47 protein-coding genes and 1 pseudogene (2 of these 48 running past the window's edge) are annotated in these 57,671 nt (G+C 41.3%); 9 read left to right on the top strand and 39 right to left on the bottom strand.

Going from position 1 to position 57,671, the window contains the following annotated elements; translation table 11 throughout:
• Positions 1–110, bottom strand: the start of a protein-coding gene (locus tag M1F91_RS05725; protein WP_247912964.1) for a M13 family metallopeptidase. The gene continues 1,783 nt to the left of window position 1, outside the view; the window shows 110 of its 1,893 coding nt (coding positions 1–110); it begins with the start codon at positions 108–110; the stop codon falls past the left edge of the window.
• Between the two features lie 180 nt (positions 111–290).
• Here M1F91_RS05725 and M1F91_RS05720 point away from each other — a divergent pair, with 180 nt between their 5' ends.
• From M1F91_RS05720 to M1F91_RS05700, 5 genes are all read left to right on the top strand, one after another.
• Complete coding sequence (locus tag M1F91_RS05720) at positions 291–1,013, top strand: metal ABC transporter ATP-binding protein (RefSeq protein ID WP_006152594.1); 723 nt, start codon at positions 291–293, stop codon at positions 1,011–1,013.
• Entirely contained in the window at positions 1,010–1,858 is an 849-nt protein-coding gene (locus M1F91_RS05715; protein ID WP_004251242.1) for a metal ABC transporter permease, read from the top strand. The genes M1F91_RS05720 and M1F91_RS05715 overlap by 4 nt, the downstream gene beginning before the upstream one ends.
• Before the next feature lie 26 nt (positions 1,859–1,884).
• Complete coding sequence (locus tag M1F91_RS05710) at positions 1,885–2,817, top strand: metal ABC transporter substrate-binding protein (RefSeq protein WP_075567913.1); 933 nt, start codon at positions 1,885–1,887, stop codon at positions 2,815–2,817.
• A 120-nt stretch (positions 2,818–2,937) separates the two neighbouring features.
• Positions 2,938–3,432: a thiol peroxidase gene (gene tpx, locus M1F91_RS05705; RefSeq protein WP_247912963.1), complete on the top strand. Its 495-nt coding sequence runs from the start codon at positions 2,938–2,940 to the stop codon at positions 3,430–3,432.
• A gap of 238 nt (positions 3,433–3,670) precedes the next feature.
• Positions 3,671–4,321 carry a metal-dependent transcriptional regulator gene (locus tag M1F91_RS05700; RefSeq protein WP_070677619.1) on the top strand — a complete coding sequence of 217 codons (651 nt, stop codon included), beginning with the start codon at positions 3,671–3,673 and terminating at the stop codon, positions 4,319–4,321.
• Positions 4,322–4,361: 40 nt separating this feature from the next.
• On the opposite strand, the gene dtd is transcribed toward M1F91_RS05700, so the two are convergent.
• The 17 genes and pseudogenes from dtd to M1F91_RS05615 all read right to left on the bottom strand — a co-directional run bounded on the left by dtd (position 4,362) and on the right by M1F91_RS05615 (position 28,979).
• A complete protein-coding gene (dtd, locus tag M1F91_RS05695; RefSeq protein WP_225750111.1) occupies positions 4,362–4,805 on the bottom strand; it encodes a D-aminoacyl-tRNA deacylase in 444 nt (147 codons plus the stop codon).
• A 30-nt stretch (positions 4,806–4,835) separates the two neighbouring features.
• Positions 4,836–7,052 (bottom strand): bifunctional (p)ppGpp synthetase/guanosine-3',5'-bis(diphosphate) 3'-pyrophosphohydrolase, encoded by a 2,217-nt coding sequence (locus M1F91_RS05690; protein WP_247912962.1) that lies wholly within the window; start codon positions 7,050–7,052, stop codon positions 4,836–4,838.
• Positions 7,053–7,196: 144 nt separating this feature from the next.
• Positions 7,197–8,327, bottom strand: coding sequence for a sn-glycerol-3-phosphate ABC transporter ATP-binding protein UgpC (ugpC, locus tag M1F91_RS05685; protein WP_074324849.1), 1,131 nt, complete (start codon positions 8,325–8,327; stop codon positions 7,197–7,199).
• 112 nt (positions 8,328–8,439) lie between these two features.
• Complete coding sequence (locus M1F91_RS05680; RefSeq protein WP_247912961.1) at positions 8,440–9,309, bottom strand: PucR family transcriptional regulator; 870 nt, start codon at positions 9,307–9,309, stop codon at positions 8,440–8,442.
• A 3-nt stretch (positions 9,310–9,312) separates the two neighbouring features.
• Positions 9,313–9,699, bottom strand: a complete 387-nt coding sequence (locus M1F91_RS05675) for a Mini-ribonuclease 3 (RefSeq protein WP_004251273.1) — start codon at positions 9,697–9,699, stop codon at positions 9,313–9,315.
• The gene (cysS, locus tag M1F91_RS05670) at positions 9,692–11,035 is read right to left on the bottom strand and encodes a cysteine--tRNA ligase (RefSeq protein ID WP_247912960.1); all 1,344 of its coding nucleotides are present in this window, start codon (positions 11,033–11,035) and stop codon (positions 9,692–9,694) included. The genes M1F91_RS05675 and cysS overlap by 8 nt, the downstream gene beginning before the upstream one ends.
• A 43-nt stretch (positions 11,036–11,078) precedes the next feature.
• Positions 11,079–11,840 (bottom strand): nucleoside phosphorylase, encoded by a 762-nt coding sequence (locus M1F91_RS05665; RefSeq protein ID WP_247912959.1) that lies wholly within the window; start codon positions 11,838–11,840, stop codon positions 11,079–11,081.
• Positions 11,841–11,874: 34 nt separating this feature from the next.
• On the bottom strand, positions 11,875–12,492 hold the full coding sequence (gene cysE, locus M1F91_RS05660; RefSeq protein WP_004251281.1) for a serine O-acetyltransferase: 618 nt from the start codon (positions 12,490–12,492) through the stop codon (positions 11,875–11,877).
• A gap of 14 nt (positions 12,493–12,506) precedes the next feature.
• A complete protein-coding gene (gene pnp / locus M1F91_RS05655; protein ID WP_247912958.1) occupies positions 12,507–14,729 on the bottom strand; it encodes a polyribonucleotide nucleotidyltransferase in 2,223 nt (740 codons plus the stop codon).
• Positions 14,730–15,068: 339 nt separating this feature from the next.
• Positions 15,069–15,929, bottom strand: coding sequence for a methylenetetrahydrofolate reductase [NAD(P)H] (metF, locus tag M1F91_RS05650; RefSeq protein WP_247912957.1), 861 nt, complete (start codon positions 15,927–15,929; stop codon positions 15,069–15,071).
• Positions 15,930–15,991: 62 nt separating this feature from the next.
• Complete coding sequence (gene metE, locus M1F91_RS05645; protein ID WP_247912956.1) at positions 15,992–18,241, bottom strand: 5-methyltetrahydropteroyltriglutamate--homocysteine S-methyltransferase; 2,250 nt, start codon at positions 18,239–18,241, stop codon at positions 15,992–15,994.
• Between the two features lie 243 nt (positions 18,242–18,484).
• Positions 18,485–18,847, bottom strand: a complete 363-nt coding sequence (locus tag M1F91_RS05640; protein ID WP_247912955.1) for a TIGR02328 family protein — start codon at positions 18,845–18,847, stop codon at positions 18,485–18,487.
• On the bottom strand, positions 18,831–19,235 hold the full coding sequence (locus M1F91_RS05635) for a YbgA family protein (protein ID WP_247912954.1): 405 nt from the start codon (positions 19,233–19,235) through the stop codon (positions 18,831–18,833). Before M1F91_RS05635 ends, M1F91_RS05640 begins: the two co-directional genes overlap by 17 nt.
• A gap of 254 nt (positions 19,236–19,489) precedes the next feature.
• On the bottom strand, positions 19,490–23,143 hold the full coding sequence (locus M1F91_RS05630) for an AAA family ATPase (RefSeq protein WP_247912953.1): 3,654 nt from the start codon (positions 23,141–23,143) through the stop codon (positions 19,490–19,492).
• Between the two features lie 207 nt (positions 23,144–23,350).
• Positions 23,351–24,070, bottom strand: a pseudogene (locus M1F91_RS05625) (type I restriction-modification system subunit M); the annotation flags it as partial.
• A 178-nt stretch (positions 24,071–24,248) separates the two neighbouring features.
• Positions 24,249–26,090: a P-loop NTPase fold protein gene (locus tag M1F91_RS05620; RefSeq protein ID WP_247912952.1), complete on the bottom strand. Its 1,842-nt coding sequence runs from the start codon at positions 26,088–26,090 to the stop codon at positions 24,249–24,251.
• Positions 26,091–26,333: 243 nt separating this feature from the next.
• Positions 26,334–28,979 (bottom strand): DEAD/DEAH box helicase family protein, encoded by a 2,646-nt coding sequence (locus M1F91_RS05615; protein WP_247912951.1) that lies wholly within the window; start codon positions 28,977–28,979, stop codon positions 26,334–26,336.
• Positions 28,980–29,115: 136 nt separating this feature from the next.
• On the opposite strand from M1F91_RS05615, the gene M1F91_RS05610 reads away from it, so the two are divergent.
• A complete protein-coding gene (locus M1F91_RS05610) occupies positions 29,116–29,736 on the top strand; it encodes a TVP38/TMEM64 family protein (RefSeq protein ID WP_247912950.1) in 621 nt (206 codons plus the stop codon).
• Between the two features lie 41 nt (positions 29,737–29,777).
• Here M1F91_RS05610 and M1F91_RS05605 read toward each other — a convergent pair whose 3' ends face one another.
• The 12 genes from M1F91_RS05605 to M1F91_RS05550 form a co-directional block, all read right to left on the bottom strand.
• A complete protein-coding gene (locus M1F91_RS05605) occupies positions 29,778–30,932 on the bottom strand; it encodes an MFS transporter (RefSeq protein ID WP_247912949.1) in 1,155 nt (384 codons plus the stop codon).
• 172 nt (positions 30,933–31,104) lie between these two features.
• Positions 31,105–32,031, bottom strand: coding sequence for a permease-like cell division protein FtsX (ftsX, locus tag M1F91_RS05600; protein ID WP_004251331.1), 927 nt, complete (start codon positions 32,029–32,031; stop codon positions 31,105–31,107).
• Positions 32,024–32,716, bottom strand: coding sequence for a cell division ATP-binding protein FtsE (gene ftsE, locus M1F91_RS05595; protein ID WP_004251332.1), 693 nt, complete (start codon positions 32,714–32,716; stop codon positions 32,024–32,026). The genes ftsX and ftsE overlap by 8 nt, the downstream gene beginning before the upstream one ends.
• A 15-nt stretch (positions 32,717–32,731) precedes the next feature.
• A protein-coding gene (gene prfB, locus M1F91_RS05590; RefSeq protein WP_247912948.1) for a peptide chain release factor 2 occupies positions 32,732–33,827 on the bottom strand; the annotation gives its coding sequence in 2 pieces (ribosomal slippage) (positions 32,732–33,754 and positions 33,756–33,827; 1,095 coding nt in all).
• Positions 33,828–34,000: 173 nt separating this feature from the next.
• A complete protein-coding gene (locus tag M1F91_RS05585; protein ID WP_247912947.1) occupies positions 34,001–35,266 on the bottom strand; it encodes a TRZ/ATZ family protein in 1,266 nt (421 codons plus the stop codon).
• Between the two features lie 177 nt (positions 35,267–35,443).
• A complete protein-coding gene (msrB, locus tag M1F91_RS05580) occupies positions 35,444–36,382 on the bottom strand; it encodes a peptide-methionine (R)-S-oxide reductase MsrB (protein ID WP_247912946.1) in 939 nt (312 codons plus the stop codon).
• Between the two features lie 124 nt (positions 36,383–36,506).
• A complete protein-coding gene (gene thrB / locus M1F91_RS05575; RefSeq protein WP_247912945.1) occupies positions 36,507–37,376 on the bottom strand; it encodes a homoserine kinase in 870 nt (289 codons plus the stop codon).
• A 1-nt stretch (position 37,377) separates the two neighbouring features.
• On the bottom strand, positions 37,378–38,664 hold the full coding sequence (locus M1F91_RS05570) for a homoserine dehydrogenase (RefSeq protein WP_247912944.1): 1,287 nt from the start codon (positions 38,662–38,664) through the stop codon (positions 37,378–37,380).
• Between the two features lie 275 nt (positions 38,665–38,939).
• Positions 38,940–39,662, bottom strand: a complete 723-nt coding sequence (gene yaaA / locus M1F91_RS05565) for a peroxide stress protein YaaA (RefSeq protein ID WP_247912943.1) — start codon at positions 39,660–39,662, stop codon at positions 38,940–38,942.
• Between the two features lie 79 nt (positions 39,663–39,741).
• The gene (locus tag M1F91_RS05560) at positions 39,742–39,906 is read right to left on the bottom strand and encodes a DUF3953 domain-containing protein (RefSeq protein WP_247912942.1); all 165 of its coding nucleotides are present in this window, start codon (positions 39,904–39,906) and stop codon (positions 39,742–39,744) included.
• A gap of 119 nt (positions 39,907–40,025) precedes the next feature.
• Positions 40,026–40,436, bottom strand: coding sequence for a peptide deformylase (locus M1F91_RS05555; protein WP_247912941.1), 411 nt, complete (start codon positions 40,434–40,436; stop codon positions 40,026–40,028).
• 105 nt (positions 40,437–40,541) lie between these two features.
• Positions 40,542–43,226, bottom strand: coding sequence for a cation-translocating P-type ATPase (locus M1F91_RS05550; protein ID WP_247912940.1), 2,685 nt, complete (start codon positions 43,224–43,226; stop codon positions 40,542–40,544).
• A 270-nt stretch (positions 43,227–43,496) separates the two neighbouring features.
• Between M1F91_RS05550 and M1F91_RS05545 the strand changes: the two genes are divergently transcribed.
• Positions 43,497–44,687: a cation diffusion facilitator family transporter gene (locus M1F91_RS05545; protein ID WP_247912939.1), complete on the top strand. Its 1,191-nt coding sequence runs from the start codon at positions 43,497–43,499 to the stop codon at positions 44,685–44,687.
• A 42-nt stretch (positions 44,688–44,729) separates the two neighbouring features.
• Here the strand turns inward: M1F91_RS05545 and scrK are convergent, their stop codons facing one another.
• A complete protein-coding gene (gene scrK / locus M1F91_RS05540) occupies positions 44,730–45,617 on the bottom strand; it encodes a fructokinase ScrK (protein WP_247912938.1) in 888 nt (295 codons plus the stop codon).
• A 140-nt stretch (positions 45,618–45,757) separates the two neighbouring features.
• The gene (locus tag M1F91_RS05535; RefSeq protein ID WP_247912937.1) at positions 45,758–47,653 is read right to left on the bottom strand and encodes a sucrose-specific PTS transporter subunit IIBC; all 1,896 of its coding nucleotides are present in this window, start codon (positions 47,651–47,653) and stop codon (positions 45,758–45,760) included.
• Between the two features lie 365 nt (positions 47,654–48,018).
• On the opposite strand from M1F91_RS05535, the gene M1F91_RS05530 reads away from it, so the two are divergent.
• A complete protein-coding gene (locus tag M1F91_RS05530; protein ID WP_247912936.1) occupies positions 48,019–49,473 on the top strand; it encodes a sucrose-6-phosphate hydrolase in 1,455 nt (484 codons plus the stop codon).
• Positions 49,454–50,419: a LacI family DNA-binding transcriptional regulator gene (locus M1F91_RS05525; RefSeq protein ID WP_247912935.1), complete on the top strand. Its 966-nt coding sequence runs from the start codon at positions 49,454–49,456 to the stop codon at positions 50,417–50,419. Before M1F91_RS05530 ends, M1F91_RS05525 begins: the two co-directional genes overlap by 20 nt.
• Positions 50,420–50,458: 39 nt before the next feature.
• Here M1F91_RS05525 and M1F91_RS05520 read toward each other — a convergent pair whose 3' ends face one another.
• The 7 genes from M1F91_RS05520 to rsmB form a co-directional block, all read right to left on the bottom strand.
• A complete protein-coding gene (locus tag M1F91_RS05520) occupies positions 50,459–51,733 on the bottom strand; it encodes a hydroxymethylglutaryl-CoA reductase, degradative (RefSeq protein WP_247912934.1) in 1,275 nt (424 codons plus the stop codon).
• The gene (locus M1F91_RS05515; protein ID WP_247912933.1) at positions 51,733–52,905 is read right to left on the bottom strand and encodes a hydroxymethylglutaryl-CoA synthase; all 1,173 of its coding nucleotides are present in this window, start codon (positions 52,903–52,905) and stop codon (positions 51,733–51,735) included. Before M1F91_RS05515 ends, M1F91_RS05520 begins: the two co-directional genes overlap by 1 nt.
• 162 nt (positions 52,906–53,067) lie before the next feature.
• The gene (locus tag M1F91_RS05510) at positions 53,068–53,517 is read right to left on the bottom strand and encodes a threonine/serine exporter family protein (RefSeq protein ID WP_225750086.1); all 450 of its coding nucleotides are present in this window, start codon (positions 53,515–53,517) and stop codon (positions 53,068–53,070) included.
• A 1-nt stretch (position 53,518) separates the two neighbouring features.
• The gene (locus tag M1F91_RS05505; RefSeq protein WP_247912932.1) at positions 53,519–54,277 is read right to left on the bottom strand and encodes a threonine/serine exporter family protein; all 759 of its coding nucleotides are present in this window, start codon (positions 54,275–54,277) and stop codon (positions 53,519–53,521) included.
• A gap of 86 nt (positions 54,278–54,363) precedes the next feature.
• Positions 54,364–56,250 carry a Stk1 family PASTA domain-containing Ser/Thr kinase gene (gene pknB, locus M1F91_RS05500; protein WP_247912931.1) on the bottom strand — a complete coding sequence of 629 codons (1,887 nt, stop codon included), beginning with the start codon at positions 56,248–56,250 and terminating at the stop codon, positions 54,364–54,366.
• Positions 56,247–56,984, bottom strand: a complete 738-nt coding sequence (locus M1F91_RS05495) for a Stp1/IreP family PP2C-type Ser/Thr phosphatase (RefSeq protein WP_247912930.1) — start codon at positions 56,982–56,984, stop codon at positions 56,247–56,249. The genes pknB and M1F91_RS05495 overlap by 4 nt, the downstream gene beginning before the upstream one ends.
• Before the next feature lie 15 nt (positions 56,985–56,999).
• A protein-coding gene (gene rsmB / locus M1F91_RS05490; RefSeq protein WP_247912929.1) for a 16S rRNA (cytosine(967)-C(5))-methyltransferase RsmB crosses the window boundary here: on the bottom strand, positions 57,000–57,671 show its 3' portion. 642 nt of this gene lie beyond the right edge of the window; 672 of the gene's 1,314 nt are visible here — the last part of the coding sequence; the start codon falls outside the window, past its right edge; the stop codon is at positions 57,000–57,002.

The following is a 57,671-nucleotide window of genomic DNA, read 5'->3' as shown; positions in this document are numbered from 1 at the left end:
TCGTCAAGGTCGATAAAACCACCTGTTCTCGATTTATCTGCTGGAATAACAGCAGTCTTTTCCCACTCACCATTTATGGCATCATAAAAATCATCTTGATAACGTGTCATCTTGTTCTCGCTTTCCTAATTTCACTTATTCTTAGCTTAGCAAAAATCCCTGGGGAATGCAATTAAAAATGCCGTCTCTTACTGATCGATTTCATCATTAATATTTTAAATTTTTACCAAAATTAACTTGACTTAAAAATAAAATTAAGGTATATTAAAATCCAGGAGGAATACAACTGTATGATACGTATCGAAAACCTCAGTGTCTCCTACAAAGAAACGTTGGCACTTAAGGATATTTCACTAGTGCTCCAAGGACCAACGATTACCGGAATTATTGGTCCAAACGGTGCCGGGAAATCAACATTATTAAAAGGTATGCTGGGCATTATCCCACATGAAGGACATGCTTTTATCGAAGATAAAGAAATGAAAAAATCTCTTAAGAAAGTTGCCTATGTCGAGCAAAAAATTCATATCGACTACAACTTCCCTATCAAGGTAAAAGAATGTGTCTCTCTGGGACTCTATCCATCCATTCCACTCTTTCACACTTTAAAAGCAAACCACTGGCAAAAGGTGGCTGAAGCACTAGAAATTGTTGGACTTTCTGACTACGCAGATCGTCAGATTAGTCAACTCTCTGGTGGCCAATTCCAGCGTGTCTTGATTGCCCGTTGTCTAGTTCAAGATGCTGATTATATTCTCTTAGACGAGCCCTTTGTGGGGATTGACTCTGTCAGTGAAGAGATCATCATGAACACGCTGAGAGAACTTAAAAAAGCTGGCAAGACTGTCCTTATCGTTCACCATGACCTCGGCAAGGTTGCCCATTATTTTGACCAGGTACTCCTTCTCAACAAGGAGCTAATTGCCTTTGGTCCAACAAAGGAGACCTTCACCCAAGCCAATCTCAAACAAGCTTATGGTGACCGACTCTTTTTCAATGGAGGTGACCTATGATTGCAGAATTTATAGATGGATTGCAGAACTTCCACTTTCTCCAAAATGCCTTGATTACAGCTGTTGTGATTGGTATTGTTGCTGGAGCGGTCGGATGCTTTATCATTCTCCGTGGTATGTCCCTTATGGGAGATGCTATCTCGCACGCTGTCTTACCTGGTGTAGCTCTTTCTTTTATTTTAGGAATTGACTTCTTTATTGGTGCTATCATCTTTGGACTGCTTGCCTCTGTCATCATCACCTACATCAAGGGGAACTCTATTATCAAGAGTGACACTGCCATTGGGATTACCTTTTCATCTTTATTGGCTCTGGGCATTATCTTGATTAGTGTGGCTAAAAGCTCGACTGACCTCTTCCATATTCTCTTTGGGAATATCTTAGCTGTGCAAGACATAGACATGTATATTACCATCGGTATGGGAGCTCTCATTCTATTGATTATCGGGATTTTCTTCAAGCAACTCTTGATTACATCCTTTGATGAACTCCTAGCCAAAGCTATGGGCATGCCAGTTAATTTCTACCACTATCTACTCATGATACTCTTGACTTTGGTGTCAGTGACTGCTATGCAAAGTGTCGGAACCATCCTTATCGTAGCCATGCTGATTACTCCAGCCGCGACAGCTTATCTTTACGCCAATAGTCTAAAGACCATGATTTTTCTTTCATCAGGCTTGGGAGCTCTAGCTTCTGTCTTGGGACTTTTTATCGGTTATAGCTTTAACCTGGCTGCAGGTTCAAGTATCGTGCTGACATCTGCAAGTTTCTTTCTCATCAGTTTCTTTATCGCACCAAAACAACGTTATCTGAAGCTGAAAAATAAAAAAATCAAACAATAATGAGGGAGCCCCTCTGGAGGAATATAATGAAAAAATTAGGTACATTGCTTGTTCTTTTTCTTGCTATCATTGGATTAGCTGCCTGTGCTAGCGGAAAAAAAGACACAGCATCTACAAACCAAAAACTAAAGGTTGTAGCAACTAACTCTATCATCGCTGATATTACTAAAAATATCGCAGGAGACAAGATTGATCTTCATAGTATCGTGCCTGTAGGACAAGATCCACACGAGTACGAGCCACTACCAGAAGACGTCAAGAAAACTTCGCAAGCCGACTTAATTTTCTACAATGGTATCAACCTTGAAACAGGTGGAAATGCCTGGTTTACAAAATTAGTTGAGAATGCTAAGAAAACTGAAAACAAAGACTACTTTGCAGTTAGTGAAGGCGTTGATGTCATCTACCTAGAAGGGGAAAATGAAAAAGGGAAAGAAGACCCACACGCTTGGCTCAATCTTGAAAATGGGATCATCTATGCTCAAAATATTGCTAAGCAACTCATCGCCAAAGACCCTAGCAACAAGGAATTCTACGAAAAGAATCTCAAAGAATACACTGAAAAACTAGACAAGCTTGACAAGGAAGCCAAAGAGAAATTTAACGCTATTGATGCGGACAAGAAACTCATCGTAACCAGCGAAGGATGCTTCAAATACTTCTCTAAAGCTTACGGTGTCCCAAGTGCTTACATCTGGGAAATCAATACTGAAGAAGAAGGAACACCTGACCAAATCAAGACTTTGGTTGAAAAACTTCGCCAAATGAAAGTTCCATCACTATTTGTTGAATCCAGTGTCGATGATCGTCCAATGAAGACTGTTTCACAAGACACAAATATTCCAATTTACGCACAAATCTTTACTGACTCAATTGCTGAAGAAGGTAAAGAAGGTGACAGCTACTACAACATGATGAAATACAACCTTGACAAGATTTCTGAAGGTTTGTCAAAATAATCCATTAAAAAACGTCAGTCACCATGAATTGGCGTTTTTTGTCTATTTAAATTTCGGTCAAATTATTGGAAGAGTCTGAACATTTAATGTAAAATGAAAGAAAAAAGATTGGAGTAGCTTATGACTACATTCCTTGGAAACCCTGTTACGTTTACAGGAAAACAACTACAAGTCGGAGACAAAGCACTTGATTTCTCTCTCACAACGACTGACCTCTCTAAAAAGACACTGGCTGACTTTGAAGGCAAGAAAAAGATTTTGAGTGTCATCCCTTCTATCGATACAGGCATCTGCTCGCTACAGACTCGTCGCTTTAACCAAGAATTGGCTAGCTTAGACAACACTGTTGTCCTAACGGTATCTATGGACCTTCCATTTGCTCAAAAACGCTGGTGTGGTGCTGAAGGAATTGAGAATGCCATCATGCTTTCAGACTACTTCGACCACTCCTTTGGACGCGATTACGCCCTCTTAATCAATGAGTGGCATCTGCTTGCACGCGCAGTTTTTGTTCTCGATACCGATAATACCATCCGCTACGTTGAATACGTAGACAATATCAACAGCGAACCAGATTTTGAAGCCGCTATTGCTACTGCAAAAGAACTCAACTAAGTCCAGCTCTTGTAGCAATAGAGAGGGGGACAGAAATCGGTCATTCGTTAGAATTCGATTTCGTCGTCCCACCTCCGCACAGTTGAGTAGGGCTATAAAAGCTGATGAAATCAGCGTAGTAGAGTCCACTCAACCACTGCGTCTTGCTCGACAATCCAAAGACAATTGAGAGGCTAGGACTTTTGTCCCAGCCTCTTTTTTGGTATACTAGATGGAGATAATAAACAAGGAAATGCGAATGACACCAAATAAAGAAGACTACTTAAAATGTATTTATGAGATTGGCATGGATGTTCCTAAGATTACCAATAAGGAAATTGCTGCTCGAATGCAGGTATCTCCTCCAGCTGTAACTGAAATGATTAAGCGCATGCAGTCTGAAAATCTCATCTTAAAAGATAAGAAAAAAGGATACTTGCTAACCAATATTGGGCTAACACTTGTATCAGAACTTTATCGTAAACATCGTCTGATTGAGGTTTTTCTGGTCCACCATCTAGACTATACCAGTGACCAAATTCATGAGGAAGCTGAAGTATTAGAACATACCGTTTCAGACTTTTTTGTAGAGAGATTAGAAAGTATGCTAGGTTTCCCAAAAACTTGCCCTCACGGTGGTACCATTCCTGCTAAAGGAGAGCTTTTGGTTGAAATCAACAACCTACCACTATCAGAAACCAAAGAAGCTGGAACCTATCTCCTAACTCGGGTTCACGATAGCTTTGATCTCCTAAAATATCTGGAAAAACATGCCATCAATATCGGAGACAAACTCCAAGTTCAACAGTTTGATGATTTCTCTAATACCTTTACTTTAATTCACAACAATGAAGAACTCTTGGTAAGTCTAGAAATCGCCAAACAGCTCTATGTTGAAAAGATGAACTAAATCCGTCACAAAAAAACCAAGCTAACAAGCTTGGTTTTTCTTATCTATTTTTGGTATCAAGGATGATAGTTACCGGCCCATCATTGACCAGTTCTACCTGCATATCTGCTCCGAAGACACCTGTTTCAACAGGAACCTCTTTGGCTAGTTCCTTGTTAAAATCTTGATAGAAGGCCTCAGCAATATCAGGTTTGGCAGCACCTGTAAATGCTGGACGATTGCCTTTTTTGGTATCAGCAAACAGAGTGAATTGAGAGATGGAGAGAATTTCTCCTTGGATATCCTTAACAGATAGGTTCATCTTGCCTTCGTCATCCGAAAAGATCCGCATATTGACCAGCTTTCTGACTGCATACTCCAAATCCTCTTGCTGATCCTCAGGTCCAACACCCACTAGGAGCAAGAGACCTTGTTTGATTTGAGCATGAATCTGCCCCTCAATAGAAACCTGAGCTTGCTTGACTCGCTGAACGATGATTTTCATAGAAATCCTTTCTGACTGTATCGATCATACTTAACCATTGGTCCGTTTGACTGAGTAGACTTCTGGTACACTCTTAATCTTATCAACCACAGTTGTCAACATTGAAAGGTTAGAAATTCCAAAGGATACATGGATATTGGCAAATTTCATATCCTTGGTTGGCTGGGCGTTAACCGTTGAGATATTCTTAGTTGTATTGGATAGGACTTGCAAGATATCATTCAAAAGACCAGAACGGTTGAGTCCATAGATGTCGATATGAGCCATATATTCCTTGGTTGAGAATTGGTCTTCCCATTCAACATCTAGCAGACGTTGCTCATAGTTTTCCTGTGAACGAAGGTTCATACAGTCCACACGGTGGATGGCAACTCCGCGACCTTTGGTAATATAACCAACGATATCATCACCTGGAACAGGGTTACAACATTTGGCAATCCGGACCAAGAGCCCAGAAGCACCTTGGATGACAACACCACCCTCATGCTTCACTTTAAGCGTGTCCTTGTTCTCTACTTTGACTTCGCCACCCTTGACCAGTTCTTCTGCTTCTGCCTTAGCCTTGGCACGCTCTTCTTCACGACGTTCTTTTTCCGTCAAACGGTTAAAGACAGTGATGGCTCCGATTTCTCCAAAACCAATGGCTGCAAAGAGAGCTTCTTCTGTCTTGTAGCTGGTTTTTTGAAGAACTTCATCCATGTGGCGCTTGTCCATAAATTTATTGGCCACATAGCCGTTTTCTTGGAGCTGACTAATCAGCATTTCACGGCCTTTATTGATGGACAATTCTTTATCTTGGTTTTTAAAGAACTGACGAATTTTGTTACGGGCTTTGCTGGTCTTAACCATATTGAGCCAGTCACGGCTCGGTCCAAATGAATTTGGATTGGTGATGATTTCAACCTGGTCACCCGTTTTCAGCTTGGTAGTCAAAGGAACCATACGGCCATTGACCTTGGCACCAGTTGCTTTTTCCCCGATCTTGGTATGAATCTCATAGGCAAAGTCAATCGGTCCCGAATCCTTTGGAAGAGAACGAACCGCCCCATCTGGAGTAAAGACATAAATCTCTTCTGCCAGATAGTTTTCTTTGACCGTATCTACAAATTCCTTGGCATCATCCGCCTGGTCTTGGAGTTCCATCATCTCCTTGATCCAGTTCATCCCAATGGCAGATTCTTTACTATTAACTTGACCTTTCATTCCTTTTTTGTAGGCCCAGTGAGCCGCAACCCCGTACTCAGCAACCTCGTGCATTTCCTTGGTACGGATCTGGAACTCAATTGGTCCTTTTGGTCCATAAACAGTCGTATGGATAGACTGGTACCCATTGGCCTTACGATTGGCAATGTAGTCCTTAAAACGTCCTGGCATTGGTTTCCATAGCTCATGAACGTAACCTAACATGGCATAGACATCACTCTGAGTATCTAGGATACAGCGAATGGCAATCAGGTCATAGATTTCCTCAAAGCGTTTTTTCTTGTCCTGCATTTTACGGTAAATAGAGTAGATATGCTTAGGACGGCCATAGATTTTTCCTGTAAGATTGCGCTCAGATGAATACTCCTCAAGCTTCGTCACAACTTCATCGACCAAGGCTTCACGTTCTTGACGTTTCTCCTTCATCATATGAGTTATCTTGTAAAACTCTGTCGGATTGAGGTAACGGAAGGATAGATCCTCTAGTTCCCACTTAACACTTGAAATCCCCAGACGGTGAGCAAGTGGTGCGTAGATTTCCATGGTTTCTCGGGAAATACGTTCTTGCTTGTCCTTACGAAGATGAGTAAGGGTACGCATATTGTGCAGGCGGTCAGAGAGTTTTACCAAGATAACGCGAATATCCTCTGACATGGCCATAAGCATCTTGCGGTGATTCTCAGCCAACTGCTCTTCTATAGACTTGTATTCGACCTTACCAAGCTTGGTAACACCGTCTACAATCACTCGAACATCATGGCCAAACTCGCGCTCTAAATCATCCAAAGTAGCATCTGTGTCTTCTACCACGTCATGCAAAAAACCACAGGCAACAGTGACAGCGTCCAACTTGAGCTTAGCCAAGATACCTGCTACCTGGATAGGGTGGATAATGTAAGGCTCGCCTGATTTACGATATTGGCCACTATGGCACTCTACAGCATAAACCAAGGCCTTATGGACAAAAGCCACATCTTCTTTCGATAAATATTTTTGCGTTAAAGCGACGACTTCATCGCCAGAATAAATTACTTCTTTTGGCATGCATACTCTCCAGTTCTTCCTACCATTTTAACACTTTTTAGTGAATAAGAAAACTAGTAAAGTCTCCTTCTATCTGAGTTTCTAAACTTTATAAAAAAACACTACTAGAAAAACTCTAGTAGTGTTGTTTTATTCAAATCTATCTTAGTAAACTGTCTTTTCAGTTTCAACGTCAAAGAAGTGAGCTTTATTCAAGTCAAATCCAAGTTCCACAGTCGCACCAGCTTGCAAGTAGTCACGTGCGTCAACTTTAGCAACGAATTCATCTTTACCAACTTGGCAGTATAGGTGAGATTCTGAACCAAGCAATTCTGATACAGAGATAGTTGCTTTCACAACTGATTCTGGGAATGTTTCAAGGAAAGCAGGTTCTGCGTTCACGTCTTCTGGACGGATACCGAAGATCAATTCTTTACCTTCGTAACCTTTATCGCGAAGAACTTTCAAAGCACCTTCTGGAACTTTCAAGTTAAAGGCATCACCAACGATGTGGTCACCGATCAATTTTACGTTGATGAAGTTCATAGCTGGGCTTCCGATAAATCCTGCTACGAATTTGTTAACTGGGTTTTTGTAAACTTCTTGAGGAGTACCGATTTGTTCAACACGTCCGATAGTACCAGTACCAGCAGGGTTTTTAGTTGCTGACATGATAACGATACGGTCTGCAAGTGTCATCGCTTCTGTTTGGTCGTGAGTTACGTAGATAGTTGTAGCTCCGATACGACGGTGGATTTTAGCGATTTCAGCACGCATAGATACACGAAGTTTTGCATCCAAGTTTGACAAAGGTTCGTCCATCAAGAATACCTTAGCGTCACGGACGATCGCACGACCCATGGCAACACGTTGACGTTGACCACCTGAAAGGTCAGCTGGTTTACGATCCAAGAATTCTTTCAAACCAAGAATTTCTGCTGCTTCTTGTACACGTTTGTCGATGTCGTCTTTGCTGTATTTACGCAATTTCAAACCGAAAGCCATGTTATCGTATACAGTCATGTGTGGGTAAAGAGCGTAGTTTTGGAATACCATGGCGATGTCACGGTCTTTTGGAGCTACGTCATTGACAACAACGCCATCGATAGATGCAGTACCTTCTGTGATATCTTCAAGACCTGCAATCATACGGAGAGTAGTTGATTTACCACATCCTGAAGGTCCTACGAAAACGATAAATTCTTTGTCTTTGATGTCCAAGTTGAAGTCTTCAACTGAATAGTGCTCGCTGTTTGGATATTTTTTGTAAATGTTTTTAAGATTTAATTCTACCATTTCGGTGAACTCCTTTTATTTTTGATAGTTTTATTATAAATGAAAACGCTTTACATTTCTATGGCAAGGTGACCAAAAAAATAAAAAAGTTCTGTGCAACTTGCACAAAACTTTAAATAATATCTGGTAAAATCAATTGATAACACAAGGTCAAATCTGTCAATTCTTTCAACTGAAGTCCTGTCAATTCTTCCCATTTATCAATCTTGTATTGGAGAGAATTGCGGTGTAGATAGAGCTGCTGTGCTGTTTTAGTTAGGACCGCACTATTTTCCCATAAGGAGAGAATGATTTCCTGAATTTGATCCTGATCCAAAATCATCTGGTGGAGATAATCTTTGATCAAACCAAGATCCACCATTTGTTCACCCATACTCCAAAGGTAGAGCTGAGAAAACGTGTGGAATCCTTGATGACCTTGACGCCACCAATTTTTGAACAAGTCACGTTCTGCTTTGATGAGATCTGTCAAACTCTGATTTCCTGTTTGCGACCAAACCTGCCCCAGCATGATGGATAAGCGAACACCAAAGTCGTACTCTACGGCTTCCAAGGTATCCATCAAGATAGACCGAACAGAAGTATATTTGTCCTGTTGGAGAACAAATAAGTAATCCTGAGCTCCCACCTGAAGCACTGTCTCGCAATTAGGAAAGAGGGTTCTCATCATATCCAACCAAGAAGTCAAGTTTTCCTGTTGGTAATAGGAAAGGTGACAATAGACAACTTGTAGCTTTTTAAAACTTTGCGGTGCTTGTCCCTTGCCCTCAATCAAATAACTATACCAAGGATTGAGCGAGATCGTCTGTTCCTGCTGAGTTAAGAGGGCGACCAACTGTTTCTCACGTTCACTTAGTCCAACTTCCTCCAGTAAAATCCACTGTTGCGAGGAAACTGGTAGCGTAAGAAAACCTTTCTTATCAATTGGCTGGTCTACGATTTGAGCTTGTGGAAACCAATCTAGTAATTCTTTTGCAATCATTTCCTAGCCCTCCACTTTTTGGATACACCAAGAAATCAAGGTTTCAAGGCGCTCCACATTTTCGGTCATATGAAGATAACCCATGACAGCTTCAAAACCCGTAGACATACGGTAGGTGACAACATCTGCATTCTTTGCCTTGGTATGGCTATTGGTATTGCGACCACGTTTGTAGATTTCTTCTTCTTTTTCCGTTAGGACTTCTTCTTCCAGCATGAGGGAAATCAAGCGTGCCTGAGCCTTGGCCGATACATACTTGGTAGCCTCTTGGTGGAGTTTATTGGGCTTGGTCATGCCTTTTAGGATGAGGTGACGGCGAATATACATAGAATACACCGCATCTCCTTCAAAGGCTAGAGCAATCCCGTTAATGAGATTGACATCAATCACGTGTCCACCTCACTCCATCCTTGGTATCCAGTAGCTTAATTCCTTGAGCAGCCAATTGGTCACGGATTTGGTCTGCTGTCGCAAAGTCACGATTAGCACGCGCATCTTGACGTTTTTGGATTAAGGCTTCAATTTCTGCATCCAAAACTTCCTCGACAAAGACAATACCAAAGACTTCTAACATGGCCGCAAGAGCTTCCTTAACACTCGCATCATAGTTGCCGGAGTTGATCCATTTGGCCATTTCAAAGACTACTGTGATACCATTGGCAGAGTTAAAGTCCTCATCCATAGCCGCTACAAACTTATCTTTAAAGTCTTGCAACTCTTGAGCATCGACAGTCCCAGTAAATGGTTGTTCATAGGTATTTTTCAGATACTTGAGATTGGTCTCGGCATCCCGCACTGCTTTTTCTGTAAAGTTGATTGGCTTACGGTAATGCTGAGTGGCAAAGAAGAATCGAAGAACTTGCCCATCGATGGTTTTGAGGGCATCATGGACAGTAATAAAGTTGCCCAAGGACTTGGACATCTTGACATTGTCGATATTGACAAAGCCGTTGTGCATCCAGTAGTTGGCAAAAGTCTTACCTGTTTTAGCTTCTGACTGGGCAATTTCGTTGGTATGATGCGGAAACTCTAGGTCAGCTCCACCACCGTGGATATCAATAGTATCACCTAAAATCTCTGTCGACATAACCGAACACTCGATATGCCAGCCCGGACGACCAGGTCCCCAAGGACTGTCCCAAGAAGTCTCGCCTGGCTTGGCAGATTTCCAGAGGGCAAAGTCCACAGGATTTTCCTTACGTGCCGTTTCTTCATCTGTTCGACCTGAAGCACCCAACTCCAAATCTTCCAGGGTTTTATTAGCCAACTTAGCATAGTTGTGAGATTTTTCCACACGGAAGTAGACATCCCCCTGGCTCTCATAGGCATAACCTTTTTCAATCAAGTCTTCCACAAAACGAATGATGTCAGCCATAAACTCTACTACACGTGGATGGCGAGTCGCAGGTTTCACGCCCAAGGCCGTCACATCCTCACGAAAGGCCGCGATGTACTTGTCCGCTACTTCTTGAGGTGTGATACCTTCTTCCCTGGCACGGTTGATAATCTTATCATCCACATCCGTGAAATTGGAAATATAGGCAACTTCGTAGCCACGATATTCAAAGTAGCGACGAATGGTGTCAAAAGCCACCGTCGATCGTGCATTCCCCACGTGGATATAGTTGTATACCGTAGGCCCACAGACATACATCTTGACCTTGCCGTCCTCAATTGGGACAAAATCTCGCAAATCACGAGACATGGTGTCATAGATTTTAATCACTCACTGACTCCTTTCTGTGTCTTGTTTATCGTAAAGAGTCGTTTCAATCCAACTCTCTAGCAATTACTAATGCTATATCAAAGAAAGTCATAGCATCTGCTTTTCTTTCTTCGTATCTTGCATCCCACTCATGATTATGATGGTCAACATAATCAGCTGTATAAAAAAATTGATAAACTTTTGCTTGTCGAAATTGTGCCCAAGCCATGATTGCTGAGGCTTCCATATCTACAACAGTCGCACCTGCTGCTAGTCTGCGTTTGACCTTATCAGCTGTTTCACGATAGAAAGCATCTGTGGTCCAAGCCTTTGTTCGAATGTGCTCAATATCAGATTTGTTTAAAGCTTCTTCTATGGTTAAGAGTAGAGTTTCATCATAAGCTATCTCATCACTTGCAGGAGCGTAATGGTAACTTGTACCTTCATCACGTAGAGCTGAACTTGGTAGGATAATCTTATCTGCCTGAATAGACTTATCTAGAACTCCGCAAGAACCCAAAACAATAAAGTTCTTAAATCCTCTTGCTTTGAGTTCTTCTAAGAGTCCAACAACCATCGGGGCTCCAATCGTAGCTATAGCAACTGCTACCTTACTCCCATCTTTTTCATAGATATACCATGGAAATCTACCATTTAGATTGGTTAGATAGCCACCTTCGTAAACATCTTCAAACTGCTTTACTCGTTCAACGATTTCTCCATTAAAAGATAAAATAATCGTATCACAGATTTCTCCACCACTAAGGAGGCTTCGATCAGTTGGCTCGATAACAGCAGGTACATTTTCAAATTCTTCTAATAGCATCGGCCTAACCTCCTAATTAAAGAGTCACTTCTCATTACAAACCAGACGACCTGTGACTGGCTTCTCTAGCATGCTCAAGTTTATTGACGTAGTATTCACGTTTTTCTTCGACTTCGTGAATGGTTGGTTCATCCTTTTGCCCATGTACTCGGACAATCTTAGCAGGAATGCCAACAACCGTCACATCACTAGGAACATCTGCTACAACAACCGCAGCGGCACCGACTTTGGCATTTTCACCGATTTCTACAGGTCCGATAACTTGGGCATGAGCAGAGATAAGAGCTCCTTTGCGAACAGTCGGATGGCGTTTACCACTATCCTTACCTGTCCCACCGAGAGTCACTCCGTGGTAGAGAAGAACACCTTTTTCAACGATAGCTGTCTCCCCAATCACAAGTCCTGCTCCATGGTCAATAAAGACACCTGATTCGATCTGAGCTCCAGGGTGAATCTCTATCTGTGTCCAAAAACGCCAAAACTGGCTGTGCATACGAGCTAAAAGCTTAAAGCCATGTTTCCAGAGAAAATGAGAGAGACGGTGAGCAGCCAAGGCTTTGACACCCGGATAGGTCAGCAAGACTTCCAAGGTAGTGCGAGCCGCTGGATCATTTTCTTTTACGATATCAATGGTTTCACGCCACCATCCCATACATTTCTCCTTTCTTATTCTGAGTCTTTTGGTGTTTCTGTAGTTTCTTTCTTAGGTTTGTGGTCCTTGTGGTGGTGACGAGGACGATCGCCATGACGATGACCTTTTTCCCCTTTTTCTTCTGAACGTTCAGGTTTTGGCGGACGTGGCAAGAGTGCCTTCATAGAAGCATCTACACGACCTTTTTCATCGATCTTAATAACTTTCACATCGACAAAATCACCAATTTGAACTAAATCTTCTACATTATTAGTACGAGTCCAAGCCATTTCAGAGATGTGAACGAGGGCATCTGTCTTGTCAAAGAGGTTGACAAAGGCACCAAATTTCTCGATACGAACAACTTTGGCATGGTAGACTTCGTCCACTTTGGCTTCACGAACCAAACCAGCAATGATTTCTTTAGCACGGTTGATAGCATCTTGGTCGCTAGAGTAGATAGATACGTTACCTTCTTCGTCGATATCAATCTTAACGCCTGTTTCAGCGATGATCTTATCGATGGTTTCTCCACCTTTACCGATGACAATCTTGATCTTGTCCACATCAATCTTGATGGTATCAATTTTCGGAGCTGTTGGAGCCAATTCTGGACGAACTTCTGGAATAGTAGCTTCAATGACATCAAGGATTTCAAAACGAGCTTTCTTGGCTTGAGCAAGAGCTTCCGTCAAGATTTCTGCAGTGATCCCTTGGATCTTGATATCCATCTGAAGGGCTGTAATACCGTCGCGAGTACCTGCAACCTTGAAGTCCATATCTCCAAAGTGGTCCTCCAAACCTTGGATATCTGTCAATACTGTATAGTTGTTTCCATCTGAGATGAGACCCATAGCAATCCCTGCTACCGGCGCCTTAATTGGCACACCACCAGCCATAAGGGCAAGGGTGCCGGCACAGATAGAGGCTTGAGATGAAGAACCGTTTGATTCCAATACTTCTGCTACCAAACGAATCGCATATGGGAATTCTTCCAAGCTTGGCAATACTTGAGCAAGAGCACGCTCCCCGAGAGCACCGTGACCAATTTCACGACGACCAGGTGCACCGTAACGACCTGTTTCCCCTACAGAGTATTGAGGGAAGTTATAGTGGTGCATAAAGCGTTTCTTGTACTCTGGATCCAAACCATCGATGATTTGAGTTTCGCCCATTGGCGCCAAAGTCAAGATAGAAAGAGCCTGAGTTTGTCCACGAGTAAAGAGACCTGAACCGTGCACACGGGGAAGGAAGTCAACAACCGCATCCAAAGGACGGATTTCATCGACCTTACGACCATCAGGACGAACCTTGTCTTCTGTGATCAAACGGCGCACTTCTGCGTGTTCCATTTGTTCCAAGATTTCAGCCACATCACGCATGATACGGTCAAATTCTTCATGGTCTGCATATTTTTCTTCGTAAACTGCTGTGACTTGGTCTTTCACTGCTTGAGTTGCAGCTTCACGAGCCAATTTTTCTTCTACTTGGACCGCTTTTTGGAGGTCACTGTTGTAGGCTGTGATGATTTCAGCTTGCAAGTCAGCATCTACATGAAGCAATTCAACTTCTGCTTTTTCTTTACCAACTGCCGCTACGATTTCTTCTTGGAAGGCAATCAATTCTTTGACAGCTTCATGTCCTTTGAGAAGAGCTTCCAACATGATTTCTTCTGACAATTCTTTGGCACCAGACTCTACCATGTTGATAGCGTGCTTAGTACCTGCTACTGTCAATTCAAGAAGCGATTGCTCTGCTTGTTCTTGCGTTGGGTTGATAATGATTTGGCCATCCACATAACCTACTTGTACCCCAGCGATTGGTCCGTCAAATGGAATATCTGAGATAGAGAGCGCCAATGATGAACCAAACATAGCTGCCATTGGTGCAGATGCATTTTCATCGTAAGAAAGGACAGTGTTGATGACTTGTACTTCGTTACGGAAACCTTCCGCAAACATTGGACGGATTGGACGGTCAATCAAACGCGCTGTCAAAGTCGCATCTGTTGAAGGACGTCCTTCACGTTTCATAAAACCACCAGGAAATTTCCCAGCCGCATACATTTTTTCTTCGTAGTTGACTTGAAGTGGGAAGAAATCCCCAGTTGCCATCTTCTTAGACATAACGGCAGCAGTCAAGACAGTTGACTCACCGTAACGTACCACAACAGAGCCATTTGCTTGCTTAGCAACCTGACCAGTCTCTACGATCAACTCACGACCCGCGAAAGTCGTTTGAAACACATGTTTTGTCATTTTAATCCCCTTTGGATTGATAAAATTATACGCCTTGCCTACAAAAATCAAGATACCAAGGCCGTCAAAAGCAAAGTAAAAATAGGAAACTGACGAAGTCTTCGATGAAGACAAGACAGTTTATCTTTTTTACACAGCTTTTCGGCCGGGTTCAATTACTCAAGACATTTTGGATTTTTTGAGTTTCGTTTTCGCAACCTTTATAACCTAAATACCCTCATCTTTGTATCAAGTACGTACAGAGTCTATTTTATCATATTTTTCTTAAAAAGTACGGTCTTTTCTATAAAAAAGGAACCATTCTGCTATGAAAAGAAGAATGGTTTGCTTTTGATTATTTTAAGGTTGGTGATTGAACAAGGCATGGGTTGCTTGGTGAATGTACTGAGCAGTGTCTGCGTTGTTCATGGTGTAGAGATGCACGCCTGCTACGTCTTGCGTTACCAAGTCCACGATTTGGTCTACGGCATAGGCAAGTCCTGCTGCTCTGAGTGACTCAGGGTCATTCTCATACTTGTCCAAGATAGCCTTAAACTTACGTGGGAGATGGATATTCTCACAAGTCTTCAAAAGACGAAGAGCTTGGTTACGATTGAGGATTGGCATGATACCGGCATGAATCGGAACATCAATCCCAGCCAAGGTACATTTGTCTTGGAAATCGTAGAAACGCTCATTGTCAAAGAATAGCTGAGTGACAAGACTTGAGCATCCTGCATCCACTTTTCTTTTGAGATTTTGAATATCCGAGATTTGGTTTGGCGAATCCGGGTGCCCTTCTGGGTAACAAGCTCCGATAATATCAAAATGTGGGGCCTGTTCAGTGATAAACTCAATCAAGTCTGTGGCGTAACGGAAATCCTTCTGTGGCTCAACACCTGGAATGATATCCCCCCGAAGAGCCAAGATTTTCTGAACACCAACTTTATCCAAATCCGCAATGGTCTCAGCCACCTTGTCCTTAGTCAAATAGATAGCTGGCAAGTGAGCAATGGTTGGGATCTCCAAGTCATTTTGGATATAGTCTGCCAAACGAACCGTCGTCTCTTTGATATTAAATTTATTATTACTAGCAGTCACACTGATGAAGTGTGGTGCCAAGCCCTGCATGTCTTTCAGGGCTGCAATAATTTTGTCATTGCCTACTTCTGGGTTTGGAGGGAAAACTTCAAATGAGAGGGACGGTGTTTGACGTGACATATGTATGAACCTTTTCTAGTTGATTTCTTACTGATCAACCGTGTAGAGAGAACTGTCTTTTCTTACAATTTCTCACGCGCAGCTTTCGCAGCGTCTACAAGGCGGATCAAGCTTTCTTTCGTTTCTGGGATACCACGTGTTTTCAAACCACAGTCAGGGTTGATCCATACTTTCTTGCTTGGTACTTTGGCAAGGATGGCTTCGATGGTGTGGTCGATTTCGCCTTCGTTAGGCACACGAGGAGAGTGGATATCGTAAACTCCAGGACCCACTTCTGTCTGGAAGTTTTGAGCTTTGAGTTCGTCCAAGATTTCAAGATTTGAACGGCTAGCTTCAAATGAGATAACGTCCGCATCCATGTTGTCGATAGCTGGGATGATATCTGTAAATTCTGAGTAACACATGTGAGTGTGGATTTGTGTATCTGGTGCTACTGTTGAGTGTACCAAGCGGAAGGCTGGAATAGCCCAGTCAAGGTAGTCTTCGTACCAGTCGCTACGACGGAGTGGCAATTTCTCACGAAGAGCAGCCTCGTCGATTTGGATGATTTTCACGCCTGCAGCTTCAAGGTCAAGAACTTCATCCTTGATTGCAAGGGCGATTTGAAGAGTAGAATCCTTGATAGAGATGTCTTCACGTGGGAATGACCAGTTAAGGATGGTAACAGGTCCAGTCAACATACCTTTAACAGGTTTGTCCGTACGGCTTTGTGCGTAGCTAGACCATTTCACAGTGATTGGGTTGAGACGAGTCACATCACCCCAGATGATTGGTGGTTTAACCCCACGCATACCGTATGATTGTACCCAACCATTCTTAGAGAAGAGGTAACCTGACAAGTTTTGACCGAAGTACTCAACCATGTCATTACGCTCGAATTCACCGTGTACAAGCACGTCAAATCCAACTTCTTCTTGCCATTTGATCCATTCGTCGATAGTTTCAGCAAGGAAGGCATCGTATTCTTCTTGTGACAATTCACCCTTACGGAAGGCCAAACGTTTGGCACGAACTTCCTTAGTTTGAGGGAATGAACCGATTGTTGTTGTTGGAAGAGCTGGAAGTTTGAAAGCTTCTTCTTGGATTGCTTCACGCTCTGCAAAGGCTGGCAAACGAGTGTAGTCTGCGTCAGTCAATCCAGCGATACGTGCACGAAGTTCAGCATTTTCACCAACACGTTCAGTCGCAAAGAGTTCTTTGTTCGCTGCAAGAGCTTCTGCACCTTGACCGTTGCGGATAGCATCCAAGTCACGGATCTCATCCAATTTTTCTACTGCAAATGCAAAGTGGTTCAAGATAGCTGGTTCAAATTCTTCGTTAGCTGTTGTAAATGGCACATGAAGAAGTGAGCATGAGCTAGTCAAAACGATATTTTCAGCTGGGATTTGCTCAAGAATAGCCAAGCTCTTTTCGTAGTTGTTGCGCCAGATGTTCTTACCATTGACAATACCCGCATAAAGAGTCTTGTCAGCTGGGAAGCCACCTTTAACCAATTCAAGAGTTTTCTTACCTTCAACGAAGTCAAGACCGATCGCATCTACTGGCAATTTCACAAGGTCAGCGTAAACGTCACGAACGTCTCCGAAGTATGTTTGAAGCAAGACTTCAAGACCTTTTTTGTCAGCCAAGAGTTTGTTGTAGATGTTCAAGAAGAGAGCTTTTTCTTCTTCTGTCAAGTCTTTGACAAGAGCAGCTTCGTCGAGTTGGATACGAGTTGCACCAAGTTCAGCCAATTTCGCAAAAACATCTTGGTAAGCAGCTACTAAGCTATCTACGAAGTCTTCTGCTTTCACGCCTTCTTCATAGTCTGACAATTGAAGGAAAGTGAATGGTCCTACAAGGACAGGACGAGTGTTAAGACCAAGTTCTTTAGCTTCTTGGAACTCATCAAAGATCTTGTGACCAGCCAATTTTACTTGAGTGTCTTTTTCAAATTTAGGAACGATATAGTGGTAGTTGGTGTTGAACCATTTCTTCATCGGAAGGGCACGAACATCCCCTTTTTCTCCTTGGTATCCACGTCCCAAAGCAAAGTAGCGTTCAAGATCAGACAATTCCAAGTTTTGTACTGATGCAGGAACTACGTTGAAAAGGAAGGCAGCATCAAGGAAGTTGTCATAGTGAGAAAAGTCATTTGATGGGATTTCAGTGATGCCTTTTTCTTTGACGATGTTCCAGTGTTTTGCACGCAATTCTTTAGCAGCAGCCAAGAGTTCTTCTTCTGAGATTTCTTTTCTAAAGTATTTTTCAGTTGTAAATTTTAATTCGCGGAATTCACCCAAACGAGGGAAACCGATAATTGTAGTTGACATGTTTTGTCCTCCAAAAATTGTTGTTGAAACTATCTTAACAGAAAAGAAACTGTCTGTATAATTGTAAAAAATTAGGCTTTGATATAGTTTGAAACTATATCTCGATTTAAAAGACAAAAAAGGATTTGGAGAAGATTCCCCAAATCCTTTGGTAAATATAGATTGATAGCCTTTAAAGGTTGCTATGTTCTTCGCAAAATAATAGTGAATTGAAAACTACCTATGGCTTGTTATTAGAAAAGACTATAGGTTGATCCCCTTTTCACGGAGATTAGCCAGACACTCCTCATAGTAGGCATGCTCATGCTCGCTATAGATAGGACTGTTCAGCTTTTCCTCTGCTAAGTCTTGATAAGGAGGGCAGGTCTTGCCCCGGTAGTTCTTGTCCAGCCACTCCGGACTGACATTGTAGCCACGACGCTCCATCTCCCCCATGATCAAGTCATGATAGGCATAGAGACGATAGGGCGAGTGGGTAAAAACATAGTCCACCGTCGCATGTTTTCTGCCCCAACCATTGCCACGAAGGGCACAGCACTCTCGATGCTGCCCCAAGAGCTGAGGACGGGGAAGCTGTGAAATCAAAGCCTCATGCCAAAGTCTCATGGGAGTCTCCTTCCAGCAAGGTAGAATGTTGCAGATATGCATTTGGGTATCGTTCAAGCAAATCTCTCGTCTGAGCAATCAAGTCTTCTTTGGTGGCATGACCAGAGTGATAACGCTCCAGTAAAAACATATAGTCCTTACGCTCAGCATCAGTCGCTTTCTTTTTAAAATAGCCCCAAATATGCTGGAAGGCGTTGCAAACCTGACCCCTGTGTTCTGGAATCAGGCAGGCACGGTCAATCATCTCTTGAACCTGACTCAGCTCCACCACTTCTTGCTTGAGATACTGGCGAATGTCCTTGTAAATGTTACTGGAATGGCTCAAAACAAGGTATTTATTTTCCGCCCAGAGTTGTTGGCACTGGGATTTTTGATTAGTTTGTTCCATCTTTCTCCTTACTTTTTATCAGTTTCCAGGAAATATGGAAACAAAGTTAAATCTTAAACATGAGCGAATGGATTTTTGATGAATTTAACGTTTACTTCGTTAAATACCAGTGTAAATTTCAACTAGTAATTGAATCTGGTGTAAAACTTCTTGTTTTTTACGTTCACGAGTTCCTTGTCTACGAGTAGTCGGTGGAATAATCGAATCCAAACATATCCACTGCGATTTTATCACCGTTAGTAGAAGGGAATAAATCAACTATTTTCTATCCATTCTTTAATTTTACTCTGTATTAACATTGCATCCAAACTTCCGTCTAATCCATCCTGGGTAATTATCAAATTTCCAAGAGTTTCTGAAATTCCCACACTTTCATAATTTGCTCTTTTCTCGTCCCAACGCTTTTTATATGATTTATCTCTTAGCATTCCAAGATGCTCTAAATAAGCAGTTTTGCCTTGGTAGCGTAGAGTAAAATCAGGAATATAGGTTTTTCCATTGATATTTAATGGTTCTTCATAGAAATACTCAATTTTCATCTTATCGAGAATATTAGCCACAATTACTTCGGACTTTGATCTAACCATTTCTCCACGAATCGTTTTATGGATCAATTTTTCTTCAAAGTACCTTTTTTGTTTACTAATCTCTATCTCAATGATTTTTGGAACTTCAAATAAGTCTGTATATCGTTGTTTGGTATCCGAATACCAGTCATTCGCATACTGAACTAATTCTTGAATTGACAAATCACTTAATACAATTAGTTTTTCTCTTTGACGAGAAAACGCAGTATACAAAAGTTCTTTTGTAACAAATGAACTTTTACCATTTATGACTACTATGGTTTTTCCAAAGCTAGAACCCTGTGATTTGTGAACTGTAAGAGCATAAGCAAGTTCTAACTTAGAATCGCTATTATCACCACCAAAATCAGCTTTAGTATATGAAAATACTTTTCCTTCAAATGAGCCAAAACGGAATTTATACCAACTAGTATTCGTATCCTTTTTTCCATAGTGACTAGGGTAATCGACCATAATACCAATTTCACCATTTGCAATATATTCTTTCCCCGATGAACCATCCCAGTAATCCTTCTCACCATTTACATTAGATATGACTTTATCTCCGTAAACAATATTTTGAACAGATTGAGGACTGTTTTTTGACCATGGATAAGCATTCCATTTATCAACAATGTCTTGACGATATTTTTGGTGAAGTTGATTATTCAAATAATAGCTTCCTGCACCAATAAATTTCGTTGGAGATAGGATTTGCCAGTTTTCTATATGTTCACTAGTTGGATAGTTTGTATATTGGCCTACAGTAGCTCCCAAACTTTTATTGAAACCATCCAGATCATCTGCATTTGTCATATTTGTAATGTCTACCAATTCCTCAAAGAACACTTTTTCTAACTCGTCTAAATCGTTGTATTGAATATATTTAAGACGATTATCTGTTTGATTGTTTTGAATACGGTAAATTACATCTTTATCGACTGAATCCGAATTAGAGAATATTTGGGCAAATGATAAATCATCACCACCTGAACCTTGTCTCATCTCCGTTTTCAATGTCGCGATCTTTTCAGGATAAGCACTCTCTAAATAATGAATCAAATCGACAAATGGGCGTCCTGCTCCAATTGGGGGTAATTGATTTGGATCTCCAATAAAGATGATTCTTTCAGCATGAGAATCAACAAGCTTAAGTATGCCCCCAAACATATCTTCCGTCAGCATCGAACTTTCATCGATAATCACTGTTTTGGCAATACTCGAACTGGGTTGGCTTGGCATTTTATAAACCATTGTGTTCCAACTAAAACCCTTTGAACGAATTAAAAATTGTGCCACCGTCATAAACTCTGCTTGAACACTATTCTTCTTAAAGGCATTCTCAAGTTGAACTCTTGCTTTTCCAGTAGGGGTCAATGCTAATACTCCACCAGCTTTAATTTCTTTTGAAGAAGCAAAAATCCCCAATGCTGATGTTTTACCCGTCCCAGCTCTCCCCAACAAGACAGATATTCTAGATGATTCAAGAATCTTTAACGCTGTTGCTTTTTCATCACGAGCCAATTGATCATTTTCTTCATTATTTTCTTGGAGCTTTCCAAATTGGTTATCAATAATTTTTCTCCAATTTTGTTCACTTGATAAACTAGTTTCTAAACGGCTATTTACTATATCGACTACCAATTGTTTATAATCTTGATATTCTTTCAGTTTGATGTAAGTATTTTCCACATTAACGTGCAATTCACCTTCCTGCAAGAACTCTAGAACACCTTCAATCTTTTCTGTTTGAAAATCCGTTTTATTATCTAATGGTAATTTGTTAATTTCTTCAACAATTTGATCATAGCTGAGTAAAGTATGGCCTTGATTTACGGCTTGAACTAAAATAAATATCACCATAGCTCTAAATCGGCGTTTATCACTTTCAGTTCTCATCTTGGTTGGTTTCTTAAGAGGATACTTATTTTCCACCAACGGATTCACAAACATTGCATTGTCGATTTGAGAAATAGTAACTTGATGAATGTCCTTTTCTTTTCGTGTAAGTTCGTATAACAGGTATGGGTTTTCAATAATTTCAGCTGCATAATTTTTCAGGTTACCCCAAGCATAAATAGCTTGTTCAACAGAAAGATTCAATCGTGACAAAAGTTCAAAGAATCGAGTTTTGTTTTCATCTCTTAGTAAACCAGAAAACTCATCCTCTTTGTCAGCTAAGCTGTTATCCAATTTTTCGTTCCCAGTTTCTTTATCACCTGAAAAGAATAACTTCAATTCAGAAATCAGGTCATTTTCAGAAGTATCGACATGTTTAGCAACATCGAAACCGTATCTAACACCGAAAGCTGATAAAATCGAACCTAATCCTGGGAATATACCACGTTGATTCCAAACGCTTTTTAATTGATTATCAATATATTCAAGTTGAACATTAACCCATTCATGATTGGCTTCTTTTAGCTTGAGATTAGCTATATTTTTCAATACTGTTTTCGCTTGATTTAGCACATCAATAGCCGCATCGTAGCTGACCCATTCAGCTGCATATGAAAATTCCGATCTAAAACCTGCTGGTTCAAACAATGTGACACTCGCTACATCAAAATCAGGATGCTTTTTTGCATACTCGGAAATTTCAAGATATGGCAATAAAAAGCCATCTTTACCATCTACTCTTATTGAATGAGCTACATTTGTCTCCCAAATATAGTTTTTTTCGTCACTGCTTCCATCAGACTCATACTCATGAATTTCTACATTTGATACTATATTTCCTATTCCTGCAATTACACGCCTATTATCATCGATAAACGGAACTTGTTTGTAATATGGAAATATCAATGAATTGTGCGGACTAATTCCAGAAAAGAAGTAGTCGAAAATTCCTTTTTGGGATTCTCCATGCGATACCCACGAACTTGACCAGCTCAGCATTTGTTCTGTTTTTTCTAAGTCAAAATAAAAATTGTAATACTTTTGTTTCTCATTGGCATTATCCTTTAAAGTCCATGAAAAGGGGCGCAATAAGAATGAATAGGGCTCCATCTCGAAAGTCGTTTCTTCGAAATGATTGAACTTAACATTTCCTTTTTTATATGGGTGGTTCATCTTAAGAGCAAGCTTGGTATCACTCATGAACGCAGAGTTCTCTGTAATCCAGTTTTGCATTTTTACTGGTCCTACTTGTTCGTAATTTTTACCTTTATTTGCTTCCTCAAACTCTAAGTCACGTGATGATGCAATGTTAGGGATTACTTGAGCTGCTACATTATATCTAGGATTATTGTCAATTCGCCCAGTATAATCATTATCCTTCCATGGAATTCTTGTTGAAAAGTGTTGCACATAGTTTGTTTGTTGTTTAAGTTTCTTATCCATTAGCCTTCTCCTCCTAAATCACAATTACATAATACCTTCTATTATCATCAGGTCTCCAAAAAAACTCTCCTTTATGCTGATGTACTGTTTACAACATTTATTCTTGTAATGACTGCTCTAAACAGTACACCAACGATTCATTTTTTTGATTCTAAACTTTGATAGAAGCTCTAAAGCTCTTATATTTACTTGACTATTTGCCTGTGTCATTATTATGACACGAAACCCACATGTTGGGTCATAGACCTTGTTAATCTTATCCTTACCGACCATAACTAATCGAGCTAACAATTTAGAAACTGTCTGAGGAGTGAAGAATTCACCACCACTTTTACCAGCATTACTCGCATAGTTTGAAATCAAGAACTCATAGGCATCCCCAAAGGCATCAATATCATTTTCCTCAAAATTACCAAAGTTAATACTATTGATACCATTAAGAATATCAGAAAGACGCTTATTTTTTTCTGGAACAGTACCACCAAGGATGTTACTTCGTGTGTCCAAGTTATCAAACAAGGCTTTGATATCATCTTCTGATTTGAATCCAATTGCTGATTTTTCAATATCTTGGAAAATATTGGCTAAATCTTCATTTAGATTTTCATTTTGTGAAGCATTCTTGACGACATTCTCAAACAATTGACTTGGAAGAATAAAGAAACCCTTATCCTCAACTGTTCCTGGTTTGAAATCTCGCTCAGCTTCTTGATCACTTAATTCAGCATAACGGAATTCTAAGTCTCCAGCCTCATGTTCTGCATGGTCAAAATAGTCTGCCATATGCTCAGAAATAAAACGATAGAATAGAATTCCAAGTATGTACTGCTTGAAATCCCAACCGTCTACAGCTCCACGCACATCATCAGCAATCGCCCAAATTTTACGGTGAAGCTCCTTGCGCTCTGCATTTTCTTTACTTGCCATTTTTACTTTCCTTAATTAATGTATTATCCTTTCTATTTTATCATATTTCAAGAAAAACCACTCGCCCTGAATAGAGCGAGTGGGAGCGAAATTTAACACAAAAAAAGGGTACAAGCATGAAGGATATTACTAAAAGGAGAACATACTAACCAATTATCCTTTAAAACTCATAGATTACCTACCAGTATTCCCTATCTATTTTCTCCTCGAATGTAAATCCTTTAGCTTCCAATTGCTCAAGTTGCGGCTGAATCTTTTCAATGACAGACTTATTCTTTTTCATTTTATCTTGATTTTCATACATCATAAGAAAATATTTTTTGTTTCTAGGAACAACATCAAAACAGTAATAACCCAATCCATTTGAAAGAATTCCTAAGATTTTCCAAAATGACAAAAATTCCTTATCCTCAAAACACTCTATTGCATTCCATATGTTGCTATCCCATGTGTTAAATTCCTCAAATTTATTAACTACACTAAGATAGGTCAAGAGGAAGAAATCTTTTCGTCTTAGCTTAGTGAAATTTTTATTATTAATTTCTAAGTTTGAATAGTGACGTCCCAAATCATAGAAGGTCAGCACTCTATGTTTTTCCATAAAATAAAGTATCTCAGACGGATCCAAACCTTCTTTTCTCAGAATACTTTCCCAGAAATTCACAATTCTACCTATTATTTCTTCACTTAAAGGACTATTCCTCTCATATCGGGGAATTTCTTCATTTAACTTTTCTGCAACAATATAGTCCATTGCAGGGCTATTATAAGATTTCAGAGATTCTTGTATGGTAATACGTAGTAGTTTAGCTTTCTGATTTTCAGAAAATGATTTATATTCACTTGAAAGATATTGATAAAAATCAGTCTTATGATTCCCCTCTCTTAGTTCTCTTGATAATTCCTCACTATCTGTCTCAAGTAATGTATCCAATTCCTCTTTTGTACGATTTAGAGATTCTTCATAAAGAAAATAGGCCGAGCTATTCATTTTATAGCTTGGTGGATATTGGGTAAGATCTGATTGTTGAATGTCGGACAGTATTTCTTGTATGCTTCGACCAAACTTGAACAGCCATGTAAAACTAGTTTTTTCATCATCCTTGACTTTTATTTCTTCAGCCTTTAATAATTGTTTATATAATTCAGGATAAAAAAGGTAGGTATAGATAATCCAAAGTTGCTGTTCCTCCTGAACATGTCCTAGTTTCCCCCTTGAAAAGAATTCTTGATTGACATAGTCATTAAAATGATTTCTATCTCGCAAGTTTCTATTTTCAAAGCTGAACCTTCTCCAAAAATCATCTGACAATCTCGTACTAAATTTCTTTCCTAGCAAGTCAAAATAATCTTGCCAAATATTTGATGGATGAAGAACAAATGGTAGCTCTATTCTTCTATCAATTATTTTAGAAAGAAAATTATTGTCTTTAAGATGTACTTTCTCAATGTCTCCTACAAAGACAATAGGAAGCTTGTCATTAAGAAAGCTAAAAATTTTATAACTCTCCTCTTGTTGCTTATTAGACATTCGGTCAAAATCATCAATAACTAGAACTTTTCGAGCTAATGACAAACACTCAAATGTTAGCAAACGACTGTAAAAACCATCAGATTTGACTTTGAAAAATTGGTAAACACCCACACTCAAAGCTACGATTCCACCAACTGAAACCACCCAATAACCAAAGAACTTGCTTAGACCTAAATCAACTACATTGGTCATTAAGATAGAAACTGCGACACATAAAACTATGAAAATCCTTAAAAAGCTATATACCAACGGGTGTAATTTTGAAAAAACAATCTCAATCGTTGAGCGGTTATCGCTTAATCTCCAAAAATCTATCGTAACTAATTTTTTATTAGTATTCCTACCAACTTCAACTAGAAATTCTGTTTTCCCAGAACCCCAGTTCCCATTTAAGAAATAAGTTTTATTTTCTTCAAGTAATTTAGCGACATTTTTAGCTGCTACGGAGGTATCAATGTGCTTTAATGTAATGAATCTATCATCCATAGTATCTCTTTCTAAAAAAAAAATTTTATAACCTTATACTTTCCCTAAAATTATACCACGAATCCACCAAAAAGCGCCTTTAGATAATAATATATCCAAAAGCATATATTTTAATCCTGATACACGTGTAGCCTATTCTACTTTAACTTTCTTCGCCTCCTTACTCGTAGCAACCAATCGTCTCTTACTATCTCTAATTGTGTTTATATTTTAAGAAAATTTATTTATATATTGTGAATTTCTCTATTTCAACGCACTCTTAACCTTTTTCTTTGTAATGATGCGGTCGTTTTTGTTGGCTAGGGATTTGAGTCTGGCTTCGAGTAGGATTTTTCGACCTGCTTCGTTGCGGGTGTAGACGAGTTGGTAGTTGCCAATGTGTGGTGCGACGGCATCTAGGAAGAGCTGGGCATCTTCCTTGCGTTTTTCAAAGAGGCTAGGGACTACGAAATACTTGGACTGACCTGCTGGTGCTTTTTGAGCGACTAAGAGGTAGCGTTGATTGTCCACTGGCGCAAAGAATTCTCCTAAGGCCTTCGAAAAGAGTTCCTTGTCTCGCATGCTGCCACCTTTTAGATAGGCAAAGACGTTAAAGCTTTCCTTGTCCTCATCGACCTGCACGCGCGACTGGTCATCAGACAAATGCCCGGCAGTCACCATGGCTTTGCGAATAGCTTCACCGATCTGGCGCAAGCGTTTATAAGGACTCTTGTAGTTGTAATAGCGAAAGGCTGTGATAGCTAGGAAGAGGACACAAAGAGCTGTCAACCATGGCAAGGCAAAAATGGTTAGTCGAACGACATAAGCCAGGAGACTAATGGCAAATACCATCAGAGCGTAGCGAAGCCACTTTTCAGCATCCGCTAGGGCGAGCAGGGGGATTCGTTTGCTGTCGGTCGCCACTTCATTGACAATCTCAATCTTGTCAGCAACAATGAGAGATTCCTGCCATTTTTTACGAAGGGAGGCACGATCTTTGGATAGTTCCATGATCTTCTCGTTATAGTCTTCGAGTTTCTTTTTCTTAAATGGGAACTCAGGAAAGTTCAAGCGATCCAGACCTGTTTCAATGGTATCTTCCTTATAGGACAAGCCAAGGAAATGGTCCATACGACGGGCAAGAGTCTGCAGGTCCTGATATGGATTGAGGTCTTGGTCTTCTTGATTTTCATTTGAAAAGGCTGGATTTTTATACGGTTTGATGGCTACTAGGTGCCAGATATTGCTGGTCTTATCTGGATGTCCTGGCCAGATACGGATAGCACGGCCTCGCATCTGATTACTCAGCATAAAGCTTCCGACAAAACTTCCGAGGATGAGAGAGTTGACACAAGGCGCATCCCATCCTTCTCCCAAGAGAGACTTGGTTCCGACCAAGACCTGGATAGAACCACGTTTGAAGAGCTCAGTCACTGCTGCGACCATCCCCTTAAAGCTGGATGGAAAGCCTACCTGGAGATAAGCACCTTGATCGAGTTTTCCGATGGTAGAGAAGCTTAAGCTAGTGTTTGGAATGAGTGCTTGAAGTTCTGCCTTGACACTAGCCGGTATGATAACGACACTACCAGAAAGGACTGCTATAGGGACAGACAAGCCTTGTTTTTGTGCACTTCTGCGAATGGTTTCAAAGTAAGGGAGGACACCTAGTTGAGTGATTGGTGCTTGGTCATCTCCCAGATAACTGGCAAAATCCTTACGGATATAGTCCGCCAAGACTAACTGTCTCAAGTCCTGACCTAGACTAGCATACTCGGTCTCAAAGATAGATGCGATGCCAGCCAGTTTTCCTAGAGATTGGTTGAGGATTTGGTCATTGGCCTTGGATTTGACCAAGAAAACCTGACGTTTTTCAATCAACCCTCTTGATTTCAGTTCTGCTTCTATTTTTTTCTTTGTCTCCTGCGGATCCTCATACCAGTCAGGTGTCTGATAGAGAAGGCCTTGCAAGAGAACTTCTAGCCAGTAGTAATTAAGAGAAGGCAAGCCTTCAGCACCTAGTAAATCTCGTAGATACTTGGGGATTTCCAGCTTTTGAGCCTGTAGATAAATGAGGAGTGCTGAGAGATACTTGGGATCCTCAAGGAGCATATCCGCAGAGATTTCCCCTTTGAGAACTTTGGAACTCCGAATCAAGTCTTGGAAGTCAGGATCAACGACTAGTTGGCTGACATACTGCCACTTGGTATCCTCAAACTCTTCCAAGCGCTTGTCCTCTTCCTTAGTCGGAAAACAGATATAGACAAAGTCCTGATGAGGGCAAAGAGTGTCTTCCTTGACCAGTTCCGGCACCGTGATTTCTTGGTCAATCTCGCCACACATCTGGAGATAGCGATCCCAGAGTTCTGGTTCACTGTCATAAGGCGGTGTCGCAGTGAGAGAGATGACTTGCAGTTGCTGGTAGTTTTTACGGAAGTCTTCTAAGCTTTTCCACCATTCATTTCTCAAGTGATGGCATTCGTCCAGACAGAGGGTTTCGACACCCCTTTCCTTGAGTCTGGCAAGCAGGTCAAAGCCTACAAAATCCTCAACCTCGCCATTATCTTCTTGAGATTGTACCTGTTGCATAGCACTGTGAAAGGCTTGGTAGGTGGCAATGGTGATTTGCTTCATGTCCTTGAGATTTTGAGACACGAGACTTGTGACCTGATTCTCATCCTCTAAAAAGGCCTGGCGAATCCTATCCACCCATTGTTCCCGGATGGTAACCGTTGGTACCAATACGAGGGCAGGCTTATCAAAGCGAGCAATCAACTCGATTCCTATGGTTGTTTTCCCTGAACCTGGTGCTGCCACCAAGTGGACATGACCATCTGCTTGGTATTCTTGGAAATTGTCCAATACCTGTTTTTGGTAGTTGCGCCAAGTGCCATTAAACTTCAATCCTAACATGATTTTCCTCATTCTAAGCTGTCATTTTCTTATTCCCATTTTACCATACTTGAGGCAAAGTCACACGAAGTATCCCATGTAGTCTTTCTCCCTAAAATATGGTATAGTAGAATCATACTACACAAGAGGAGTTTACATGTCACACGAGAAAGAAATGAAAGCTGTTTCTCCCCTTCTACAGCAAGCGATTCATATTTCCTCCATCGTCGGTGGAGTTGGTACTATAATATTCTGTATCTGGGCCTATCAGGCCGGTATCTTGCATTCCAAGGAAACCCTATCTGCCTTTATCCAACAGGCGGGTATCTGGGGGCCACCACTCTTTATCTTTTTACAGATTTTGCAGACAGTTGTTCCTATCATTCCAGGTGCTCTTACTTCCGTTGCAGGCGTCTTTATCTATGGGCATATCATCGGGACCATCTACAACTATATCGGTATTGTCATTGGTTGTGCCATTATCTTTTACTTGGTTCGTCTCTACGGAGCACCCTTTGTTCAGTCCATGGTCAGCAAGCGCACCTATGACAAGTATATCGGTTGGTTAGATGAGGGCAATCGCTTTGACCGATTCTTTATCTTTATGATGATTTGGCCAGTTAGTCCAGCTGATTTTCTCTGCATGTTGGCTGCTTTGACCAAGATGAGCTTCAAGCGGTATATGACCATTATTATCCTGACCAAGCCCTTTACCCTGGTCGTTTACACCTATGGCTTGACTTACATCATCGATTACTTTTGGCAGATGTTTGGCTAATAGACAAAAAACTCAAGGAACTTACATCCTTGAGTTTTTTGTTAAACTTCTTTTTTCAATAAAAGGGAAACAATGACTGATGTTGCAATCATCCATGCTCCTAGGATAATAAAGGTCAATCGACCATCTGTAGTCACTAAGCCAATCCCTGAAAGAACGAAGGGTGTTAATGATGCTCCAAAAGAACATCCCAAAACAGCAAATGAAGTTGCTTTGTTGAGGAGTTTTGCAGGAATTCGCTCAGATATCAACTGAAAGACTGTCGTCAGAGCAATACTGTAGGCAAAGCCTCCAAGAATCGAACCTGCAACGACCACCCAGAGTGATGGTGCTAAGGCAATGATGATTTGGCCAATCCCAAAGGTAACACCAGCGACCAATAGAAGTCTTTCCTTGAAGGTCGAAATCAAGAAAGAAAAGCTGATTCCAGCTAGAATCCCAATCAACTGCATGGCACTAAGTACCAAACTGGACAACTGAGCATCTCCAAACCCTGCCTCAATCATGAGACTAGGGATACGGAAGGTGATGGCCGTATTGGTACATACAATCACTGCGGCTGCAATAGCAAGGAAGAAAATCAATTGGAGCATGGAACGAGTCAGTTTCGCTGCTTCTTCTGTCTGATGCTTGGACTCGTGAATTTCTTCCTTGTTGTAAGGGACAAATAGAAGAAAGAGCACCAAAACTACCAAGCCTGATGCATAGGCTAGGAAGGTTGCTGTCCAGCCAAAGGCTAAGAGCTGACCGACTGCCAGTGTCAAGATGGATGCTCCTACGACTTCGGCAGACCCACGAAAACCAAGCATTTGGATACGAGTTTTGCCGTGGTAACGTTCACTGATGATTGAAATAGCCTTGGCATTGAGCATTCCTACTCCAAGCCCAAATAGCAAGCGGGTTGCAAAGACAAAGTAATAACCCTGATACCAGAAAGGTGCAGTTCCGCTGATTGACAAGATTAAAAGTCCCAAGGTCAACTGGAGGCGTTCAGGAAAGATTCGCTCCAAAACTCCATTCAGCAAAAGCATAGCCATAATCCCGAAGGAAGGTAAGCTAACTAAGAGCTCAACTTGACCTGTCGGATAGCCCTGATAATAGTCAAACATAGCTGGCAGAGCACTTGAGATTGAAAACGATGTGATCAATACTAGTGACAGGGAGAGTATACTCAGCTTTTCCAAAAATTGTTTCATCTTATCCTCATTTTTCTTGATTTAGCCTAAAAGGTACTTTCCTATCATACACTGTTTCCCCAAAATTGGCAAGCGACTAACTATAGAGATAAAAAGAAAAAGCAGGACAATCAGACTAAGCTAAGCCTCAAGTGCATCCCACTTTTTAGTATTTTTTAAAATTAAATTTGACTTAGATTTTCAAGAATCGACGCATTGAGATTCCTGAACCTAGTGAACCGATACAGATTCCGATGAGGAACAAGAGACCGATCATCAATGGAATAAAGGTATTCGGTGTAATCAAAGATAGGTTTTGACCAACCAAGGATGGGTTGACAGATTGGAATACTCGGTTATAGATAAAGTAAACCAATGCTGATGGAAGAGCTGCTCCCAACAATCCGATAAAGGCACCTTCTAGCAAGAATGGGCCACGGATATAACCGTTCTTGGCACCAACCAAACGCATGATTTGGATTTCACGGCTACGTGAAATGATAGTAATACGGATGGTATTTGAAATCAAGAAGACTGCGATGAAGATCAAGAGTCCTGCGATGACCAATCCCCATACACGGATGAAGGAAGCCAACTTGAAGAGACGTTCGGTATTGGCACCACCGTCTTGAACTTCAGAGACACCTTCAATTTTCTTAGCTTCTTCAGCTACAGGTTTTACATCACTTGGTGAATTGGTATCTACGATGTAGGCATCATGAAGAGGGTTTGCATCTCCTTCAAATACCTTCCACTCGTCACCCATAGTTTCAGTTAGCTTTTGGTACTGCTCTTCTTTACTTGAGAAGGTTACATTTTTAACGGCTGGCAGAGCTTTAAGGGCGTTATAGACCTTGTGGTAGTCATTGTTCGTGACTGTTTGGCCTTCTTTTACAATGGTTTCACTGTTGTCTTCAACGTCTTTACGAACATAAACCATGACGCGGACGTTGTTTTCAATATCAGTTGCTAATTTCGCAGTATTGAAGATAACTGAAGCAAAGATAGCAACCAAGGTCAAGGTAATCATTACTGAACTGACCGCAGCAATGGTCATCCATCCATTACGCTTTAAACTTTTTAAAGCTTCGAACAGATGGCGGAAAAATCTACTAATCATCGTATCCGTACTCTCCTTTCGCTTCATCACGTACCACGCGACCATTCTCGATGGCAATAACGCGGTGGCGCAAGGTATTTACGATTTGGCTGTTGTGTGTCGCCATCAAAACAGTTGTCCCTTGAAGATTGATACGTTCCAAGAGGTTCATGATTTCCCATGAGTTATCTGGGTCCAAGTTTCCTGTTGGTTCGTCGGCAATCAAAACCTTAGGATTGTTTACAATAGCACGCGCAATGGCGATACGTTGTTGCTCACCACCTGAAAGTTCATTCGGGAATGAACGAACCTTGTGCTTCAAACCGACAAGGTCCAAGACTTCCATAACACGTTTTTTGATGTTGCGACGACTTTCACCAACAACCTCCATGGCGTAAGCAATGTTCTCATAAACGGTTTTCTTTGGCAAAAGTTTGTAATCCTGAAAGACTACTCCAACGTTTCTACGCAAGAACGGAATATCTTTCTTTTTAATCTTAACGAGGTTATAACCTGCAACTTGCAAGCTTCCTTTGTCGATTTTGACCTCACGATACAAGGCACGGATAAAAGTTGATTTACCAGCACCTGAAGGTCCTACGATGTAGGCAAATTCTCCTGCATCGATATTTACAGTGATGCCACGTAGGGCTGTTGTCCCGTTGTCGTATTTTTTGACAACATCTCTCATTTCAATGATTGACATGTGACTTCCTTTCTTTTAACTGATACGCCATTTCAGATAAGCATCGATGAAACCATCTAGGTCTCCATCCATTACCTTATCTACTTGCGCTACTTCAAAGTTTGTACGATGGTCTTTTACCATTGTATAAGGCGTAAATACATAGGAGCGGATTTGGCTTCCCCATGTAATTTCCTTTTTCTCACCCTTGAGCGAGTCTACCTCAGCAGCTTTCTTTTCCTGCTCCATCTGGTAGAGTTTTGCCTGAAGCATCTTCATAGCACGGTCACGGTTTCCGTACTGAGTACGGTCGACGGTTGATGCTACGACGATCCCTGTCGGAATGTGAGTCAAGCGGACACCTGTTGAAACCTTGTTGACGTTTTGTCCACCTGCTCCACCTGAACGGAAGGTATCCATCTTGATATCATCCTCACGGATGTCAACTTCGATGGTATCATCCAACTCTGGCATAACTTCTACAGAAGTAAATGAGGTGTGGCGACGTTTAGCAGAGTCAAATGGTGAGATACGGACCAAACGGTGAACTCCCATCTCTGACTTGAGAAGACCATAAGCATTTGGTCCTTCAAAAGACAAGGTTACTGACTTGATTCCTGCCTCATCACCTGCTTGGTAGTCTAAGACCTCGACCTTGAAGCCTTTGGCATTTCCATAGCGAGTATACATACGAAGGAGCATATCGCCCCAGTCTTGAGCCTCTGTCCCCCCTGAACCAGGATGGATTTCAAGGATGGCATTGTTGTGATCATAGGGTTCTGACAAGAGAAGGGTCATTTCGTAGCTGGTCATCATCTGATCTAACTCATAGAGTTTCTCAACCAGCTCATCCTTAACGGATTCATCCTCTGCCAAAAAGTCCAGTAAAATCTCAACTTCATCCTGCAACTCATCCATCTTGTGGAAGGTATTATAGGTATTTTTGAGTTCGTTTAATTCTTGCGACGTTTTTTGGGCCGCAATATTATCGTTCCAAAAATCAGGTTCTGTCATTTTATTTTCCAAAATGGCAATTTCTTCCTCTAAACCTTCGAGGTCAAAGAGACCCCCTGAAAGAAGCTAATTTTTCACGATTTGCGTCAATTTTTTGACGAATTTCTGAAATGTCCATACATACTCCTTTAATTGTATCGTTTTATTATACCATAATTTTTTTTATTTATCTAATCGGTGTTTTTCTAATTTAGTATCAATATATTTCTGCAAGACAGCTACTCGCCTGATTTCTAGCAAAATTTTAAAAACCTCACAAGAAATTTCCTATGAGATTTCGTAAATTTATGCTTATTTTTGCATGTTCACAGTCAGCACTTGACCGTCTTTCACGACTTGCTCACCAGCGATATAGACATCATTAACGTCACTAGATTTAACGGCATAAACGAGGTGAGATAGCATGTTTTCTTGGGGTTGGAGATGGATTTTTCCTTGAGGTTGGATGACTAGGAAATCAGCTTGCTTGCCAACTTCCAAACTTCCAATCTCATCTTCCATTCCTAACACCTTAGCACCCTCGATTGTCAAGGCCTTGAGGGCAGTTTCGATTGGAAATTGGCTGGCATCGCCACTCTTCATCTTCTGTAAGAGTGCTGCAGTCCGCCCTTCCTCAAACATATCCAGATTATTGTTAGAAGCAACTGAGTCAGTCGCAATCCCGACTGGCACTCCTGCCTTTTTAAGTTGGACGATTGGTGCAATTCCTGAGGCTAGTTTGAGGTTGCTGATAGGATTGTGGGCGATAGCGACTTGTGAATCTGCCAGGCGGGCAATCTCTGCTTCATTTAACTCCACACCATGGGCAAAGACAGCTTTATGGTCTAAATAGCCAAGTTCATCTAGAAAGGCTAGTGGTCGTTTGCCATAGCGTTTCAGGATAATACCTGACTCTTCCTGTGTTTCTGCAACATGGATATGAAGAGGAATGTTTTCTTCTTTTGCTAGCTCAAGACTTGCCTCCAGCAAATCTCGACTACAACTGTAGGGCGAATGAGGGGCCACCATAACCTTAAAATTTGGGTCTTGATATCCTTTGATTGTCTCGATAATAGCTCGAGTTCTGGCTATAGTTTCAGCCGTCGTCTCTACATCTGAAGAAAAGAGGGTTGGAGAAAAATAGCAACGCATCTTGGACGCCTTGACTGCCTCATAAATCTCAGCTATATCCACTCCATTAGGATTATACATGTCGTTGAAGGTTGTTGTTCCAGACTGGAGCATTTCTGTTAGCGCCTCTTTGACGGCCTTTGTAGTCATCTCTGGTGTGAATTCTGCTTCTGCTGGCCAGATATAGTTCTCTAGCCATTCGTGGAGATTGCTATCATCACGAATGCCTCTCAAGCCTGTCATGGCAGAGTGAGTATGGCAGTTAACCAAGCCAGGCATAATCCAGGCGCCCTGATAGTCTATGATTTGATCTGCTTGTTTAAGAATCTTTTGATTTTCCTGACCGACATAGACGATTTGGGATTCTTTAATAGCTAAAATCCCATCCAAATAGACGTGGAAATCTTGGTCACAAGTCACGATATTTACATGCTGAAAGACTTTCATCCCTAGGCTCCTTTTCTATATAAGTATTCATACGGGATAATTTTTCTAGCTATTGTAACAAAAAAGTCACCCGAAGGCAACTTTTCTTATTGTTTATGGGGTTTAAAGTAAGAAAGTAAGTGTTTCATGAGTCCCTTCTATTTCCAAAATGAAGAAGGTGGAAAAACCACCATCTTTTTACTTATTCAAATATGGAAGCAGGTAGCCATAACCAGCCTCTTCCATTTCATCCTTAGCAATGAATCGTAAGGATGCAGAATTGATACAATAGCGTAAACCACCTAGTTCCTGAGGTCCGTCTGTAAAGACATGTCCCAAGTGAGCATTTCCTGAACGTGACCGGACTTCGATACGCTCCATACCGTGACTCAAGTCCTGGTAGTAATGAATGAGTTCCTTGGAAATAGGACGGCTAAAGCTTGGCCAACCACATCCTGAGGCAAACTTATCCTTGGCAAAGAAGAGGGGCTCACCAGTCGTGATATCGACATAAATTCCTTCCTCAAAAGTTTGGTCATAAGCATTGCTAAAAGGAGCTTCCGTCGCAGCTTCTTGGGTAACTCTATAAGACTCTTCTGACAAATTTTCTCTTAAAACTGCCTGACTCGGTTTTTCGTAGTTAGCAGCGTCTATCAGTGGTTTCTCAGCATCCCTCACATCAATGTGGCAATAGCCTCCAGGATTTTTCTTGAGGTAGTCTTGGTGATAGTCTTCAGCTAAGATATAGTGGCGAAGCTTTTCCACTTCTACTGCAATTTTACGACCGATGAGGAGTTCTTGTTCACGAACTACTGTATTAATAGTCGGTAAATCCTCTTCATCTAGGTAATAAATCCCTGTGCGGTACTGACGACCACGGTCATTGCCTTGTTGGTTGACAGATAAAGGATCAATGACTCGGAAATAATAGAGCAAGATCTCACGAAGCGATACCACCTTTTCATCGTAGATGACTTGCACTGTCTCTGCGTGATCTGTTTCTTTGATCAGTTGATAATTGGTGGTTTCTACCTGACCATTGGCATAACCAACACTTGTTTGCAGCACTCCAGAAATACGGGAAAAGTACTCTTCCAAGCCCCAAAAACAACCGCCTGCTAAATATATTTCTGCCATTTCAAATCCTCCTTGACCGTCCAGCGGTCGACAAAACTGGGAATCATTTCATATCCCATGTTTCATTTTCAAAAAAAGGACAGGAAGCTCTCTAATAGAGAGTTTCCCCATCCTATTGTTCTGTTTATCTTGCTTCGACGCGAACGCCTTGTGTATCTACTTGCAAATCATGTAGCTTACCTTTGAAAGGTTGCTTTTCAAGCTCAGCCTTAATCTTAGGCATCTTGTCAGGATCAGCCAAGACCATAACAGTCGGACCAGCGCCAGACAAATAGGTCGCATAAGCACCATTTCTCTTAGCAACTTTCTTGATCGTCGCAAATTCTCTCACCAGTTCTTGACGGTAACGCTCATGGAAGAGGTCACTCTCGATAGCCTGGCCTGCTTTGACCATATCTCCAGTCAGTAGGGCTGCGATAGCTACATTGGCGATAGAACTTGCCGCAACGGCTTCCTTGTAAGAGAGTTTCTTAGGCAAGACACCACGACTATCTCGAGTACGCAATTCATAGTTTGGAATATAAGCTAGAAAAGCACACTCTGGGAAAGGCGCCACAACAGCAGAAACCTGACCTTCTACCGAACTAGCAATTACGAGATTTCCATAGATAGCAGGTGCAACATTATCAGGATGCCCTTCAATCTTAGTCGCCAATTGTAATTTTTCATGTTTGCTTAGTTTCAAGTTTCCGAGTTGATTTGCCAGTTCAATCCCAGCAACGATGACCGAGCTCGATGAACCTAGTCCACGCGCAAGCGGAATATCACTGACCATCTTCAGACGTCTAGGTTGGAGGTCTGGAACAATTTGTAGAGCAATCTTCAGCAAAAGATTACGTTCATCACGTGGAATCCATTTGCCTAATTGGTGCTCAATCATCCATTCTTCACGTTCCTCACAAACCTGAATCTCTAGATACTTAGTTACAGCTACACCAACCGAGTCAAAGCCAGGACCCACATTGGCACTTGTAGCAGGTACAATAATCTTCATCTTAGTCTCCTAAAACCTTGAAGGTGTTGAGAAGTTCAAACTCGGCTACTGCCTTCAAAGCGTCTGTAATATTTTCAAGCTGCGCCTTGTTGATCTTATGGCTGATGATGACAACACGAGCCTTGCCTTCTTGCTTACCATCTTGAAGGATTTGCTTGAAGGAAATATCTTCTGCGTTAAAGAGCTCAGCCAATTTCAAGACTTGCCCTTTTGAATCTGGAGCCAAGATTGAGAAATAGTAGTTGGCTTTGACATCTTCTGGCTTAGCCAAGACTACTGGACGGCTGTATTCATTAAAGGCTTTTCCAATTGTTCCATCATTCAGGCGACGAACGATGCGGGCAATATCAGCCACAACACTTGTTGCAGTTGGCTTTTGACCTGCACCTGGTCCATAGTACATAGACTCGCCGATACCGATAGATTCCACAAAGACAGCATTCATAACACCATTAACACTTGCAAGCGGGTGAGTTTTAGGAAGGAAGGTTGGCGTAACCTCAGCAGCAATTCCTGAAGCTGTTTCTTCGATAGAACCAACTAATTTCACAACATAACCAAGTTCTTGAGCTACTGCCACATCTTCTGGAGTGATGTTGCGAATTCCTTGGTGACCCACATCTTCAAACTTAACATTCATTCCAAAGGCGAACTGACTGAGGATGACCATCTTGTAAGCCGCATCAATTCCATCAACGTCATTGGTAGGGTCGCTTTCAGCAAAGCCAAGTCGTTGGGCTTCTGCCAAAGCATCTTCATAAGACCAACCTTCTGTTACCATTTTGGTCATCATGAAGTTAGATGTTCCATTCACAACACCAAGAACACGTGTGATTTTGTCTGATGCTAGTGAGTTGACCAAGGTACGAAGGATTGGGATTCCTCCTGCAACAGCTGCTTCGTAGTAGAGAGCAACATTGTGAGCTTTGGCTACCTCAAGCAATTCTGCACCATGGACTGCCAAAAGATCCTTGTTAGCTGTCACGACGTGTTTCCCTGCTTCTAAAGCACGAGTGATAAATGTTTTAGCAGGTTCGATACGCCCCATCAACTCAACAACAATCGTGATGTCTTTGTCTGACAAAATTTCATCGATATTTGTTACAAAATTAAAATCATTTCCTGCTTCAAGCAAGCGGGCTTTTTCTTGATCGTCTTTGACCAAAACTTTAGCTACTTCAATTTCTGACTGGGCTGCTTGAACAATTTTTTCTCTATTTTCCTTTAGCAAGAATGGCACACCACTGGCTACTGTACCAAATCCAAGTAAAGCAATCTTAACTGACATATTTGTCTCCTCGAAATTTTCTAATAGTCCTATTATACCAAAATTGTGAGAAAATTCCTACCATTCTAAACTAAAAATAGGAGCACCAAATCACAAAAAGAGGCTGGAACAAAAGTCCTAGCCTCTCAATTGCCTTTGGATTCTCGAGCAAGACGCAGTGGTTCAGTGGGCTCCACTACGCTGATTTCATCAGCTTTTACAGCCCTACTCAACTGTGCGGAGGTGGGACGACGAAATCGAATTCTAACGAATTACCGATTTCTGTCCCACTCTCTCTATTTTACAAAAGCCAAGTCCTTGTCACTAGACAAGTCTTCTCGATAATTGAAACCCGCAAAGTTAAGCTTTTTAATCTCTTCAACCGAAGTTACCTGACCTTCCATCAAGGCTGTCAAAAAGGCTCCTCGGGATTTTTTAGAAATAGTTGAGTGAATTTTTAGTTTACCATCTCTTTCTTCCATGAACTTAAAGGTCACCATTTTCTCACGGATTTCTTTAGGGAAGACAGTTTCAAACTCCGAAGACAAGAGAGAAAAGATTAACTCCTGGTCTTTCATTGACTCCTCATAGGCCACCTTCCAATGACTTTTCAAGCTTTTTCCAGCGACTTTGAGTTTCATCAAAAAGTCCAGTCTGTGAGGCGCAATCGGTTCAAAGGCTGGAATCACACCATAGAGAGCTGACGTTATCATGAGGTGTTTCTCCAGATAGGTTTGCTCCTCTTTGGTGAGATCGTCCCGTTTGATGTTGCGATACATGAGTCCATCAAAGAGGTGCAAGGCTGGATAGTTTGTCGCAGTTTCATTTTTCAAGGCCTGGATATGGTCATACTCCTCTTGCGCTTTTTCAGCAGATATTTTGTAAAAGTTCTCCAGATTTTGGGCAGAATATGTCGCTAATGCATTCAATACAGCCTGACTTTCAGGACGCAATGGTTTAGCCTCTAAACTAGGGATTTCGGTGTTCATTTCTTTTGCAGTTGGGATTAGAATTTTCATAGTGTTAGTGTAGCATATTTTTTTAGGACTACCAAGGATTTGAACCTAAAAACCTCGGTGACTACCGAGGCTTCTTTCATTATTTTGGCAATCCTAACCAGATTGCAAAGAGAACGAGTGCTGTTCCAAGGCAGCTTGTCAAGATAGATGACAGATTAAACTTTTTCTCCTTTCGATGAGAAAATCCTATCTTCAAAGCGAAAAGACCAAGCAACATCGAACCAATCATCAGATAAAATCCCATTTGACTGTCCTCCATTTATTATTCTTTCTTTCATTATCACAAATTTTAAACAAGAGTGCAAGAAAAACGAGGTTGTTTCCTTAAGCTTGAAGGATGGACCCTGATCTAGGATACAAAGCCTATATGATAATCCCTTCCAAATGATCCAATTCATGCTGACAAATCTGAGCAGGAAATCCCGTCAGGCTAATGGTTTGCTCTTGCCAATGGATGTCTCTGTAGCTTACTGTAATTTTTTCATATCGAGTTGTCGGTCTTACACCTGCCAAAGACAAACAACCTTCCTCTGTCTCGTATGACCCTTCAAAAGATTGGAGAACTGGATTAAACATAACCATGGGAATCATTCCGATATTAAAAATAATGACACGTTTTTGTACCCCAATCATATTGGCCGCTAGTCCAACACAGCTTTCTCGGTTAGCCAATAGGGTATCCTGCAAATCCTTTGCTAGGGGTAAATCTTTCTGACTAGCAGGCTGGGATACCTGCGACAAAAACAAGATATCTTTTACAATTTTCTTTTCCAACTACTATTCCTCCATCTTTTTCTCAACTTGATTATAGCATAAAATCTATCTCTGTTTACCATATATAAAAGCAAAAAGCCATCCGAAGATGACTTTTCATAATGCTTAAATAGCGTTTTTATCTTTTCCAAGTGCTCGTTGGACTGCTTTAACAATCTCAACAAGGACCACGATCATAAGCGCTCCTACAGCGACCACAATCCATTGAGTCAAGCTCAAATGTGACACGTGGAAGAGACTGTTAAATCCAGGAACCAAGATTGTCACCACAAAGAGGACGAAGGCAACTGGAATAGACCAGTTAAAGGTCTTGTTCGTAAAGAGTCCCACTTTAAAGATCGATTGGTAAACCGACTTAACGTTAAAGGCATGGAGCAATTGGATTAAACCGAGAGTTGCAAAAGCCATGGTAAGAGCATCCGCGTGGATTTCACTTTGAACTTGATGCTCTGGGAAGAGAAGAGCCCAACCATAAACACCTAAAACGAGCATCGTTTGGAAGATCCCTTGATAAATGATTGCTCCGAAGACACCACCATCAAAGAAGTTAGACTTACGCCCACGAGGTTTGTGGGTCATGACACCTGGTTCAGCTGGTTCCACCCCAAGAGCGATGGCTGGTAGCGTATCTGTTACCAGGTTAATCCATAGCAAATGCACTGGTTGAAGCACATCCCAACCTAACAAGGTTGCAAAGAAGATGGTGAAAACTTCAGCCATATTAGCAGACAAGAGATACTGGATAGATTTTTGGATATTTGAGAAGACCTTACGTCCTTCTTCAACCGCTACGATAATGGTTGCGAAGTTGTCATCAGCAAGGACCATATCAGAAGCACCCTTAGAAACCTCTGTACCTGTAATCCCCATACCGATACCGATGTCAGCTGTCTTAAGTGATGGCGCATCGTTGACTCCATCACCTGTCATGGCAACAACTTTACCTTCTTTTTGCCATGCTTTCACGATACGAACCTTGTGCTCAGGTGATACACGTGCGTATACAGAGTATTGCTTGAAGACTTTTTGGAATTCTTCATCAGTAAGTTCATTCAATTCAGCACCCGTGAAGACATGGTCTTCAGTATCATTTGGATCGATGATTCCAAGACGTTTAGCAATAGCTTCTGCTGTATCTTGGTGGTCACCTGTGATCATGATTGGACGGATACCTGCTTCTTTAGCGACACGTACAGCTTCTGCAGCTTCTGGGCGCTCAGGGTCAATCATGCCGACCAAACCAGAGAAGATGAGGTCAGACTCAACAATTTCAGATTCCAAGGTTGGAATTTCGTTACTTGTCTTGTAAGCCATCATCAAGACACGAAGGGCTTGTTTAGCCAAGTCTTTGTTGGTTGCAAGGATAGCATTTTTATCTTCTTCTGTGATTGGGCGAACTTCCCCATTGACTTCAATACGAGTCACGCGCTTGAGCAATTGGTCAGGTGCACCCTTGACAGCGATAAAGTAAGAACCGTCTGCTCCCTTATGAATGGTAGACATGAGTTTACGGTCTGAGTCAAATGGCAATTCAGCTACACGTGGCTCATCCTTCAAGACTTCACGAACATCAAAGTTGTGGTCCAAACCAAACTGTACAAGAGCTGTCTCCGTTGGATCCCCAATCAACTTGCCAGATGGGTCTACCTTTGTATCATTGGCAAAGTTCATGATACGTAGCGTATTGTTGTTAGCAGCAATTTCAGATGAGGAACTTTGCAATTGACCGTTGGTATAAACTTTTTCAACCGTCATTTGGTTCATAGTCAAAGTACCTGTTTTATCAGACGCGATGATTTCTGTTGAACCTAGAGTCTCAACAGCTGGCAATTTACGGACGATTGAATTCCGTTTTGCAAGAGTTGTAGTTCCCAATGATAGAACGATGGTTACAATGGCAGGGAGACCTTCTGGAATCGCAGCAACCGCAAGAGCAACCGCAACCATCAAGCCTTCTAATGGATGTTCACCACGAACAAAGACACCAACCAAGAAAGTAATAACGGCAATCACAACAATCAAGTAAGTCAAGGCCTTAGATAATTGTTCCAAGCTTTGCTTCAACGGTGTTTCTGTCTCGTCAGCATTAGCCAACATATCTGCAATCTTACCAACTTCTGTATACATACCAGTATTGGTTACGACACCAATCCCACGACCGTATGTTACGTTTGAGTTTTGGTAACCCATGTTAACACGATCCCCGATCCCAGCATCTGCTTCAACAAGTCCTGTCACATCTTTTTCAACTGGCACAGACTCCCCTGTAAGAGCTGCTTCTTCAATTTTAAGGGAAGCTGCTTCAAACAAACGCATATCGGCAGGCACCACATCTCCCGCTTCAAGCAAGACGATGTCCCCAGGTACCAATTCTTTTGAGTCAATCTCAATCACATGACCATCACGACGAACACGAGCCATCGGGCTAGACATATTTTTCAGAGCTTCAATGGCTGCTTCTGCTTGCCCTTCTTGGTAAACCCCAAAGGCAGCATTCAAGACAACAACGGCCAAGATGATAATGGCATCCGTTAGACCGTCCATTCCTTCTGTAATCACAGAAAGTGCCGCTGCCGCAAGCAAGATGATAATCATCAAATCCTTAAATTGATCAAGGAATTTAGCTAGTAGGCTACGTTTCTCTCCCTCTTCCAACTCATTACGACCATATGTCGCTAAGCGTTCTTGAGCTTGAGCAGTTGACAAACCTTCGATAGATGAGTCCAAGTTCTTTAGGACTTCTTCTGAGGTCTGTGTGTAAAACAAGTCTTTATTTTGTTCTTTTGACAAAACAGTCTCCTCCTTTTTGGCCTCTTTTTACAAAAAAAGAGACCTGTTTTTTAAAAAAACAAGTCTCGCTGTTTAATATAGTGCCGGAAATAATTCGTAATGACGACACTATCGCGGTTAACCGCCAGCTACTCCCTTGAGTAGTTCTATTATATCAGAATTTCAAAAGTTTTCAAGTTTTGAGGTGTATTTAACTCACTTCCCACATTTGAATTTTCCTTGGAAAACCAGTATAATGAAAGAATACTAAAATGCTAGAAGGGGAGTTAGATGAATCAATCGGTTTCAAACTTAAAATTAGCTGAGCGCGGTGCCATCATCAGCATCTTGACCTATCTATTCTTGTCTGCAGCTAAGCTAGCGACCGGGCACCTCCTCCATTCATCCAGTTTGGTAGCAGATGGTTTTAACAACGTTTCAGATATCGTTGGAAATGTAGCCCTTCTCATCGGGATTCGTTTGGCTCGCCAACCGGCAGATAGAGATCATCGCTTCGGCCACTGGAAAATAGAGGATTTGGCAAGTCTCATCACTTCCATCATCATGTTTTACGTTGGCTTTGATGTTCTACGTGACACCATCCAAAAGATACTCAGCCGAGAACAAACGGTCATTGATCCACTTGGGGCAACTCTGGGAGTCATCTCTGCTATCATCATGTTTGCAGTTTATCTTTACAATACCCATCTGAGCAAACAGTCCAAGTCCAAGGCCCTCAAGGCAGCAGCTAAGGACAATCTGTCAGATGCCGTGACATCTCTTGGAACTTCTATTGCTATCCTGGCAAGTAGCTTCAACTACCCAATCGTGGATAAGTTGGTCGCTATTATCATTACTTTCTTTATTCTAAAAACAGCTTATGATATCTTCATCGAGTCATCCTTCAGCCTTTCTGATGGTTTTGATGAACACTTGCTTGAAGATTACCAAAAAGCTATCATGGAAATTCCTAAGATTAGCAAGGTCAAATCTCAAAGGGGTCGTACCTACGGAAGCAATATTTATCTGGACATTACTCTGGAAATGAACCCAGATCTGTCTGTTTTTGAAAGTCACGAAGTTGCGGACCAGGTTGAATCCATGTTATCAGAACGCTTTGGTGTCTTTGATACAGATATTCATATCGAACCTGCACCAATCCCTGAGGATGAAATCCTAGATAATGTCTATAAAAAATTGCTCATGAGAGAGCAACTAATCGACCAAGGAAATCAACTGGAAGAGTTACTTGCAGAAGACTTCATTTATATTCGCCAGGACGGACAAGAACTGGACAAGGATGCCTATAAGGCTGAAAAAGAACTGACCTCTGCCATTAAAGAGCTTCATTTAACCTCTATCAGCCAGAAAACAAAGCTCATCCGCTACCAAGTCGGTGATACCATTCATACCAGTATCTGGCGTCGCCACGAAACTTGGCAAAATATTTTCCATCAGGAAACCAAAATAGAAAAAGACTAAAGCAAAACTCCCAACTTTCTCAGTTGGGAGTTTTTTATATCCTTATTTTTCAACGCTCTTAGCAAGAACGAAGTTTCCTAGTGTAGCTGAACCATTGCCAGCAACAGCTGGAGTCACGATATAGTCACGTACATCTGGAACTGGGAGGTAGCCATTGAGTAGGGCTGTGAATTTCTCACGTACACGGTCAAGCATATGTTGTTGAGCCATAACCCCACCACCAAAGACGATGACATCTGGACGGAAAGTTACAGTCGCATTCACTGCGGCTTGAGCAATGTAGTAGGCTTGAACATCCCAAACAGAGTTGTTGAGTTCAATGTTTTCCCCACGAACACCTGTACGAGCTTCCAAACTTGGACCAGCTGCATAACCTTCCAAACATCCATTATGGAAAGGACAAACACCTTTAAATTCTTTTTCAATATCCATTGGATGTCTAGCCACATAATAATGACCCATCTCAGGGTGACCAACACCGCCAATAAACTCGCCACGTTGGATAACACCTGCACCGATACCTGTACCGATTGTGTAATAAACCAAGTTTTCGATACGACCGCCGGCATTATTACGAGCAACCACTTCACCGTATGCAGAACTGTTTACGTCTGTTGTGAAATACATAGGCACGTTTAGAGCGCGACGAAGAGCACCAAGCAAGTCTACATTTGCCCAGTTAGGTTTTGGAGTTGTTGTGATAAAGCCGTAAGTTTTTGAGTTTTTATCGATATCGATTGGACCAAATGAACCAATGGCAAGTCCTGCAAGATTGTCGAATTTTGAGAAGAACTCGATGGTTTTATCGATTGTTTCAATAGGTGTTGTTGTAGGAAATTGTACCTTTTCTACAACGTTATAGTTTTCATCTCCGACAGCACAGACAAATTTTGTACCGCCCGCTTCCAAACTTCCGTATAGTTTTGTCATGATAAACCTCTTGTATTTATTTTCTCTATTATAGCATATTCCCATAAGGAAAATTACTCTATATTTTAGTTTTTTCTCTGTAAATTTAATCATTCAAGCAAAAACGAACAAACATGACATTTGTTCGTTTTTTTGATTTATTAAGCTTTAACTTCGATGATTGCATCACCCTTAGCAACTGATCCAGAAGCAACTGGATTTACTGAAGCAAAGTCCGCAGTGTTTGTTACGATAACCATAGTAGTGTTATCAAGTCCTGCAGCAGCAATCTTAGCTGAGTCAAATGTTCCAAGAACATCTCCAGCTTTAACCTTGTCACCTTGGGCAACTTTATGGTTGAAGCCTTCACCGTTCATTGAAACAGTATCGATACCAACGTGAATCAAGATTTCAGCACCGTTAGCTGTTCTCAATCCATATGCATGGCCAGTTGGGAAGACGATTGTTACTTCAGCATCAGCTGGTGCATAAACAACATCTTGGCTAGGTTTCACAGCAATACCTTGTCCCATAGCTCCGCTTGAGAATACTGGGTCATTCACATTTGAAAGAGCAACAACGTCACCAACGATTGGTGTTTGGATGACACCTTCACTAGGTGAAGCAAGGGTACCAGTTACTGCTTCTTCTGTTAAACGGTCAGTTTCAGCTTCAGAAATTGCTCCTGCAACCTCTTCTACTTCATCTTCGTAACCAAACATGTAAGTAAGAGCAAAACCAAGTGCAAATGATACAGCTACCATAAGAAGGTATTGTAGAAGTTGTCCATTACCAATATAAAGCATTGTACCTGGGATGATTGTGATACCATTACCAGTACCAGCAAGTCCTAGGATTGAAGCAAGTCCACCACCGACTGCACCAGCAATCAATGAAAGGAAGAATGGCTTACGGAAACGCAAGTTAACCCCGAAGATAGCAGGCTCAGTAATACCTAGGAAGGCAGAAAGAGCAGCTGGGAAAGCAAGAGTTTTAAGTTTTGGATTTTTAGTTTTCACACCAACGGCAACAGTTGCAGCACCTTGAGCAGTCATGGCAGCTGTGATGATAGCGTTGAATGGGTTAGCATGGTCAGCAGCAAGTAATTGAACTTCAAGCAAGTTGAAGATGTGGTGAACACCTGATACGACAATCAATTGGTGAACTCCACCGATTAAGAAACCACCAAGACCGAACGGCAAGTTAAGGAGTGCTTTTGTTCCAAGAAGGATGTAGTTTTCAACAACGTGGAAGACTGGTCCGATAATAAACAAACCAAGAATTGACATGACCAAAAGTGTTACGAATGGTGTTACCAAGAGGTCAAGAACGTCTGGAACAACCTTACGAACAGATTTTTCAAATTTAGCTCCGACAACCCCGATGATGAAGGCTGGAAGAACGGAACCTTGCAAACCTACAACTGGGATAAATCCGAAGAACTGCATTGCAGTTACTTCACCACCAGAAGCAACAGCCCAGGCATTTGGAAGTGAGCCAGATACGAGCATCATACCAAGGACGATACCAACGGCTGGGTTACCACCGAATACACGGAAGGTTGACCAAACAACCAATCCTGGCAAGATGATAAAGGCTGTGTCAGTTAAGATTTGAGTGTAAGTTGTCACATCTTGTGGAAGTGTCATTCCGAGAGCAGTCAAGAGACCACGAACACCCATGAAGAGACCAGTTGCTACGATAACTGGAATGATTGGAACGAAGACGTCACCGAATGTACGGATAGCACGTTGGAACCAATTTCCTTGTTTTGCAGCTTCTGCTTTCATTTCAGATTTTGTAGAAGTTGGCAAACCAAGAGCTACGACTTCATCGTACATCTTGTTTACTGTACCAGTACCAAAGATGATTTGGTATTGACCTGAGTTAAAGAAAGCACCTTGAACTTTTTCCAAGTTCTCGATAGCATCCTTGTTAATTTTCGCTTCATCTTTAACCATAACGCGAAGACGAGTCGCACAGTGAGCTACACTATTAACGTTCTCACGTCCACCTAAGGCTTCGATGACTTTTTTTGCAATTTCTGTATTCGTCATTTGCAAAAATCTCCTTATAAAAAAATTTGTTCTTGTTTGAAAGCGATTTTACTCGCCCTACGAGTATTATTTTATCATCTTTCAAAAATATGTCAAGCGTTTTGCAGAAAAAGTTTTTTGATTGCTAAAATTTTTGATAGTTTTTGCTACTTTCTTAATAAAATTCTCTCAAAATCGCCTATCTCTACATGTTTTTATGTGAATATTTTCAAAAACTTTCATATTTTCATTGATTTTCATAAAAATAGGTTTCTAATTATCTGTCAATCGTTTGACATTTTTTTCTTGATTTTATAATAAAAGACTTGCTTTTTTAAAAGGAAACGTTTACTATAAAGATAGTAGAATTTATGGAGGGAATATAAATGGAATGGACTACTGAACGTCGTTACAGACGTTATGAAGATTGGACACAAGAAGAAAGAAAAGAAATCCAAGAAAAGATGGCACAATCCCCATGGCATGTCAGCTATCACATTGAACCAAAGGAAGGACTCCTTAACGACCCAAACGGTTTTTCTTACTTTGATGGCAAGTGGGTTGTCTTTTACCAAAACTTCCCCTTTGGTGCAGCTCACGGTTTGAAATCTTGGGTTCAGCTTGAAAGCGACGACTTGGTTCACTTTACTGAAACAGGTGTAAAAATATTACCTGATACTCCTCTGGATAGCCACGGTGCTTACTCTGGTTCTGCTATGCAGTTTGGCAATCAATTGTTCCTATTTTATACAGGAAATGTCCGTGATGAAAACTGGGTTCGCCACCCTTATCAGATTGGTGCTTTGATGAATAAGGACGGAAACATAAAAAAGATTGATAAGGTCTTAATTGATAAACCAGCTGATGCTACCGACCACTTCCGCGATCCACAGATTTTTAACTTTAAAGGACAATACTACGCAATCGTTGGTGGACAAGACTTAGAGAAAAAAGGATTTGTCCGTCTCTACAAAGCAGTCGATAACGATTATACAAACTGGCAAGAAGTTGGTGATTTGGACTTCAACAATGACCGCACTGCCTATATGATGGAGTGCCCAAATCTTGTTTTTGTCGGAGAACAACCTGTCCTTCTCTACTGTCCACAAGGTTTGGATAAAAAGGTTCTTGACTATGACAATATCTATCCAAATATGTATAAAATTGGTGCTTCCTTCAATCCTGAAAATGCACGTATGGTAGGTGTGTCTGAACTACACAATCTAGACTATGGTTTCGAAGCCTATGCTACTCAGGCCTTCAACGCTCCTGATGGACGTGCCTTAGCAGTAAGTTGGCTTGGTTTACCAGATGTGTCTTATCCATCTGATCGCTTTGATCACCAAGGAACTTTCTCATTGGTCAAAGAATTAACCATTAAAGATGGCAAACTCTATCAGTATCCTGTAGCAACCATCAAGGACCTCCGTGCTTCAAAAGAGGAATTTTCAAATCGTTCTGAAACCAAAAACACCTACGAACTTGAGCTTAACTTAGAAGCCGATAGCCAAAGCGAAATTGTCCTTTTTGCTGATAAAGACGGCAAGGGACTCACTATTAACTTTGACCTTATTAATGGCCAAGTAACCGTTGATCGTAGTCAAGCAGGTGAGCAATATGCTCAAGAATTTGGAACTACTCGCTCTTGCTCAGTTACTAATCAAGCAACTACTGTCAATATCTTCATCGACAACTCAGTCTTTGAAATTTTCATCAATAAAGGAGAAAAGGTATTTTCTGGTCGTGCCTTCCCAGATAAGGATCAAAATGGAATCCTTATCAAATCTGGAAACCCAACTGGAACATACTACGAATTAGAATATGGTCGCAAAACTAACTGATGTCGCAAAATTAGCTGGCGTCAGCCCTACTACTGTTTCACGTGTCATCAACAAAAAGGGTTATCTATCAGAAAAAACCATTCAAAAAGTCAATGAAGCCATGCGTGAGCTGGGCTATAAACCCAACAACCTAGCTCGCAGTCTTCAAGGAAAGTCTGCCAAATTAATTGGGCTAATTTTCCCCAAAATTAGCCATGTTTTCTACGCTGAATTGATTGACAAATTGGAACACGAACTATTCAAAAAAGGTTACAAGACTATCATCTGTAATAGTGAACACGATTCGGAAAAAGAACGTGAATACATCGAAATGCTAGAAGCCAACCAGGTGGACGGTATCATTTCGGGAAGTCATAACCTTGGGATTGAGGATTACAATCGCGTAACCGCTCCGATTATTTCATTTGACCGTAACCTGTCTCCAGATATCCCTGTCGTTTCTTCTGACAACTATGCTGGCGGAGTCCTAGCAGCTCAGACCTTGGCTAAAACTGGAGCAAAATCTATTATCATGATTACAGGTAATGACAATTCTAATTCCCCAACTGGACTTCGCCATGCTGGTTTTGCTTCAATTTTGCCAAAGGCTCCTATTATCAATGTTTCCAGTGATTTTTCACCCCTTCGTAAGGAAATGGAAATAAAAAATATCTTAACCAAACAAAAACCAGATGCGATTTTCGCCTCTGATGATTTGACTGCTATTTTGGTTATTAAGATCGCCCAGGAGCTCGGTCTGTCAGTTCCTGACCAGCTAAAGGTGATTGGCTATGACGGGACTTATTTTATCGAGAATTACTACCCTCACCTCACTACCATTAAACAACCCTTGGAAGAGATTGCTCGCCTAACAGTTGATTTGCTCTTACAAAAAATTGAAGGCAAAGAGGTTGCTACCACTGGTTATTTCTTGCCAGTTAGTCTCTTACCAGGTAAAAGTATTTGAGCACAAGAAAACTCAGACTGAATTTGTCTGAGTTTTTTCTTATGATCTAAATTTTTTCAAGAGTGTTTGGGCTTTTTCTAAATTAAAAGTTTTTTCAGCAATCAAGCTTTCTACCAACTTAGGCACTTCAGCCTCTGTGGCTCCTGCAAGGAGGGCTAGTGACTTCGCTTGAAGTTTCATATGTCCATGCTGAATTCCTGTGCTGACAAGAGCTTTAAGAGCTGCAAAATTTTGTGCAAGACCAATTGAAACGATAATTTGAGCCAATTCCTTAGCTGATGGATAACCTAGCAGCTCATGACTGAGAACTACACGAGGATTAAGACCAATTGATCCACCTTTGGTAGCAACTGGCATCGGCATAGTCAGCTCTCCTATTAGCTCTTCGGTTTCCAAATCCATAGTCCAACTACTAAGGCCTCGATAGGAACCATCATGACTGGCATAGGCATGTGCTCCCGCTTCAATGGCCCGCCAATCATTTCCAGTAGCAATCAAGAGAGCATCGATTCCATTAAAGATTCCCTTATTGTGAGTAGCTGCTCGATAAGGATCTGCTTGAGCAAATTGGCTGGCTAAAACCATTTTTTCAGCTAGTTCACGCGCTTCATCCTTTTGGCGACTCAAATAACGAAAGGCAATCCGACAAGTTGCAGTTACTAGAGAATCTGTTGCGTAGTTGGATAAAATGCCCATTAAACTTTGCCCTTGACTTAAAATCTCTAAGCTTGGTTTTAAAGCCTCAAGCATGGTATTAAGCATATTAGCTCCCATGGCTTCCTGAGTATCCACATGAAGATAAACCACTAAAAAGTCAGCCTCACCAGAAATTTTCTCAACTGTTAGCTCTCTGGCTCCACCACCACGTTTGACAATAGATGGATAGGCTTGATTTGCTTGCTCGAGTAGCTCTGCCTTCTGACTCAAAATAGCCTGACATGCTTTATCCCTATCTGGAACCTGATAAAGAGCTACCTGACCAATCATTTGGCGTTGATGAACCTGAGCAGTAAAACCACCCGCACGTTTGATAATCTTACTAGCAAAACTAGCCGCAGCAACGACAGATGGCTCTTCGGTCACATAAGGAACGGTGTACTCTTGACCATTTACCAACACTTCTGGAACTACTGAGTAGGGTAGTGAAAAGGTCCCCACTACATTTTCACTCAGTTGGTCCGCAACTGCTATACTAAGATTTTCATTTTGCTCAAGACTGTCTTGGGCTTCCATAGAAGTAAGCGCCTGAGACTTAACGAACTCAAGGCGCTCTTGAATTGATTTTTTAGCAAATCCATTCCAATTTTTTTTCATTATTTTTCAACCTTGCTGTAGCGACGTTGGTGTTCTACAATCTCAACCAGAGCATAGTCCTGTCCTTCATAGCCTGACATGGTTGCAGAACCGGACTCATCCAAGTTTGCTTCCTCAAAGAAGATTCGTTCATAATCAGCTACGCTCAATGCTTGACGCTGGTCTAGCAATTCTAAGCGATTTTTCTGCAATTGCTGTTCATAGCCTTCAACCAATTCCACACTGAAGAACTCAGATACAGCACCACTTCCGTAGCTATAGAGAGCAAGTTTGTCCCCTGCTTTGAGACTATCAGAATTTTCAAGAAGAGACAAGAGTCCTAAAAAGAGTGAACCTGTATAGATATTTCCAACCTTTTGGCTGTAAATAATGGACTCATCAAAGTGTTTTTGAAGTAAATCTTTTTTCTCTTGGGGTAGAGATTTATCAAGAATTTTTTTCAATCCCTTGAGAGCTAGCTTTGGATATGGCAAATGGAAACAAATAGCTTCAAAATCATTCAAGTCGCAATCATAACGCTTTTTGTACTCTTCCCAAGTCGTTTTTAAGCTATCCAAATACTGCTGTGTTGAGTAGACTCCATTTACAAATGGGGTCGTTGAATAATTTGGACGCCAAAAGTCCATGATATCACGAGTCTGCGCAACGTTATCGTTGTTGAAGACCATAACACGTGGATTTTGACTAATCAACATGGCAACACAACCTGCTCCTTGAGTTGGTTCCCCAGGAGTTTCGACACCATATTTTGCAATATCACTAGCAAGTACCAAAACTTTTGATTTAGGAGAATTTTCTACGTGTAACTTAGCATAGTGAAGGGCCGCAGTTGCACCATAGCAAGCTTCTTTGATTTCAAAACTACGAGCAAAAGGTTGAATTCCAAGCAAACCGTGTACAAAAACCGCAGCCGCCTTACTTTGATCGACTCCAGATTCTGTCGCTACGATAACCATATCAATCTCTTGCTTCTCTTCTTCAGTCAGGATAGAATCTCCTGCACTGGCAGCCAAGGTAACAATATCCTCTGTTAAAGGAGCAATACTCAATTCTTTTAAAAGGAGTCCTTTACTCAATTTTTCAGGATCAGTCCCTCGAGCTTCTGCTAAATCTTGTAATTTCAAAACGTATTGACTGGTCGCAAAACCAATCTTATCAATACCGATTTTCATATTTACCTCTATTTTTATCATTCATTGTAAAAATTCGTTCACCTCTATTTTATCATAATTGAGGTCAAATGAGCGAAAAAAGACTTGATTCCCCAAATCAAGTTCATTTCTATCGTCGTACTCACGCTCTTTCAGCCACTCTACCCACGAAAAAATCGAGACTTAGCTAGCTCGATTCTTTTTGAGATAGTGATACAACTTCAGTACAACTGTCCCACTTGCCATTCCTATTGAAATAACAAGGGCCAACATCATCACCAACATTGCGCTGGCAATGGCGTTTCTATAGTCGCCTGTTACAAAAAATGAAGTCGTTCGATAAGAGAGATACCCTGGTACCAGCGGAGCCAAGATAGCCAAAGCAAAGACAACTGCTGGTGTTTTGTAGATAATACTCATAATCTGGCTGATACAAGAACCAATTACAGCGGCAATAAAGGTCGCCAAAATAACATTGGTTGGCTCCTTGAGTATTAGATAAAGCAGCCAGATTGACATTCCCAAAACTCCACCAGGAATGAGCATAGAACGTTGGACGTTTAAAACGATTAAAAAAGTGATAATAGCTAGCAGACTAGCTAGAGCCTGCAATAAAAATGTTGTTAGAGTCATATTAGTTCATGAGTACGAGGGCGACAGAGGTGCCTGCCCCTAAAGCAAGGGTAACCAGCAAGGATTCAAACATCTTGCTCATACCAGAGTTAATGTGATTGGTCATAATATCTCTAACAGCATTAGTCAGAGCAATTCCCGGTACAAAAGGCATAACCGCACCTGCAATGACCAAATCAGCTGTAGAAGGAAAGCCAGAATAGCGCGCCCAAAATTGTGCAATCAAACCAAAGACAAGGGCACCTGCAAAAGCTGTCATAAAGGGAATACGAATAAATTTTTCTACGTAAAGAGAACAGGTGAAAGCAAAGATGGTTGCTACTCCTGCACCAATGGCATCGTAGGCATTACCCCCGAACATGATCGAGAAGAAGGGAGCACTCAGGGTCGCTGCAGCAGTTAGCTGAACATTGGTGTAGGGAGATGCCTTAGCATTTAATTGCTTGAGTTGAATAAAGGCTGTCTCCAAATCAAGCTGCCCTGATACAAGTTGCCGTGAAATCTGGTTGACATCACACACCTTCTCAATATTATAAGCAGAGGAGGTTACTCGTTTCATTCGAGAGATATTTGTATTTTCAATGGAGAAAAAAATAGCTGCAGGCATGGCCAAAACATTACAATCCATGATGCCTTGTGAATGAGCAATTCGAATCATGGTGTCTTCGACACGATAGATTTCAGATCCATTGCGAAGCAGAATTGTTCCTGCTAACATAATGACATCAATAACTGCATTCAGTTTTTTTGATTCGTCCATGTTCCCCTCCTTTTTAAACTCCTTTTATTTTATCATAAATTTTAAGGAAAAAAAATCTTTGTCACAAAAACTGTGACAAAGATTGATTAGTTCTCACCATTATGGTTCTCCGACTGATTATTCGATGACGGAGATGACGGTGCTGTCGTAGTTTGAGGTTCTCTAATCTGTGGTGATGTCTCTCCACGATATGGATTTCCTTGTGACGGATTTGTTGTCGTTGTTGTTGTTTTCGGTTTGTAGATAGAAATTTTGATACGAGTTGTATTCAAATCTACACCTTCACCTGGTTTTGGACTCTGACTAACCACAGTATCCTCAATAGTCCCTTCTGGTGCTGTAGAAACCTCTACCACTTCAATATTCGCCTCTTTAACACCGACTATCTGAATCAAATTATTCTTGGTAAATTCAAGGCTTGATCCAATATAACTTGGCATAGGAACGCTAGTTATCTTCTTGGCTACTGTCAAGGTAATCTCTGTCGCCTTACTAAGATCATAAGTAGTTCCTTCTGGCAGACTCTGTCTCATAACAAGTCCTGCCTCTGTTTCACTTGATTCTTCTTCTACAACCTTGATGAGATTTCCAGGAACTTTTTTCCCTTTCAACTCAGCAATGACGTCTGTAGAATTGCGTCCAATATAATTTCCAATCTTAAATGATTGCTGACCTGAAGAGATAATGAGATTAACTTTAATACCTTCTTTACGAGACGAACCACCATCTGGATCCGTTCGAATCACTCGGCCTTCTTCTACCGTATCACTAGCTTCAGTCTTTTCCTCACCAATTTCAAAATTAGCTTTTTTAAGTTTTTCCTTAGCTTCTGCTACAGTTTGTCCTGCAACATTTGGAATTTCAACAGTTGCTGGTGTTTTGGATACTATCCAAAAGAGAGAAGCCAAAACAAGTATAAAGCTAGCTAAAAGCACCAAATACCTCGCTTTAAAACGACGTTTCTTGACTGGTTTTGCAACAGTTTCTTTACTAGTTGCCTTTTGAGTCGGCTTTTGGCTCTGAGGACTTTCTTCCTTTGGTTGCACTTTAGGAATCGCTGTTAAAGTAGACTGTGAAATTTTCGGTAAGGTTTTTGTGTCAACTTTACTTGTATCTTCAAATACCAGCTTTGGTTCATTTCGACGGTTATAAGAAAGACTGCTCAATAAGTCAACATACATCTCTGAGACAGTTTGATAACGGTCTGTCAACTTTTTAGCTGTCGCTTTTATAACTACGTTTTCCAAGGATTGTGGTACTGATGGGTTTTCTGCAATGACAGAAGGAAGTGGTTTTTGGAAATGCTGAAGTGCAATGGTCACAGCACTATCTCCATCATAAGGAATATGACCTGTCAACATTTCGAAAAAGATAATTCCCATTGCATAAATATCACTCTGTATGGTCGCCTTAGAACCACGCGCCTGCTCAGGTGATAGATAGTGAACAGAACCCAACATGGAGTTGGTCTGTGTCAAACTGGTTTCTGCAAAGGCCACTGCAATCCCAAAGTCAGTAACTTTTGCAGTTCCATCAGGAGTCAAGAGTATATTTTGAGGTTTTAAATCACGGTGAATAATCCCCTTTGCATGCGCCAAACGCATAGCCAAGAGAATTTGACCCATGATACGAACAGCTTCCTCGTTTGATAGAGGGTAGTGTTCTTTGATATAACGTTTGAGGTCAAGCCCAGCTACATATTCCATAGCTAGATATTGTTGACCGTCTTCTTCACCGATATCCGTAATTCGAACGATATGAGGATGATCTAGGTCCGCCATCGCACGTGCTTCACGCTGAAAACGTGCAACAGCGATTGGATCCGTTTGGTAGTTGGTCCTCAGGACCTTCACCGCTACCTCTTCCCCATCCAGAATCAAATCTTTGGCTAGGTAGACATCTGCCATCCCGCCACGGCCAATTTGTTTGATAATCCGATATCGTCCGGCAAATATCTTGCCGATCTGGATCATTTTGATTCCTCCTCAATCGCAATCAAGGCAACAGTAATGTTATCAAGCCCTCCGGCATTGTTTGCAAAACGTACTAAGGTTGCCGCCTTGTCATCAAGTGAGATATCACTTGTTACGATGTCATAGATTTCACTTCCTGAAATCATATTCGTGAGACCATCACTATTCATAACGATATAGTCACCAGGTTCCAAGCTTACAATCCCTAAATCAGGTTGAATCTCATCTTTTTGTCCGATAGACTGGGTGATGATATTTTTTTGTGGATGCGCTTCAGCTTCTTCAGGTGTTAATTGACCTGCCTTGAGCAACTCATTGACTAATGAATGATCACTCGTTAATTGGTGGTACTCTTCTCCACGAACCAAGCCGATACGAGAATCTCCAATATGAGCATAGATGGCTTGGTTATCAATGATTGCAAGGGCTTCTAGAGTTGTACCCATTCCTTTATATGCTTCATCACGCCCCAATTGATAAATCTTTTGATTTTCAATTTCTAGGTGTTCTGCAAACCATTCACGAACTTCATTCACGGTATCAATCTGAGTATCTACCCAGGCAACACCTAAGTCCGTAACTGCCATCTCACTGGCAATATTACCCGCTCGATGTCCTCCCATCCCATCAGCCAAGATAATCATCGTACGACCGGCACGGTTGACAAAAAGATTGACATAGTCTTGATTATTTGTACGTTTCTGACCCACATCTGTTAATAATGAAATCTCCATTGTGTCAGTTCCTTCCTAATTGGATATCTTACGAAATTGGCTGATAAAGAATCCATCACTTCCGTACAATTCTGGAGTAATGAGGATGCAGCCATCTTTTAGGATATCCTTGCATTCGTGTTCTAGTTTAACCTGCTCGAACTCTGGATGACTTTCTAAAAATGCTTGAACCACTTGAAAGTTCTCCTCAGAGACAATAGTGCAGGTACTATAAGTTATTATACCACCTTTAGGTAGCGTTTGACAAACACTACCTAATATTTCCAACTGAATTTCCTGTAATGACGCGAAATCAGCAGTGTCTTTGTTGTATTTGATATCTGGTTTCCGACGCAATAGACCAATCCCTGAGCAAGGGGCATCAACAAGAATCTTATCAAATTGATCCTTACCAAAAAACTCGTGAACCTTTCGGGCATCCAATTTTTGTGTTTGAACACGGTCTGCTACTCCTAGTCGCTGGGCATTCTCTTGAATCAAAGTGAGTTTATGGTCATAGAGATCCAGAGCTGTTACCTGACCTGTCGTGAGATAAGAGGCCATATGGGCTGTTTTCCCACCTGGAGCTGCACAAGCATCCAAAACCTGCTCCTCTCCTTGTAAATCAAGAGTTGGCGCAACCAGTTGACTAGACTCGTCCTGGATAGTAATAACCCCTTCAGCAAACAAGTCATGACCCGCAAAATG

The organism is Streptococcus sp. oral taxon 431 (assembly GCF_023110115.1).
Classification (GTDB): Bacteria; Bacillota; Bacilli; order Lactobacillales; family Streptococcaceae; genus Streptococcus.
The sequence above is the reverse complement of the archived record's forward strand: the minus strand, read 5'-3'. Positions and strand labels throughout refer to the sequence as shown.

Excerpts from the sequence above, each read along its gene's own strand:
- M1F91_RS05720 (WP_006152594.1), top strand. The coding sequence starts at position 291 with ATGATACGTATCGAAAACCTCAGTGTCTCCTACAAAGAAACGTTGGCA.
- M1F91_RS05715 (WP_004251242.1), top strand. The coding sequence starts at position 1,010 with ATGATTGCAGAATTTATAGATGGATTGCAGAACTTCCACTTTCTCCAA.
- M1F91_RS05710 (WP_075567913.1), top strand. The coding sequence starts at position 1,885 with ATGAAAAAATTAGGTACATTGCTTGTTCTTTTTCTTGCTATCATTGGA.
- tpx (WP_247912963.1), top strand. The coding sequence starts at position 2,938 with ATGACTACATTCCTTGGAAACCCTGTTACGTTTACAGGAAAACAACTA.
- M1F91_RS05700 (WP_070677619.1), top strand. The coding sequence starts at position 3,671 with ATGACACCAAATAAAGAAGACTACTTAAAATGTATTTATGAGATTGGC.
- dtd (WP_225750111.1), bottom strand. The coding sequence starts at position 4,805 with ATGAAAATCATCGTTCAGCGAGTCAAGCAAGCTCAGGTTTCTATTGAG.
- M1F91_RS05690 (WP_247912962.1), bottom strand. The coding sequence starts at position 7,052 with ATGCCAAAAGAAGTAATTTATTCTGGCGATGAAGTCGTCGCTTTAACG.
- ugpC (WP_074324849.1), bottom strand. The coding sequence starts at position 8,327 with ATGGTAGAATTAAATCTTAAAAACATTTACAAAAAATATCCAAACAGC.
- M1F91_RS05680 (WP_247912961.1), bottom strand. The coding sequence starts at position 9,309 with ATGATTGCAAAAGAATTACTAGATTGGTTTCCACAAGCTCAAATCGTA.
- M1F91_RS05665 (WP_247912959.1), bottom strand. The coding sequence starts at position 11,840 with ATGCTATTAGAAGAATTTGAAAATGTACCTGCTGTTATCGAGCCAACT.
- cysE (WP_004251281.1), bottom strand. The coding sequence starts at position 12,492 with ATGGGATGGTGGCGTGAAACCATTGATATCGTAAAAGAAAATGATCCA.
- pnp (WP_247912958.1), bottom strand. The coding sequence starts at position 14,729 with ATGACAAAACATGTGTTTCAAACGACTTTCGCGGGTCGTGAGTTGATC.
- metF (WP_247912957.1), bottom strand. The coding sequence starts at position 15,929 with ATGTCACGTCAAACACCGTCCCTCTCATTTGAAGTTTTCCCTCCAAAC.
- metE (WP_247912956.1), bottom strand. The coding sequence starts at position 18,241 with ATGTCAACTACAATTATCGGTTTCCCTCGTTTGGGTGAATTCCGCGAA.
- M1F91_RS05640 (WP_247912955.1), bottom strand. The coding sequence starts at position 18,847 with ATGAGACTTTGGCATGAGGCTTTGATTTCACAGCTTCCCCGTCCTCAG.
- M1F91_RS05635 (WP_247912954.1), bottom strand. The coding sequence starts at position 19,235 with ATGGAACAAACTAATCAAAAATCCCAGTGCCAACAACTCTGGGCGGAA.
- M1F91_RS05630 (WP_247912953.1), bottom strand. The coding sequence starts at position 23,143 with ATGGATAAGAAACTTAAACAACAAACAAACTATGTGCAACACTTTTCA.
- M1F91_RS05620 (WP_247912952.1), bottom strand. The coding sequence starts at position 26,090 with ATGGATGATAGATTCATTACATTAAAGCACATTGATACCTCCGTAGCA.
- M1F91_RS05615 (WP_247912951.1), bottom strand. The coding sequence starts at position 28,979 with ATGTTAGGATTGAAGTTTAATGGCACTTGGCGCAACTACCAAAAACAG.
- M1F91_RS05610 (WP_247912950.1), top strand. The coding sequence starts at position 29,116 with ATGTCACACGAGAAAGAAATGAAAGCTGTTTCTCCCCTTCTACAGCAA.
- M1F91_RS05605 (WP_247912949.1), bottom strand. The coding sequence starts at position 30,932 with ATGAAACAATTTTTGGAAAAGCTGAGTATACTCTCCCTGTCACTAGTA.
- ftsX (WP_004251331.1), bottom strand. The coding sequence starts at position 32,031 with ATGATTAGTAGATTTTTCCGCCATCTGTTCGAAGCTTTAAAAAGTTTA.
- ftsE (WP_004251332.1), bottom strand. The coding sequence starts at position 32,716 with ATGTCAATCATTGAAATGAGAGATGTTGTCAAAAAATACGACAACGGG.
- M1F91_RS05585 (WP_247912947.1), bottom strand. The coding sequence starts at position 35,266 with ATGAAAGTCTTTCAGCATGTAAATATCGTGACTTGTGACCAAGATTTC.
- msrB (WP_247912946.1), bottom strand. The coding sequence starts at position 36,382 with ATGGCAGAAATATATTTAGCAGGCGGTTGTTTTTGGGGCTTGGAAGAG.
- thrB (WP_247912945.1), bottom strand. The coding sequence starts at position 37,376 with ATGAAGATTATTGTACCTGCTACAAGTGCCAATGTGGGTCCTGGCTTT.
- M1F91_RS05570 (WP_247912944.1), bottom strand. The coding sequence starts at position 38,664 with ATGTCAGTTAAGATTGCTTTACTTGGATTTGGTACAGTAGCCAGTGGT.
- yaaA (WP_247912943.1), bottom strand. The coding sequence starts at position 39,662 with ATGAAAATTCTAATCCCAACTGCAAAAGAAATGAACACCGAAATCCCT.
- M1F91_RS05560 (WP_247912942.1), bottom strand. The coding sequence starts at position 39,906 with ATGGGATTTTATCTGATGATTGGTTCGATGTTGCTTGGTCTTTTCGCT.
- M1F91_RS05545 (WP_247912939.1), top strand. The coding sequence starts at position 43,497 with ATGAATCAATCGGTTTCAAACTTAAAATTAGCTGAGCGCGGTGCCATC.
- scrK (WP_247912938.1), bottom strand. The coding sequence starts at position 45,617 with ATGACAAAACTATACGGAAGTTTGGAAGCGGGCGGTACAAAATTTGTC.
- M1F91_RS05535 (WP_247912937.1), bottom strand. The coding sequence starts at position 47,653 with ATGACGAATACAGAAATTGCAAAAAAAGTCATCGAAGCCTTAGGTGGA.
- M1F91_RS05530 (WP_247912936.1), top strand. The coding sequence starts at position 48,019 with ATGGAATGGACTACTGAACGTCGTTACAGACGTTATGAAGATTGGACA.
- M1F91_RS05525 (WP_247912935.1), top strand. The coding sequence starts at position 49,454 with ATGGTCGCAAAACTAACTGATGTCGCAAAATTAGCTGGCGTCAGCCCT.
- M1F91_RS05520 (WP_247912934.1), bottom strand. The coding sequence starts at position 51,733 with ATGAAAAAAAATTGGAATGGATTTGCTAAAAAATCAATTCAAGAGCGC.
- M1F91_RS05515 (WP_247912933.1), bottom strand. The coding sequence starts at position 52,905 with ATGAAAATCGGTATTGATAAGATTGGTTTTGCGACCAGTCAATACGTT.
- M1F91_RS05510 (WP_225750086.1), bottom strand. The coding sequence starts at position 53,517 with ATGACTCTAACAACATTTTTATTGCAGGCTCTAGCTAGTCTGCTAGCT.
- M1F91_RS05505 (WP_247912932.1), bottom strand. The coding sequence starts at position 54,277 with ATGGACGAATCAAAAAAACTGAATGCAGTTATTGATGTCATTATGTTA.
- pknB (WP_247912931.1), bottom strand. The coding sequence starts at position 56,250 with ATGATCCAGATCGGCAAGATATTTGCCGGACGATATCGGATTATCAAA.
- M1F91_RS05495 (WP_247912930.1), bottom strand. The coding sequence starts at position 56,984 with ATGGAGATTTCATTATTAACAGATGTGGGTCAGAAACGTACAAATAAT.